The 44,068-nt window shown below is 68.8% G+C and carries 38 protein-coding genes; 15 read left to right on the top strand and 23 right to left on the bottom strand.

Translation table 11 applies throughout. The features are described 5' to 3' along the window. Positions 1-126 precede the first annotated feature (126 nt). Positions 127-792: a YdcF family protein gene (locus ACFORO_RS38180; protein ID WP_377874516.1), complete on the top strand. Its 666-nt coding sequence runs from the start codon at positions 127-129 to the stop codon at positions 790-792. On the opposite strand, the gene ACFORO_RS38175 is transcribed toward ACFORO_RS38180, so the two are convergent. From ACFORO_RS38175 to ACFORO_RS38165, 3 genes are all read right to left on the bottom strand, one after another. Continuing rightward, the gene (locus ACFORO_RS38175) at positions 785-1,378 is read right to left on the bottom strand and encodes a TetR/AcrR family transcriptional regulator (protein ID WP_344272188.1); all 594 of its coding nucleotides are present in this window, start codon (positions 1,376-1,378) and stop codon (positions 785-787) included. The two genes, ACFORO_RS38180 and ACFORO_RS38175, sit on opposite strands and share 8 nt — an antisense overlap. A 4-nt stretch (positions 1,379-1,382) precedes the next feature. After that, positions 1,383-2,249: an alpha/beta fold hydrolase gene (locus tag ACFORO_RS38170; protein ID WP_377874519.1), complete on the bottom strand. Its 867-nt coding sequence runs from the start codon at positions 2,247-2,249 to the stop codon at positions 1,383-1,385. A gap of 77 nt (positions 2,250-2,326) precedes the next feature. Beyond that, positions 2,327-2,689, bottom strand: a complete 363-nt coding sequence (locus ACFORO_RS38165) for a winged helix-turn-helix transcriptional regulator (protein ID WP_354745056.1) — start codon at positions 2,687-2,689, stop codon at positions 2,327-2,329. A gap of 82 nt (positions 2,690-2,771) precedes the next feature. On the opposite strand from ACFORO_RS38165, the gene ACFORO_RS38160 reads away from it, so the two are divergent. After that, the gene (locus ACFORO_RS38160) at positions 2,772-3,611 is read left to right on the top strand and encodes an SDR family oxidoreductase (protein WP_377874522.1); all 840 of its coding nucleotides are present in this window, start codon (positions 2,772-2,774) and stop codon (positions 3,609-3,611) included. Between the two features lie 3 nt (positions 3,612-3,614). Here the strand turns inward: ACFORO_RS38160 and ACFORO_RS38155 are convergent, their stop codons facing one another. Beyond that, the gene (locus ACFORO_RS38155; protein ID WP_354745060.1) at positions 3,615-4,013 is read right to left on the bottom strand and encodes a Fur family transcriptional regulator; all 399 of its coding nucleotides are present in this window, start codon (positions 4,011-4,013) and stop codon (positions 3,615-3,617) included. A 118-nt stretch (positions 4,014-4,131) separates the two neighbouring features. Here ACFORO_RS38155 and ACFORO_RS38150 point away from each other — a divergent pair, with 118 nt between their 5' ends. Further along, on the top strand, positions 4,132-4,554 hold the full coding sequence (locus tag ACFORO_RS38150) for a Fur family transcriptional regulator (protein WP_370934913.1): 423 nt from the start codon (positions 4,132-4,134) through the stop codon (positions 4,552-4,554). Here the strand turns inward: ACFORO_RS38150 and ACFORO_RS38145 are convergent. The 3 genes from ACFORO_RS38145 to ACFORO_RS38135 all read right to left on the bottom strand — a co-directional run bounded on the left by ACFORO_RS38145 (position 4,551) and on the right by ACFORO_RS38135 (position 9,358). Beyond that, the gene (locus tag ACFORO_RS38145) at positions 4,551-6,152 is read right to left on the bottom strand and encodes a DUF885 domain-containing protein (RefSeq protein ID WP_377874525.1); all 1,602 of its coding nucleotides are present in this window, start codon (positions 6,150-6,152) and stop codon (positions 4,551-4,553) included. The genes ACFORO_RS38150 and ACFORO_RS38145 overlap by 4 nt on opposite strands. Positions 6,153-6,267: 115 nt before the next feature. Then, positions 6,268-7,716: an argininosuccinate synthase gene (argG, locus tag ACFORO_RS38140; protein WP_354745065.1), complete on the bottom strand. Its 1,449-nt coding sequence runs from the start codon at positions 7,714-7,716 to the stop codon at positions 6,268-6,270. A 553-nt stretch (positions 7,717-8,269) separates the two neighbouring features. Continuing rightward, positions 8,270-9,358, bottom strand: a complete 1,089-nt coding sequence (locus ACFORO_RS38135; RefSeq protein ID WP_377874528.1) for a glycosyltransferase — start codon at positions 9,356-9,358, stop codon at positions 8,270-8,272. A gap of 103 nt (positions 9,359-9,461) precedes the next feature. Here ACFORO_RS38135 and ACFORO_RS38130 point away from each other — a divergent pair, with 103 nt between their 5' ends. Genes ACFORO_RS38130 through ACFORO_RS38110 form a run of 5 tightly spaced genes read left to right on the top strand, consistent with a single transcriptional unit; the run spans position 9,462 to position 12,535 of the window. After that, entirely contained in the window at positions 9,462-9,740 is a 279-nt protein-coding gene (locus tag ACFORO_RS38130; protein WP_354745069.1) for a hypothetical protein, read from the top strand. Continuing rightward, the gene (locus ACFORO_RS38125) at positions 9,737-10,663 is read left to right on the top strand and encodes an FAD:protein FMN transferase (protein ID WP_377874531.1); all 927 of its coding nucleotides are present in this window, start codon (positions 9,737-9,739) and stop codon (positions 10,661-10,663) included. Before ACFORO_RS38130 ends, ACFORO_RS38125 begins: the two co-directional genes overlap by 4 nt. Beyond that, the gene (locus ACFORO_RS38120; protein ID WP_354745073.1) at positions 10,660-11,223 is read left to right on the top strand and encodes a ferric reductase-like transmembrane domain-containing protein; all 564 of its coding nucleotides are present in this window, start codon (positions 10,660-10,662) and stop codon (positions 11,221-11,223) included. Before ACFORO_RS38125 ends, ACFORO_RS38120 begins: the two co-directional genes overlap by 4 nt. Beyond that, entirely contained in the window at positions 11,220-12,338 is a 1,119-nt protein-coding gene (locus ACFORO_RS38115; RefSeq protein WP_377896737.1) for an NADH-ubiquinone oxidoreductase-F iron-sulfur binding region domain-containing protein, read from the top strand. Before ACFORO_RS38120 ends, ACFORO_RS38115 begins: the two co-directional genes overlap by 4 nt. Further along, complete coding sequence (locus ACFORO_RS38110; RefSeq protein ID WP_377874534.1) at positions 12,335-12,535, top strand: ferredoxin; 201 nt, start codon at positions 12,335-12,337, stop codon at positions 12,533-12,535. The genes ACFORO_RS38115 and ACFORO_RS38110 overlap by 4 nt, the downstream gene beginning before the upstream one ends. 303 nt (positions 12,536-12,838) lie before the next feature. Here the strand turns inward: ACFORO_RS38110 and ACFORO_RS38105 are convergent, their stop codons facing one another. After that, a complete protein-coding gene (locus tag ACFORO_RS38105) occupies positions 12,839-15,826 on the bottom strand; it encodes an AfsR/SARP family transcriptional regulator (RefSeq protein WP_377874536.1) in 2,988 nt (995 codons plus the stop codon). 195 nt (positions 15,827-16,021) lie between these two features. On the opposite strand from ACFORO_RS38105, the gene ACFORO_RS38100 reads away from it, so the two are divergent. Beyond that, the gene (locus ACFORO_RS38100) at positions 16,022-17,233 is read left to right on the top strand and encodes a hypothetical protein (RefSeq protein ID WP_377874538.1); all 1,212 of its coding nucleotides are present in this window, start codon (positions 16,022-16,024) and stop codon (positions 17,231-17,233) included. A 221-nt stretch (positions 17,234-17,454) separates the two neighbouring features. Here the strand turns inward: ACFORO_RS38100 and ACFORO_RS38095 are convergent, their stop codons facing one another. The 12 genes from ACFORO_RS38095 to ACFORO_RS38040 all read right to left on the bottom strand — a co-directional run bounded on the left by ACFORO_RS38095 (position 17,455) and on the right by ACFORO_RS38040 (position 34,372). Next, a complete protein-coding gene (locus ACFORO_RS38095; protein WP_377874540.1) occupies positions 17,455-19,380 on the bottom strand; it encodes an NB-ARC domain-containing protein in 1,926 nt (641 codons plus the stop codon). Between the two features lie 132 nt (positions 19,381-19,512). After that, complete coding sequence (locus ACFORO_RS38090) at positions 19,513-19,887, bottom strand: helix-turn-helix domain-containing protein (protein ID WP_377874542.1); 375 nt, start codon at positions 19,885-19,887, stop codon at positions 19,513-19,515. A 227-nt stretch (positions 19,888-20,114) separates the two neighbouring features. Then, positions 20,115-21,383: a sensor histidine kinase gene (locus tag ACFORO_RS38085; RefSeq protein ID WP_377874544.1), complete on the bottom strand. Its 1,269-nt coding sequence runs from the start codon at positions 21,381-21,383 to the stop codon at positions 20,115-20,117. Between the two features lie 63 nt (positions 21,384-21,446). Beyond that, complete coding sequence (locus ACFORO_RS38080) at positions 21,447-22,547, bottom strand: methyltransferase (RefSeq protein ID WP_377874546.1); 1,101 nt, start codon at positions 22,545-22,547, stop codon at positions 21,447-21,449. Between the two features lie 173 nt (positions 22,548-22,720). Continuing rightward, a complete protein-coding gene (locus ACFORO_RS38075) occupies positions 22,721-23,854 on the bottom strand; it encodes a hypothetical protein (RefSeq protein WP_377874548.1) in 1,134 nt (377 codons plus the stop codon). Positions 23,855-23,879: 25 nt separating this feature from the next. Then, positions 23,880-25,058 carry an SPFH domain-containing protein gene (locus tag ACFORO_RS38070; RefSeq protein WP_377874550.1) on the bottom strand — a complete coding sequence of 393 codons (1,179 nt, stop codon included), beginning with the start codon at positions 25,056-25,058 and terminating at the stop codon, positions 23,880-23,882. Between the two features lie 63 nt (positions 25,059-25,121). Continuing rightward, complete coding sequence (locus tag ACFORO_RS38065; protein ID WP_377874552.1) at positions 25,122-26,249, bottom strand: serine hydrolase domain-containing protein; 1,128 nt, start codon at positions 26,247-26,249, stop codon at positions 25,122-25,124. Between the two features lie 82 nt (positions 26,250-26,331). After that, entirely contained in the window at positions 26,332-27,948 is a 1,617-nt protein-coding gene (locus ACFORO_RS38060; protein WP_377874554.1) for an ABC-F family ATP-binding cassette domain-containing protein, read from the bottom strand. Then, on the bottom strand, positions 27,945-29,567 hold the full coding sequence (gene abc-f / locus ACFORO_RS38055; RefSeq protein WP_377874556.1) for a ribosomal protection-like ABC-F family protein: 1,623 nt from the start codon (positions 29,565-29,567) through the stop codon (positions 27,945-27,947). The genes ACFORO_RS38060 and abc-f overlap by 4 nt, the downstream gene beginning before the upstream one ends. Positions 29,568-30,190: 623 nt before the next feature. Continuing rightward, a complete protein-coding gene (locus tag ACFORO_RS38050) occupies positions 30,191-32,425 on the bottom strand; it encodes an NACHT domain-containing protein (RefSeq protein WP_377874558.1) in 2,235 nt (744 codons plus the stop codon). Between the two features lie 42 nt (positions 32,426-32,467). After that, positions 32,468-32,896: a MarR family winged helix-turn-helix transcriptional regulator gene (locus tag ACFORO_RS38045; RefSeq protein WP_377874560.1), complete on the bottom strand. Its 429-nt coding sequence runs from the start codon at positions 32,894-32,896 to the stop codon at positions 32,468-32,470. Positions 32,897-32,905: 9 nt separating this feature from the next. Beyond that, on the bottom strand, positions 32,906-34,372 hold the full coding sequence (locus tag ACFORO_RS38040) for an FAD-dependent oxidoreductase (RefSeq protein ID WP_377874562.1): 1,467 nt from the start codon (positions 34,370-34,372) through the stop codon (positions 32,906-32,908). An 85-nt stretch (positions 34,373-34,457) separates the two neighbouring features. Here ACFORO_RS38040 and ACFORO_RS38035 point away from each other — a divergent pair, with 85 nt between their 5' ends. Further along, positions 34,458-35,501, top strand: a complete 1,044-nt coding sequence (locus ACFORO_RS38035; protein ID WP_377874564.1) for a TetR/AcrR family transcriptional regulator C-terminal ligand-binding domain-containing protein — start codon at positions 34,458-34,460, stop codon at positions 35,499-35,501. Between the two features lie 245 nt (positions 35,502-35,746). Here the strand turns inward: ACFORO_RS38035 and ACFORO_RS38030 are convergent, their stop codons facing one another. Beyond that, the gene (locus ACFORO_RS38030) at positions 35,747-36,316 is read right to left on the bottom strand and encodes a YdcF family protein (RefSeq protein WP_377874566.1); all 570 of its coding nucleotides are present in this window, start codon (positions 36,314-36,316) and stop codon (positions 35,747-35,749) included. A 128-nt stretch (positions 36,317-36,444) separates the two neighbouring features. On the opposite strand from ACFORO_RS38030, the gene ACFORO_RS38025 reads away from it, so the two are divergent. The 5 genes from ACFORO_RS38025 to ACFORO_RS38005 all read left to right on the top strand — a co-directional run bounded on the left by ACFORO_RS38025 (position 36,445) and on the right by ACFORO_RS38005 (position 42,671). After that, positions 36,445-38,091 carry a sigma-54-dependent Fis family transcriptional regulator gene (locus ACFORO_RS38025; RefSeq protein WP_377874568.1) on the top strand — a complete coding sequence of 549 codons (1,647 nt, stop codon included), beginning with the start codon at positions 36,445-36,447 and terminating at the stop codon, positions 38,089-38,091. Between the two features lie 63 nt (positions 38,092-38,154). Continuing rightward, positions 38,155-39,654 carry an aldehyde dehydrogenase family protein gene (locus ACFORO_RS38020; RefSeq protein WP_354745112.1) on the top strand — a complete coding sequence of 500 codons (1,500 nt, stop codon included), beginning with the start codon at positions 38,155-38,157 and terminating at the stop codon, positions 39,652-39,654. A gap of 28 nt (positions 39,655-39,682) precedes the next feature. Beyond that, complete coding sequence (locus ACFORO_RS38015; RefSeq protein WP_377874571.1) at positions 39,683-40,804, top strand: NDMA-dependent alcohol dehydrogenase; 1,122 nt, start codon at positions 39,683-39,685, stop codon at positions 40,802-40,804. A 5-nt stretch (positions 40,805-40,809) separates the two neighbouring features. Continuing rightward, a complete protein-coding gene (locus tag ACFORO_RS38010; RefSeq protein ID WP_377874573.1) occupies positions 40,810-41,739 on the top strand; it encodes an AAA family ATPase in 930 nt (309 codons plus the stop codon). Positions 41,740-41,915: 176 nt separating this feature from the next. Further along, positions 41,916-42,671 carry a vWA domain-containing protein gene (locus tag ACFORO_RS38005; RefSeq protein WP_377896736.1) on the top strand — a complete coding sequence of 252 codons (756 nt, stop codon included), beginning with the start codon at positions 41,916-41,918 and terminating at the stop codon, positions 42,669-42,671. A 33-nt stretch (positions 42,672-42,704) separates the two neighbouring features. On the opposite strand, the gene ACFORO_RS38000 is transcribed toward ACFORO_RS38005, so the two are convergent. Beyond that, entirely contained in the window at positions 42,705-43,490 is a 786-nt protein-coding gene (locus tag ACFORO_RS38000; protein WP_377874575.1) for an IS5 family transposase, read from the bottom strand. A 297-nt stretch (positions 43,491-43,787) separates the two neighbouring features. Continuing rightward, the coding region (locus tag ACFORO_RS37995; protein ID WP_377896630.1) for a transposase family protein at positions 43,788-44,068 on the bottom strand (281 nt) is incomplete at its 5' end.

The following is a 44,068-nucleotide window of genomic DNA, read 5'->3' as shown; positions in this document are numbered from 1 at the left end:
CTCCACTAGAATAAAAGAAGAAACCATCCGTGGCTTACACGGAAATCATGACAGGGTCTCCACGCGGCGAGCCGGTTCTCCTGGTCTTATACGTTCAAGATCCCAGACTGACTCCGGAGTCCTCGCATGCCCGAGTGCGCGACCACCCTCCCAAAGCATCTCCGCGCCGATGTCCAAACACTGTGGGACTACCACGACCTGCACCACGAACTCCGCTCCACAGACGTCGGAATCGGGCTCGGCAGCCACGACCTCGGCGTCGCCACTTACGCCGCGGAGTTGTACCAGCGGGGCTGCTTCCCGAAGATCGTCTTCACCGGAGCCAACGCACCGACAACCGTGGCGCGATTCCCGCGTGGCGAAGCGGTGCACTATCGAGAACACGCAGTGGAGCTAGGCGTTCCCGACGACGCGATCCTGGTCGAGCCAACAGCCCGCAACACCGGCGACAACATCGAGCGAAGCCGAGAGTTGTTGGCAGCGCGGGGAATCAAGGTCAACTCGGCAACGCTGATCTCGCGCCCCTACCAACAACGCCGCGCCTACGCGACGTGCAAGAAGCTCTGGCCCGAGGTCGAAGTCCGGTGCGCCTCCCAGCCGTTGCCGCTGGACGAGTACCTCCAAAGCATCGGCGACGTAGACCGCGTCATCAACATGCTGGTCGGCGACACCCAGCGGATCAGCGTCTACGCCCAGCGAGGATTCGCGATACCCCAAGACGTTCCGAAAGAGGTTCAGCGAGCATTCGAGAGGTTGGTAGCGAGCGGCTACACAGCCAGGCTCCTCACCTAGGAAGCAACAACCCGCTCAACCATCCCGAAAACACCTGCTGCACATCTCCCCGCACCCGGCCCGGGTCATCGGCGTGGGCGATCATCCGCGCGGCCTCCATCACCGCGGCCAAGACCAGTTGCGCCAAAGCATCCACCGGCGTGTCCACGATCAACCCAGCCTCCCGCGCGGCCGCCAGGTTTTCCGCGACCAGCCCCAAGCCGTACTCGGCCTCCAGGTCACGCCAGGCATCCCAGCCCAGCACGGCGGGGGCGTCGGTCAGGGAGATCCGCCGGACGTCCGGGCGCAGGCAAGCATCCAGGAACACTCCCAGCGCGGAAGAAAGCCCGGAAAGCGGGTCCGCCGCGGAATCGAGGACTTCCGAGACCTCGGCGGTCAGTTCCCGTTCCAGTACTTCGACCACGGCCCGGAACAGGCCCTGTTTGTCGCCGAAGTGGTGGTAAAGCGCCCCCCGCGTGACGCCGGCCGTGCGAGTGATTTCTTCGGCTGGCACGTCGTGGTAGCCGCGCGCGCCGAAGAGGTCGCGGGCGGCCTTGATCAGTGCGGCTCGCGTCGCGTCGGAGCGTTCTTGCTGGGTACGTCGCACGCACCTAATCTGCCATGGCGGCGGCGAAGCGCGTGATGTGCCCGGCCAGCGCGTCCGGCTGATCCTCCGAGACGAAGGTGTACGAGTCCGGCACCTCGACGATTTCCGCGTCCGGCAATACCTCCGCCAGGCGGTGGGCGAGGCTGATCGGGAAGAGCTTCTCCTCAGGTGGCCATACCAGGAGTACCGGACGCTTGAAGTGGCGCAGTTTCTCGGCCGCGGCCAGGGTGTGGGTCGAGTCGACGGTGCGCAGGAACTTGCGCAGATCCCTTCGCAGGCCAGGGGATTTCCGCAGCTTGCCCAGGTACTCCTGCGCGATGTCCGGCGGCAGCGGGCGCTTCGTGACCCAGCCGAACAGCAGCGGCAGCCGGTACAGCGCCTTGATTCGCAGCAGTTGGCCCAGCACCGCCATCGAGCCGGGGACGCGGGCGATGGTCGGCAGCGGCTGGAAGATCGGCGGGAAGAAGTATTCGAAGCTGTCCGACGGCGTCAGCACGACCCGCCCGACTCGTTCGGGATACCGCGCGAGCAGCAGTTGGGTGATGGCACCGCCGGTGTCGTTGGCGACCAGGATGACGTCTTCCAGGTCCAGCGCGGTCAGGAAGTCGCCGAGGAGGGCGGCGAGGCCGGGGGCGCTGAGGTCGGCGTCCGAGCGCATCGGGACCGAGTGGGCGCCCAGCGGGAGATCTGGGGCCAGGCAACGGAATCCGGCGTCGGCGACCGTGGGGGTGACTTTTCGCCAGAGGAGGGCGTTGGTGAGTACGCCGTGGACGAAAACGACTGGACGGCCGTGTCCGCGTTCGAAGTAGCGGAGCTCGCCTTGGGGGAGGTTGACGTGCCGGGCAGTGCCGAGTTCCTCGTGTGCGTTCATGCTGGCGAAGATACATACATGCAGTCTGTATGTAAATTACCTCTGCGGTAATGACCCGCCTGACCAGGGAAGATGGGCTATCGCGGGTCCATCCGCTGGGTGATCCGGTCGAAAAGGTCGTCCAGCGGTTCGCGGACCTCCTGGCCGAACTCGGTGAGCCCGTAGGTGACCTGAGGCGGGGTGGTCGGCTCGACGTGCCGCCAGACGAGGCCGTCCTCGACCAGGGCGCGCAGGGACTGGGCGAGCATCTTTTCGCTGATGCCCCGGATGCTCTCGCGCAGTTCGTAGAACCGGAGTTCCTTGTCCCGCAACGAGATGAGGATCCAGATGCCCCACCGGCTGGTCACGTGGTCGATCACGGCCCGCGCGGGGCAGTCGGTGTGAAACACCTCATAACGCGGCTCGGCGGCGGCCGGGGTGAACTGCGCGCTTCCTGTCACGTATCGAGCTTACCCAAAGGTATGTCCTTACGAAGAGTAAGCAAGTCGGCCTAGCGTCGGGCTCCTACCGAAGGAGCGATTCATGATTGTGGTGACCGGGGCGACCGGAAACATCGGCAGGCCGTTGGTGCGGGCGCTGATCGACGCGGGCGAGCAGGTGACGGCGGTGTCGCGGCGAACCGCGGAGGTGCCGGACGGTGCTCGCCACGTGGTGGCGGACCTGGCGGATCCGGCCAGCCTCGAACCCGCGCTGACCGGGGCGAAAGCGGTGTTCCTCTTGCTGTCCGGCGATTTGCACGCCGTCGGGGCCAATCCGGCCGACCTCATCGCGAAGGCCGCGGACGCCGGGGTTCGCCGAGTGGTTCTGCTGTCGTCGCTGGGTGTGGCGACCAGGCCGTTCGGCACGACGCGGATCGCGATGCGCGAGCTGGAGGACGTGCTGCGGGAGTCCGGGCTCGATTGGGCCATTCTGCGGCCCGGCGGCTTCGACTCCAACGCGCTGGGGTGGGCGGAATCCGTTCGCGCGCAGGGAATTGTCGCCGCACCGTTCGGTGACACCGGGGTGCCGATCGTCGATCCGGCGGACATCGGCGAGGTCGCGGCCGCGTGCCTGGCGGACGATCGGCACGTGGGCGGCGTGTACGAGCTGACCGGGCCGGAGGTGATCACGCCGCGTCAGCAGGCGGAGGTGCTGGCGGCCGCGCTCGGCAAGCCGGTGCGGTTCCACGAACTGACCCGCGCCGAGGCGAAAGCGGCCATGATCCAGAGCGTGCCGGGCGAGCTCGCCGACGACACTCTGGACATCCTCAGCTCGCCGAATCCGGCGGAACTGCGCATCAGCCCGGACGTCGAGCGGGTTCTCGGCCGCCCGCCGCGCTCTTTCGCTGACTGGGTGGCTCGCAATATCGCCGCGTTCCGCTGAGGATTACTCGGCTGAAGTGCACCGCGAGCACAGGCCGGACTCCGCCTCGTCGGCGGATTCCGTTGGCGCGCCGTCGATTGCCTCCAGCCGGCCGCATTGGCGGCAGAGCAGGTGCCGGTGGTCGAAGCCGGACAGCTCGTAGCGTTGCGCGACGCCGACGTGGTCGAAGCGGTGGACGAGACCGGCGGTGACGCCGGTGCTCAGCACGTCGTGGACGCCCCTCGTGGACGCCATCGACAGCCGTTCGCGGACCAGCGGAAGCAGCTCCGCGACGGTCACGTGCGGGTTTTCGGCCAGCACTTCCAGCACGACCTGCCGGGCGGTCGTCACGCGCAGGCCGGCGCGCCGGAGCCGGGTGCCGGCGTCGGCGCTGGACGGGGTGGGTGCGGAGGTCGTGAGCACGCCTCCTTTGTAGTCCCCAAAGTTGATCCAGTCAAATGTAAGATCGGGTCAACTCTGGGACTGTGAGCCACTGCACGCCAGAATTGATTCGGTCAAGTCTGGGGGTACCATCCGGGCCATGGACGAGTTCGGGGCGCGCCTGCGCGACAAGGGCCTGCGCAACACGCCGCAGCGGCGTGCGGTGCTGGCCGCGGTCGCGCGGACCCCGCACGTCACGGCCGCGGAGATCGCGACGGTGCTCGACGCCGACGGGGCCGTCGGCGCGTTGTCCAGGCAGGGCCTTTACAACGTGCTCGACGACCTCGTCGGCGCCCGGCTGCTGCGTCCGCTGGAACCGGCGGGCTCGCCGGCGCGGTTCGAACTCGAAACGCACGACAACCACCACCACCTGGTCTGCCGCGGCTGCGGACGGATCCAGGACGTGCCGTGCGCGATCGGCGCCGCGCCGTGCCTCGAACCCGGTCCGGTGCCCGGTTTCCGGGTGGATCAGGCCGAGGTCACCTGGTGGGGGATGTGCGCGGACTGCGAGGCCAAGGCTTAACGCAGCGCGTCCTGCAGCGCCTCGAGCCCGACCGGCCCGACGGCCAGCGCGTCGTGGTGCCACTGGCGCAACGTGAACCCGGGTTTGGCAGCGGCCTCGGCGCGCGCCTGAAGCCACGCGCGTTCACCGATCTTGTACGAGATCGCCTGGCCCGGCCAGCCGAGGTAACGCACGATTTCGGCGTGCACACGGTGTTCCGCGGCAAGTCCGCGCTCGTGCAGGAACCGGCACGCGGTGGCGAAGTCCCAGCGGGAACCGTCCGGCAGCGGCAGATCGAGGTGCGAGCCGAGGTCGATCACGACGCGGGCGGCCCGCAACGCGGAACCGGCGAGCATGCCGAGCCGGGTGCCGCGCTCGGAGAACCAGCCCAGTTCGTCGGCGAGGCGTTCGGCGTACAGTGCCCAGCCTTCCGCGTGGCCGCTCACTGAATGGACGCGTGCGTAACGGCTCACCGAGTCTCCGGCCAGGCCCGCGACGCCGATCTGCAGATGGTGTCCGGGCACGCCTTCGTGGAACACCGTCGTCAGCTCGGACCAGGTCGCGAAGCGTTTCCGTCCGCCTAGCGGCCACCACGTCCGGCCGGGACGGGTGCCGTCTTCGGCGGGGCCGGTGTAGTACGGCGAACCCGACGCGGAGCCGTACGCGAGGACGACGTCCAAGGCGCGCAACGGTTCCGGGATGTCGAAATGCTCGCCCGCCGCGTCCAGCGCACTGTCGTGCGCCTGGCGCAGCCAGTCCAAATAGGACTCTTCACCGTCGACCGCGCACTCTTGGTCCAGCCGCGCCAGTACTTCCGCCACGCTCGCGCCGGGCTGGATTTTCGCGACCTCGGCGGCGATTTCCGTTTCGATGCGCTGAAGTTCCGCCCAGCCCCATTCGTACGCCTCGGCGAGATCGAGGTCCGCGCCAAGGGAAAGCCGAGCCGCGACGGCGTAGCGTTCCGCGCCGACGCCGTCGGTTTCGGTGGCGTGCGGGGCGTAGTCCTCGCGCAGGAACCGGGCGAGCGCCGCGTAACCGCGGTGGGCGGCGTCCGCTCCGGCACGCAGTTCGGCGGCCTGCGGCCCGTCGCCGTACTCCTCGACAAGTGCATTGTGGACACCGGCGTAGCGCTCGGCCTGAGCCGCCGTTTCCAGTGCCTGCAGACGGGCCGCGCGCAGCCCGCGGTCGAGACCGGCCTGCAGCGTCTTCTGCCAGCCGGAAAGCATCGTTTCGACGCCGGACATCCGGACCGCGAGGACGTGCCAGTCGTCCGCGTCGCGGCGCGGCAGCAGCCGGACCGAATCGGCGATCGAACTCAGCGTGCCGAAGTGCGCCTGCACCTGGCGGAACGGCTCGTCCAGCCCGTGCCAGGCCAGTTCGTCCTCGAGACTGTTGCGCAGATGCGCGGACGCGATCCGGTCCGCGCGGGACTCGGGACTCAGTTTCGCGAGCGAGGCGAGTGTGCGCCGGGCCAGGTCGGCTCGGGCCGCGAAACCGTCCGGGGTGAGGTCGGTGAGCGCGGTCGCGTCGGTGGTTACGCCGTCCAGGGTCGCGGCGATCGGGTCAAGCGCTGCCTCGGCCGTGACGTGGTCGGCGGACAGCTGAAAAATCGGGGTCACGCCGCCACGTTAGCCGGGAGGATCCGCCCGAACATAGAGACGTTAGCGGGGTCTGGCTGCTGGTATAGAGAATGCCCGCGCCGGTGTTCCGGCGCGGGCATCCGTGGGAAAAAGCTCAGTCGGTGCCGGATTCCATCGCGGCGCGGTCGAGCAGTTCGACGTCGTCGGCCCGGCCGCGCGACGCGATCGCCTCGGCCCCGCCCTCGGACATCGCCCCGATCAGTCCGGTCGCGGCCGCCTGCGCGGCTCCGATCAGCTTCGGGTGCGAGTTGCCGCCGACCATGCCGAGGCTCGCGTACTGCTCCAGCTTGGCGCGCGAGTCGGCGATGTCGAGGTTCCGCATGGTCAGCTGGCCGATCCGGTCGACCGGGCCGAACGCGGAGTCCTCGGTGCGCTCCATCGACAGCTTGTCCGGGTGGTAGCTGAACGCCGGGCCGGACGTGTCGAGGATCGAGTAGTCCTCGCCGCGCCGCAGCCGGAGCGTGACCTCGCCGGTGATCGCGGTGCCGACCCAGCGCTGCAGCGATTCGCGCAGCATCATCGCCTGCGGGTCCAGCCAGCGGCCCTCGTACATCAGCCTGCCGAGACGACGGCCCTCGTTGTGGTAGCTGGCGATGGTGTCCTCATTGTGCACCGCGTTGACCAGCCGCTCGTACGCCGCGTGCAGCAGCGCCATACCCGGGGCCTCGTAGATGCCGCGGCTCTTGGCCTCGATGATCCGGTTCTCGATCTGGTCGGACATGCCGAGCCCGTGCCGCCCGCCGATCGCGTTGGCCTCGAGGACCAGCTCGACCGCCGTGCCGAACTCCTTGCCGTTGATGCTGACCGGACGGCCCTGCTCGAAGCCGATGGTGACGTCCTCGGGCGCGATCTCGACCGCCGGGTCCCAGAACCGCACGCCCATGATCGGCTCGACGATCTCGATGCCGGTGTCGAGGTGCTCGAGGGATTTCGCCTCGTGCGTGGCGCCCCAGATGTTGGCGTCGGTGGAGTAGGCCTTCTCGGTGCTGTCGCGGTAGGGCAGGTTGTGCGCCTGCAGCCACTCGGACATCTCCTTGCGGCCGCCGAGCTCGCCGACGAACGCCGCGTCCAGCCACGGCTTGTAGATCCGCAGGCCCGGGTTGGCCAGCAGGCCGTAGCGGTAGAACCGCTCGATGTCGTTGCCCTTGTAGGTGGAGCCGTCGCCCCAGATCTGGACGTTGTCCTCGAGCATCGCGCGCACCAGCAGGGTGCCGGTGACCGCGCGGCCGAGCGGGGTGGTGTTGAAGTAGGCCCGGCCGCCGGTGCGGATGTGGAAGGCGCCGCAGGTCAGCGCGGCGAGCCCCTCTTCGACGAGGGCTTCCTTGCAGTCGACCAGCCGCGCGAGCTCCGCCCCGTAGGCGTGCGCGCGGCCGGGGACGGACGCGATGTCGGGTTCGTCGTACTGGCCGATGTCGGCGGTGTAGGTGCACGGAACCGCACCCTTGTCGCGCATCCACGCCACCGCCACGGACGTGTCGAGGCCGCCGGAGAACGCGATGCCGACCCGCTCGCCGACGGGAAGGGAAGTGAGCACCTTGGACATAGGAATGATTATGCACGACGATGTATGAACGTGCATCCCCGGGTGGTGTGAACTCGCTCTCGCGGGCAGCTGGGCACGTGCTCACCGCTCTTGCAGGCGCTGCCGCCACCACCCGGCAGCGTGCCAGGAGCTGAGCGAACTCGCTGTCGGGTCGGGCAGGGTCCTTCGCCGGAACTCTTCGTCAAGGGGAGCGACGACTCGGCGCAATTCGGCACGGGCTCCGGGCGGCAGGGCTCGCAGGACGGCTTCCAACTCGTCGCGGGCGTCGACCGGATCGCAGCACGGACAGTCGGTCCACGGAACATACAGCCAGCGGCCAGGCTGGCGCAGGAAGCTTCGATACCGGTCAAGCGCTTGGGAAACGCTCCCGGCTCCCCGGTGCGCCGCCGCGAATTCGATGGCGGCTTGCGCTCTCCGGCTGATCCCGGGAATCGGGGTATCGCGGGGTTCGGGTCGATCGGCGCGCACGGCGCCGGGCCTTCTACGAGGCATTGCCCCTTCGGGTCGACATCATGCCGAAAGCATGCCACACCTGCTGCTGAGCGTCGCTATCTCAGTACGTGCGGCCCTTCCACCCGGTCCGCCGCCGAGCGGAGTCCAGCGTCATCAGGGTGTAGAGCGCCGCGGTGAACGGCAGCAGCAGCCCCGCGACCAAGGGTTGCCGGTAATACCGGGCGACCGGGACGAACGTCGCCGCCATCAGGAGCCACGCCGCGGCGGCCTGCCACGAGCCGGTCAAAGCGAGCGCCGGCGGGGCGAGGAAAACGGCGATCATCCCGACGACGGTCCCGGCCAGCAGGAGCGGCGAATGCCGGAGCTGGGTGTAGGCGCTGCGGGCCACCATCTGCCACAGGTCCGCGAGCTGCGGATATGGCCGGACGCTTCGAACCTTCGATGCGTAACCCAGCCAAACCCGGCCGCCTGCGGACGCGACCGCGCGGGCGAGTGCGACGTCGTCGATCACTGCGCCGCGGATTGCCTCGATGCCGCCGGCGCGTTCGAGCACCGAGCGGCGGACGAGGACGCATCCGCCGGCTGCGGCCGCGGTGCGCCAGCGGGCGGAGTTCACGCGGCGGAAGGGGTAGAGCATCGCGAAGAAGTAGACGAAAGCGGGCACGATCAGCCGCTCCCAGAAAGTCGCGGTGCGCAGGACGGCCATCTGAGATACCAAGTCCCGGCCGCTGGCGGCAGCGGCGACGAGGGTTTCCAGCGAATCGGGCTCGTGTGCGATATCGGCGTCCGTCAGCAGCAGGAAGTCGACGTTTCCTGCTTCGCGGACGCCGTGTGCGACGGCCCAGAGCTTCCCGGTCCAGCCGTCGGGCGGTTCGCCGGGGCTCGTGACGGTGAGCGGGAGTCCATGGGGGACAGTCAGCGAGCGGGCGACGTCGGAGGTGCCGTCGGTGCTGCCGTCGTCTACGAGGACGACTCGCGCGTCGCCCGGGTAGGTCTGGCGGAGCAGTGTGGGCAGGGTTTCCGGGAGCAGTTCCGCTTCGTCGCGAGCGGGGACGACGATGGCGACGGACGGCCAGATCTCCGGCTGGACCAGCGGGGGAAGACGTTGGTCGGTGCGCCAGAACCAGCTGTGGCACAACGCGAGTCCGGCCCACACCGCCAGCGTTGCCCACGCGAGGACCGTGCCCATGCGCGGAGTGTAGTGACTGGAAGCAAACTGACAGGTCGCTCCCAGCGGACTCATAGATTCGCGGCTGAGACTGGGTGTTCCCCCACCGGAGAGGACACCCGGCATGGACCCGCACATCAGGAGACGGCAAGAAGAACGGGCACGCGTCCGGCATCGGACCGCGTTCGTCACGGCGGTCGCGGCGGTGCTCGGAGTCGCGGCGGCCGGAGGCATCGGATACGGGCTGACGGCGGCTGGCTCTCCGTCCACCAGCGGAACTGGTTCCTCCTCGAGCGACAGCGGCACCGGATCGAGTACTTCCGGCCAAGACCAGCTGCAGGCGCCCGCGCAGGACCCCGGCTCCGGTTCCGGTCACGCGCACACCGGATCGGGTGCGTCGTGACCAGGCCGTATTCGGCCGCGTTTCCCGCGCTCGGCACGACGGCGCGGGTGCTCGTCACCGAGGAGGCCGCGCTCGGCCCGGCGACCGCGCTGCTGCGGACGCGGCTCGCCGAACTGGATCGGGCATGCAGCCGATTCCGGAACGATTCGGAAATTTCGGCACTCCACCGCGCCGCGGGCCGGGAAGTGGAGGTGAGCCCGTTGCTGGCCGACGCACTGTCGGTTGCCTTGCGGGCCTCGTGGCTGAGCGGCGGATTGGTCGATCCGACGGTCGGCGGGTCGATGACAGCACTCGGTTACGACCGGGATTTCGCCGAGATCACCGACGGATCCCCTGTGACGCCGGTCCCCGCGCCGGGCTCGCATTGGGTGCTGTTCGAACCGGCCCGGCGGATTGTCGTGCTGCCGCGCGGCGTGACGCTGGACCTCGGCGCGACCGCGAAAGCGCTTGCCGCGGACCAGACTGCCGCCGAGATCGCCCGTCGCATCGGCTGCGGCGTGCTGGTGAACCTCGGCGGCGACCTCGCTGTCGCCGGCCCGGCTCCGGCAGGCGGCTGGCAGGTGGCGATCGGCGACGACCACAGCGACGCGGTTGCGCGCGCAGACACGACGATCACGCTCACCAGCGGCGGCCTCGCGACGTCCGGGGTGGCCCGGCGGACTTGGCGCCGCGGCGGTCGCGTGGTGCATCACATCGTCGACCCGCGCACGGGCGAATCGGCGGATCCGTGCTGGCGGACGGTATCGGTCGCGGCGAAGTCCTGTGTGGACGCCAACACCGCGAGCACCGCTTCGGTCGTGCTGGGCGTCGCGGCCTTGGACTGGCTCGGCTCGCGCGGATTGCCCGCACGGCTGGTGAGTTCGCGCGGCGCGGTCCGGATGACGGCTGGGTGGCCTGCGGAACGCCGGGAGCGTGTGTCGTGAGTTCCGCGCTCTGGTATTTCAGCCGTGCCACCGGAATCGTCTCGCTCGTGTTCTCGACTGCCGTCGTGGTGCTCGGCTTCCTCAATTCGGGAAGGTTCGCGACGCGACGGTGGCCCCGTTTCGCCCTCGCGGACCTGCACCGGAACCTCGCCCTGGCCAGCCTCGTGTTCTTGGGCGCACACATCATCTTCGCGGTCGTCGACGGTTATGTGGACCTGAGCTGGATCGCGGTCGTCGTTCCGTTCGTCTCGGGCTACGAACCGTTCTGGATCGGAATCGGTGCGGTAGCGGTGGATTTGCTGCTCGCCATCGTCGTCACGAGTCTTCTTAGGACTCACCTCCCGCCGCGGTTGTGGCGTGCGGTGCACTGGCTGGCTTACCTGTGCTGGCCGGTCGCGCTCGCGCACAGCATCGGTCTCGTGGCGTCCGACAGCGCGCGTCCGCTGCTCATCGCTCTCGACATCGCCTGCCTGATCGCCGTCCTGGCCGCCGCGAGCGTGCGGTTCGGCAGTACCAGTCCCGACACCGAGGCTCGCCGCCTCTCTCCACTTCGGAGGTGAACGTGCTTCCCTTGCACCGGAACAATCTTGCGGCCCACCTGTCCGTCCACGGTGGACTCCCCGTTGTGCACCGCGATGCGCTGCTCCACGAAATCGACGCCGCCGGTATCCGCGGCCGAGGCGGAGCTGGCTTCCCCGCCGCGGCGAAACTGCGCTCCGTCACGCCAGGTCGGTCCATTGTGGTCGCCAACGGCTGCGAGAGCGATCCCTTTAGCAGCAAGGATCGCGCCCTGCTTGAGCTCGCGCCACACCTAGTGTTGGACGGCATCCAAGTGGCAGCTAACGCAGTCGGCGCGACCGAAGCTTTCCTGTGCCTGCACGAAGAAAACCGGAGCGTTGTGGCTGCTATGGCCGAACGCCGCGATGCCGTACCGGTGAAGCTGGTCGCAGTCCCGCCTCGATACGTCGCCAGCGAAGAAACCGCGCTAGTGCATTTCCTGGGCACCGGCGATGCCCGCCCGACCGGCAAATTCCCCCGCCCGGCCGAACGCGGCCTGCGCGGCCGCCCAACGCTAGTCCAGAATGTCGAAACCTTGGCCCGATTCGCGATCGTCGCCAGAATCGGCGCGGACCGCTATCGCGCTGTCCACACTGACCTGGTCACCGTCACCGGTGCTGTCGCCCGTCCCGGTGTGCTAGAAGTCCCGGCGGACACTCCCGTCTCCGCGATCCTCGCCCGCGCCGGTGGATCCGTTACCGCACAAGCAGTCCTGATCGGCGGCTACGGCGGAACCTGGATGCCGCGCTCCCTAGCCGACCCCCTGCCGCTCGGCCGCGAACCAGGCCTGTCCTCCCTGCACCTGCTTGCAGAGCCAAACTGTGGCCTGGAGCTGACCAGGAATATTCTTTCGAGATTGGCCGCCGAATCAGCCCGCCAATGCGGCCCGTGCATGTTCGGACTCCCCGCCATCGCCGCGGATTTCACCGACCTGCTGTCCGGTCGGGACGCCACCGGCCGCCTGGCCCGCCGCCTCCCGCTCCTCACCGGACGAGGCGCCTGCGCCCACCCGGACGGAGCGGTCCGCCTGGCCGCGAGCGCCCTCCGAGTCTTCGCGGCCGACGTCCACGCCCACCTGACGGCTGGCTCGTGCCGAATCACGGCAGGTGCCGCATGAACCGCCTGACGGTAGACCCGATCGCCTGCCGCGCACACGGTTTGTGCGCGGACGTCCTGCCGGAACTGATCACTGTGGACGAATGGGGCTACCCGATCGTTCGCGGTGGGAAGGTGCCCGAACCGCTGCTGGCCGAGGCTCGACGGGCCGCTGCTGCGTGTCCGGCGCTGGCGTTGCGACTGCGGAAAGCAGAATAATCGCAACGCCAGCCCCGTACTAATGAAAATTCAACAACGCCACCAATCGCTGATGGCGTGCAGTGCCATGATCGACACTGGCAAGATGCTAATAAGAGCTGACGCTACTGCGGTCAACTAGCACTCCTCAGGCAAGTTATGAATTTATTTCACCACAACATGGATATCGCTGTGGCCAGGCCGTCCGAGCTGCTCTGCGAACGAGCTTCAGGGGTTACCCAAAGTGTGTCGGCAATTGCAGACGCCCTCAGAAGGAGGAGTTTGCCCTACCGTGGAGTGAACCGTTTCGGCGCCCCCGCCGTTTTAGCGGTGGCGGATTACGGATCGTCGCGGAGCAGGCATGGCCACGGTGTTTTCCTCGTCGCTCTCGCCGTCCCTGGCCTGCGGAATCAGGTGCGGATCCCGGGCCACCGCCAGCCGCTCCTCGACGCGGTCGGCCTTGGCGTCCCGCCCGCGACCCCGGTAGAAGGCGGCGGCGCGAGTCCAAGCGTCGACGGCGTCCTCGCGGTTTCCCCGTGAGTAGAGAATCTCCGCGAACGCCTCCAGCGCCCGCGCCTGGCCGGTCGCGTTGTGCGCCCGCTCGGCCAGTTCGACGGCTTCCTGCGACAACCGCAGCGCAGCCCGGTCGTTCCGTTCGGCCGCGGCAAGCCGGGCCTGCACGGTCCGCAGCCGCATCCCGGCGGTGAGGTCGCCGGCGATCTGGGCTTGCGCGAGGTGGCAATGCCGGTGGGCGACCGCGAATTCCTCCTGGCCGAGATGGAGTTCGGCCAGCGTGATGTAGGTGGCGGCCTGTCCAGAGGCGTCGCCGGTGAGCGCGCGCAGGTGCAGAGCGCGGTGGTAGTGCGGCAGCGCTTTTTCGTACTGGTCGAGTTCGGCGAGGGTCTCGCCGAGGTACTGCTCCGCCTTCGCCTCTCGGACCGGATCGCCGTTGCGTTGCGCGTGCGTGATGCAGCTGCGGAAGAGGGCGATCGCTTCCCCGTGACGGCCGGTCAGTCGGTGCAACCGGGCGAGATTGATGTTGATGGTCAGTTTCGCCACGGGCGATTCGTCGTCGATGGCCAGTTCCAGCGCTCGGGAGAGCGCGTCCTCGGCCGCGTTGTGGTTGCTGAGCGTGAGATGCAGTTCCCCCAGATCGTTGAGCGTCGACCCTTCCGCGTGAGAGTCCTTGTTCGCCCGCGCGGCCCGGGCCGCGATGGCCAGCCCGGCGGTCATGTCGTCGTAGAAGCCGTAGATGACGAAGGTGTCGTGCATGAGATGCGGAAGCGTGCACGCGTAGTCGAAGAGCTGGTGGTGCTCGGCGAGCGCGGCTAGCGCGGTGAGGTTGGTGCGTTCGCGCAGGAACCAGCGGTGGGCGGCGGCTGACGTCTCGAACTGTGTCGGGCTGATGTCCGGTGCCGGGTCGAGCCGCGGCGGGCGGTCGCGGTGCGGGTGCGCCACTCGGTGCGCGTTGTCCGCAGTGCTGCAGTAGTGCGACAGCAAGCGCCGCAACGGTTGCGGGTCGTAGTGCTGAGTGCTCAGGGTCTGCGCGTAGCGGTGGAAGATCGAGAGGATCCGGTAGCGATCCGTGTCGCCGGGCTGGTCGATCAAGTGCAGCGCGACCAGGGTCTCCAGCGCGCGCCGGGTTTCCGCGGCGGGGCGTCCGGCTGCGGACAGCAGGGTGTCGACGTGGATTTCCGCGCCGGGGTGGTGGCCGAAGAGCCGGAAGACGGCCTGGCTCGGCGGTTCGAGCATTTGGTACGACGAGGAAAACGCCGCGCGCAGGCTTTGGTCGTCGCCGTCGTCGCCGATGCTCAGGAGCCGTTCCGGGTCTCGCAGCTGGTCGAGCATGGTGCTGAGGCTCAGCCCCGGACGGCGGGCGGCGCTTTCGGCGATCAGGGTCAGCGCGAGGGGCAGTCCGTCGCAGAGGTGGGCGATCCGGCGGGCCGCGCCGGGTTCTCGTTCGCCGCGGCCGCGCAGGCGCCGGACGAACAGTTCCAGCGAATCGCGGTCGTCGAGGCGGTCGAGGCTGAGGGCGGCGAGTTCGTGCCGCCGGGTCAGCGCGCCGAGGCGGCGGCGCGAGGTGACGATCACCGCGCATTCGGACAGGGCGTGCAGCAGCCGGTCGACGTGTTCGGAGTTCTCCGCGTCGTCGAGGATGACCAGGACGGACCGGTCGGCCAATTGCTGGCGCAGGACCGCGGCGCGGGCTGTCGTGTCGACAACGTGGTCGACGGGGTAGCTGAGGGACTGGAGCAGCTGGTCGACCACATCCGCCGGTTCGAGCCTCGGGGCCGGGCCGAAGCCGTGCAGGTCGAGGTAGATCGCCCCGTCCGGGAACCAGCCCGCCGCCCGGTGCGCCCAGTGGACCGCGAGGCTCGTCTTCCCGATGCCGGGCGGGCCGCTGAGCACGACGGCGGGCGAGCGCGTCGGCGAGCCGGGGCGGAGCCATTCGTCCAGCGTTTCCAGCGCGTCGGCGCGGCTGATGAACCCGCGGAGATCGCGGGGAAGCGGATGGGTCGGCGGCGCGGCCCGGCGCACGGGGACGACGGGGGCGGGCGGGTTCTCGTAGCGGTCTCGGAGCTCGTCGTGGAAGGCGTGCAGCAGGGTCTTGGCGGTGTCGTCGGCGGCCTCGTTGAACCGGCGGTTGGCGTCGAGGAAATGAGCCTGGGCCTGCACGGACTGCCCGAGCGCGTAGTAGATCTGGAGCTGGAGCTTGACGAAAGCCAGCCGGCTGGCGTGCTCGGGAGCGAGTTCCTGCATCCAGCCCGCCGCCTCGTCGGGGCGGCCGAGTGCGAGCAATTGGCTCGTCAGGATTTCTCGCGCGGGAAGCAACATGGATTTGACTTTGTCCTCGCGCCAATTGCTCGCACGTTCGGTGCGGAGCTCGGCCAGTGGTTCGTCGCGCCACAAGGAAAGCGCGGACGCTGCTGATCCGTGTGCCGTTTCATGATCGGCGGAACGAGCGGCGTCGTGTGCTTTCCGAATTAGTTTACGAAAGGCCGCGACGTCCACGAGGTTCTCGTCGAGATCAACCAGATAGCCGTCGCCGGACCGGGTGATCGAGGTGGGCGAGTCCGCCTCGGCAAGGGCCTCGCGCAGCCGGTAGACCGCCTTGTACAGGGCTTCTTGCGGGTTTCCGGGCAGGTCGTCGTCCCACAGCCAGGAGATGAGGGCGTCCTGGGAAAAGCGCTGCCCCGGCCGGGTGAGCAGGACACCGAGAATATTCCGGGTTTGCCGCTGGCCCCACTGCTCATTCATCTTCCCGTGCATCCGCACCGCAGTCTGCCCGAGAATTCCGTAGGCGAAGTCCATTCGACGCCCCTCCCTCGTCGATTGCCCAGTTTCGCATTGATCCGGTCGATCGGCGACCGCTTTCGGGATAACGATCATCCGGGGAATTGCCTTGTCCGGTTTCGGTCCGCTTTGTGTCCAGCGGCGGGAAGCGTCCGGTCAGAACCGCGTCGCAGCCTCGGCTCGTCGGTTTGGTTCTGGACGGAGGGGATGAAGATGGCGCACGACGTGTGGGTCCGCGGTCCGATCGGTCTCGACGCAGCTTCACGGGTGACGCGGCCGGGCTGCCGCACCGTGCTGGCGGTCGTTCCGACCGTGACGGCGGGGACGCGGTTGTTCGAACTGATCTCGCTGCTCGAACGGGATCTGCGAGTGCAGGTGATGTTCACGGTGCCGCACAGCACCGACCGGTGGGCCGGGGTCGAGGAGTACGTGCGGGCGCAGCACGGGCTGCTGCTGCCTTGGGAGCAGGCGGTGGCGCATCGGTTCGACCTGGTTCTGGCGGCCAGCCATCGCCATCTCGACCAGGTACGAGGTCCGCTGATGCTGATCGGGCACGGGGTCGGGCAAGTTCGGCCCCGTCGGTTCAGCCGTAAGGGCGGGGCGACGGCCGAGACGACCGGACTGGACCGGGAGCTGATCACCTTTCGCGGGCGGGTGCTGCCCGCGGTACTGGGCCTCGCGACCGAATCGGAGATCGGCGTGCTGCGGGATCGGTGTCCGGAGGCGCTGTCCGCGGCGGTCGTGGCCGGTGACCTCTGCCTTGACGGGATGCGGGCGGCGGAGGGGCGGCGCGAGCGATACCGGCGGGCGCTGGGTGTCGGTTCGCGACGGCTGGTGGTGCTGAGTTCGACCTGGTTCACTGACTCGGCGTTCGGCCGCGTCCCGAGAATGTACGAAGCGATCGTGAACGCGCTGCCGGAAGACCGTTACGCGGTGGCGGCCGTGCTGCATCCGAACATCTGGGCGGTGCACGGACGGCGGCAGGTCACCGCCTGGCTGGGCGGGTGCCGGGGGCTGCGGGTGATCCCGCCCGAGCAGGGATGGCAGGCGACGATGATTGCGGCTGACTGGGTGATCGGCGACCACGGCTCGACCACGGGCTACGCGGCTGCCATGGGGAGGCCGGTGACGCTCGCGGCTCTCCCGGACGGGCAGGCGCGAACCGGAAGCGTCGCGGACATCGTGCGGGCGCGCACGAAGGCGTTGGACGCGGAGCAGCCGCTCGAATGCCAAGAGCAAGCCGCGATCGCCGCGGCCCCGAGACTCGCCGCGGAGGTGCTGCCGGCCGTCAGCTCGAGAATCGACTGCTCGGCCGGGATTTCGCGGTCAGCGATGTATCGGCTGCTGGGCCTGTCCGAACCGGACACGTTGGCGTATCCGCCGTTGCCCGCGATGCCCCGGCCGCTGCCCGGGTGGGGCTCGTGACCCCGGGGGTCGCGTGCGCGGCGCTCGCGCTGCCCGGACGCCGTGCGGTGCTGGTGCGGGTCGTCGACGTGGATCGAGCCGGACCCCGGCAGTCGGCCAGCGCGGACGTCGTGGTCCGAGTCCAGGCTGGTGCCGCGACGAGGTGCGAGGCCGACGAGCTGAGAGCGGAATGGCCGGGGGCGATCGCCGCGGCGGTGTGCTGGCGGGGCGGGGCGGCGTGGTCAGTGCGGCGGCTCGCCGGAATCCCCCATGAGGCGGCGGGCCTCGTCGAGATGGCGCTGGGCGTTTGCCTCGTCGCCGTGGCCGCGTTCGAGGTCGGCGAGCGCGGTGAGGACCTCGGCCTGGAAATGCGGTGATCGGAGGCGTTCGACGCCTTCGAGCGCGTGCTGGAGTTCGGTGCGCGCCCGGCGGTAGTCGCCCCGCCGGGCGTGGATCGCGGCCAGCGGGATCACGGCACGCGCGTGCTGGCCGGCGTCGTCCGCGTCCGCCATGATGGCGGCGGCTTCGGACAGTTCCCGCAATGCTTCGTCTTCTCGCCCCAGTTTGATCAGTAACTCGCCCCGGCGGCGCCGGGCCATGCCGACTCCGCGCGGAAGCCCGATTTCGGCGTGTTTCTCCGCGCTGCGCTCGTACAGTTCCAATGCGCCTTCGAGGTCGCCGCGGCCGCGGGCGTCCCGGGCTATCCGGGACAGCGCTGTGGCCTGCGTTGGCCCATGCTGTTCCCGGTCGCCGATCTCGAGCGCCGAGGTGTGGTGGGCGGCGGCTTTCTCGAACTGCCGCAGCCGGTCGTAGACGTAGCCGGCCTGGCTGTGCAGCCGGGCTTCGACCAGCGGCTGCTCGCACCGCCGGGCGGCCTCGATTCCGGCCGTGCAGAGCTCCAGGAACGGTTCGTAATCCCGGTGGTGCAAGAAAAATCCCCACGACGCTTCGGCGAGCTGCCACAGTTCCTCGTCCCAGCCGCGGGCCGAGGCGGCGTTCGCGACGGCGTTGATGACCGGCCGGTCTCGTCGCCACCAGTTCACCGCGTCGTCCCGGTCGGCGAAAGATCCCGTCGCCGCAACGGTTTCGGACGCGAAGGTCGGGCGGAAGGGGTGGATGAGCTCGCTCGCGGTGACGGTGTGGTCGCGGTACCAGCGGGTGTAGCGGTGCACGAGGTAGTCCCGGTCGGCCTCGGCGTCCTGGCGTTCCGCGCGCACGCGGGCGTCGTGGCGGACGACGTCGTGCTGTGCCACGGTTTCGTCCTCCAGCTCGTGGAGGAGATTGGCTTCGATCAGCTCGTCGACGGCGTCGTCAAGGTGGGTGGGCGAACTCTGCAAGGTGTCGGCGAGCGCGTCGACGGTGTGATGGGGGCCGGGCAGGATGCCGCAGGTTCGGTAGAGCCGGGCGGCCGAGTCGTCGAGCGTGGCATACGAGGCGTCGAAAACCGTTGAGAGCGCCGGGAAATCTCCGACTGGACGGATACGTCCGCGGCGGGCTTCCTGGTGCGGCTTGCGTCGTGGCCGGGCGCGCAGTCTCGCTCCGGTGATGGCGAGCGCCAGCGGGAGGCCGGCGCAGGCGGTCAGCAGGTCTTGCGCGTCGTCGTGGCTGATCTGCCGTTGTCCGGCGCGGGCGAGCACCTCGCGGGCGGGCTGGTCCGGAAGCGGGCCGAGCGGAAGGATCTCCGCGCCGTCGAGCGCGAGACTGGTCAGCTGCGACCTGCTGGTGACGAGCACGACCGCGTGGGCGCTGGACGGCAGCACGGCGCGGGCGTCGGCGCTGTGCACGACGTCGTCGAGCAGCACGGCGAACCGGCGATCCGCCGTCGCCGCACGGAATTCGGCGGCCCGGTGGGCGAGCGAGGCGGGGATGTCGTCGGCCGGGATGCCCAGCGCGGCAAGGAAGCCGTGCAGTACGCCGCTCGCGGATTCCGCGGTTTCGGTTCCCTCGGAGGAAAACCTCGCGCAGAGGATGCCGTCCGGGAACTGGGCGCGGTGCTGGTGCAGCCAATGCAGGGCGAGCGCGGTTTTGCCGATCCCGCCGACGCCGGTGAGCACGACGACCGACGGGGCGGGGTCGGACCGGAGCCGGATTTCGTCCAGCCGGGCCAGTTCCGCGGTGCGGCCGAGCAGCACGGGCGGTGCGGGAGGAAGCTGGACCGGCGCCCGCACCGGTCTGCCGGATGCTACGGTTGCCCCTGGTCGCGCTTCAGTCATTCCGCACCCCCAATTATTCCTCCCTACCTGCTTCGGGTGGCAAAAGAAACGGAATGCGGCGGGAATCACCCACCCCTGAGGTGCTGCTCAGGGTCGCTGGGCGTCGCCGGGCATGCGCCGTTCGAGAGCATTCTGGCCGCCATGTGGGCGTATGGTGACTTTTTCCCGGAGCAGCAAGCGACGGATAGTTCCATAGGACGCCTGATGCGTGTCCGCGATGCTCTGAATAGTAGAGCCAGATTGGTACTCGCGGACTATTCGCGGTACGTCGAGTTCCCGGCGCACTCCCTGGCGGATTTCCGGCAGCACGGCGCCTTCCTGGCGCAGCAGCCGTCCGGTCCAGCTGAGCGACAGGCCGTGTTCCCTGGCGATCTCGGTGATCGACGCTCCGGCCCGCCAGGATTCGAGCATCCGGCGATTCCGCTCGGTCCGATTCGCGTGTGCCTCGTCCGGCGTGTCCATGCAAGCGCTCCCGCTGCTGGGCCTGAAGGTGAACGACCCTCCATTATCGGCCTCGCTGGCGCGGAATGTGAACCTACGAACGTGGTGCATAGGAGCGAAGGTTGTTTGTTATCAAATGGTTACGCAAGTGCGCGAAAGGGGGATTGAATAATGAGCGCATTACGGTGGTTTTTGCGAAGTCAGGGTGGCCGGGTGATCTCGTCCCGGCTATCGGGAATGGCTGCCGGTCAGTGCGGCACCCAAAGGGTGACCCGGGTGCCGTGGCCCGGCGTTGATTCCACTTGTCCGGTGCCGCCGACCTCGGCAAGGCGTGCTTCGATCGACTGCTGGATGCCGAAACCCGGGCCGCGTTCGCGTACGTCGAAGCCGCGGCCTTGGTCCCGGGCGACCACCGCGGTGCCGCCGTCGCGTTCTTCCACCCGGAGCACGACGCGGCTGGTTCCGGCGTGCTTCACCGTGTTGCGCAACGCTTCTCGTACTGCTTCGCACATCGCGGTGCGGCGATCGACGGAAAGACGGTCGTCGTCAGCGAAATCGGCAGCCACGAGCTGGGTGCGCAGGCCCTCGCGGGCCATGTCGGCGGCGACGTCGGCCAGTTCGACCACGAAGCCGCGTCTCGTGCGCGGTTCGATCGGTTCGGTGATGCTCCGGCGGAGTTCGGCCGCCTCGGCGTGCGCGACCGAGCGCAGCTGGGCGAGCCGTTCGGCGGCGTGGTCGGCGTCGTCGGAGGGGGAGATAGCGAGCGCTTCAAGGGTCTGCAGCACGCTGTCGTGCAGCAGCCGCTGGGTGCGTTTGCGTTCGGCTTCCTGTCCGCGGCGCAGGCCGATGTCCAGCGCGAAGCGGGTGCCGACGCCCAGCAGCACCAGGATCCCGCACGCCACCACGATCGACACGGCCAGCGCGACGAGACAGCCGATCGACCGGTTGATCGCGAGATGGTCGTCCAGCCGCAGACCGCCCGCCAGGGTCAGCAGGACGCGCACCGGGACGGCGGCGGCGAGCAGCAGCAACGCCGCGGGCAGCCCGGACGTTCCGGCCCACATCGCCACCGAGCCGACCAGCCACGTCCAGGTGACGTCGATCGCGAACGGCTGCACCGAGTCCGGCGCGAGCACCGCGGTCAGCAGGTTCAGCGCGAGTCCCGCGCAGAGGTCCGCGGCGAGCACCCGCCGCGTGCGCCGCGCGGGCAGCCCGCCGGAGCGCAGCAGCCACCACAGGAACGCGGCGTTCGCGGCGACGCCCAGCACGGCCGCGGGCAGCACCGGGAACAGCCCGGTGCTGCCGTTGGCCGCGGCGAACCCGATGAACACCTTCACGAACGCGGCGATCCGGTAGGCGACCGGAACGACGACCCAGTACCGCGCGGCGCGGGCCAGCGTCGCGTCGCCGACCGCGGCGAGGTCCTCGCCCGCGTCCGGCCGCTCCGGCGGGCTGCCGCGATGCAGCAGGGTCCGCACGAAGTCCCGGCGCGGTACGGCAAAACCCGGTACGGGCATCGTCCCTCCCCGTGTCTTCGGCGAGGATATTCGATTGGTGTAGTCCAGTGTGGAAACGCCGGGTCACGCTCTGGACATGGTTAGCCGCCACAGCATCGTCCGCTCCCGGGAACGCTGCGCGTGCAAGGGATCGGCACTGTCCGTGGCGCTTCGGTGCCGTGGCGTGGTTTCCCGGCGTCCCGCGACCTCGAGCCCGGCGGCGGAGATCCGGTCGAGCAGTTCGGCCCGCGTCCGCAGGCCGAGGTGTTCGGCGAGGTCCGACAGGATCAGCCAGCCTTCGCCGTGCGGCGTCAGATGATCCGGGAGTCCGCCGAGGAAGCGGTTCAGCATGGCGGACGAGGCGTCGTAGATCCCGAGTTCCAATGCCGAAGTCGGGTTTCCGGGCAGCCAGGGCGGATTGCAGACGACCAGATCGGCACGCCGCCGCGAGGGCCAGAGATCGGCTTCGAGGACGCGGACGCGGTCGGACAGACCGAGTCGCCGCAGGTTGTCGCGTGCGCAGCGTACGGCGCGCGGGTTCAAGTCGGTCGCCACCACTTCGGCGGCACCGCGCCGGGCGAGAATGGCGGCGAGCACTCCGGTGCCGGTGCCGAGATCGAAGACGACCGGGGAACCCCTGCCCGGCAACGGTTCCCGCGCGACAAGATCGAGGTATTCGCTGCGTGTCGGAGCGAACACGCTGTACGCGGGAGACAGTCGAGCGTTCAACGCCTTGATGTGTATGCCTTTCTGGTGCCATTGATAAGCGCTCAGGGCGCCGAGCAGCTCACGCAACGAGATCAACGTGCCGGGTAAACCGCCGAACGCGTGCTCGCAGGCGGCTCGGATTTCGGGGGCTCGGCCCAGCCGCAACGAATGATCAGCCTCTACTGAGACCAGGACTTTTCCGAGCAGCGTGGCGCGTTCCGAACGCGCTGAACGCACCTCGGCGAACGAACCCGAGCGCTGGGGAAGCCGACGGTCCATGGCGCGCACAAGCTGCCGTGCGTTGGGAAAATCGCCGCGCCACAGCATTCCGGTGCCAGCGCGGGCATGCCGCAGTGCCGCGGCAGCGGTCAGCCGGTCATCGACGACGACAATGCGGCCCGGCGGCGGAGTTCCGTTTCCGGAATGCCAGCGGGCGGTGTGGGTGTTTCCGTTTTCGGTCCACTGAACGGTGGACATGAATGCTCCCGGGAAGGGTCGAAGGGCCAGGCAGCCGTCGACGCTTCGCGGAGAGCAGGCGAGGATTCCCGCCGGTCAAGACAGCGGCGTACCCGCGTGCTCCCGCGAAACGCGGGAGAAGCGGTCGCCGAGAACCATGCCCATCAGCATGGAACCTCACTTCCTTCGAAAACTCAGTGGTGCGTAACGGAATGGTGGGTCGTTCCGGTGCTGTGGCCCTTCGTCGCGACGAAGTAGACGATCGCCGCGATCACGATCAGCGCGAGGACCACCGCGACGGCGATCTTGACCTTGCTCCACGGACGCTGGCCGTGGATCTCGCCGGTGCGGCCGTTGACGAGGATCTGCCAGTTCTTCCCGGCGTACACATAGGTCGCGACCCACACCGGCAGCAGCATCAGCTTGAAGGTGACGTTGTTGTGCTGCGTGTCGACCGAATTCAGCTGCTGAGTGTCGCCGCCGATGTCGTGCTTGCAGTCGTCGGCGATGACCGGCGCCATCCGGTTTTTCGCCTCTTCGAAGCCGTTCTCCGGCTCCACGTCGTACCGCAGCGCGAAGTGCCCGGAGAGGAACTGCGGCTGGTACGGCGCGGAGTCGAGCAGCGGCCACGGCGCGAGTTTGTCCAGCTCCGGCAGCGGCAGCTGGGTGCTCGCCGGGACCAGGACGTCGTCGAAGTTCCGCGCGACCCGTCCGCGCGCCGGGTACCAGCGCGTATGGCGAACTTCGCGCGTCTTGCGCTCGCCGTTCTCGTAGTAGCTCTCGGTGACGTAGTAGTACTCGCCGCGCGCGCCGGTGTAGACCGACACGGTCTGCGAGTCGTACGTCCAATGCGGGATGTACGTGCTCTTCGTGGACTCCGCGGTGGTGACCTTCTTCAACGCGGTCGGCGCGAACCAGCGTGAGGACGTCCACTTCTTCAGGTGCGTGCTGACTGCGGGACGGTCGAACGCGAACGGCAATACGCCTTCGGGGACCAGCTGACCGGACGCTCCTGGCTCGATGACCAGCGGCGCGCCGCAGAACTGACACATGCTGGCGGTCTCGTTGGTTTCCGTCCGGGCCGCGCACCGCTGGCACACGAAGACGTACTTGCCGATCGACCCCACCGGCTTGCGCGCCAGGTTCGCCAGCTCGGCGAAGGGGATCTCGCGGATCTCCCGCTCGCCGGCGGCGATCTCCTGCCGGAATCCGCAGTACGGGCACTGCATGGCCGTCGTGCCCGGCGCGAACTCCAGGCGCGCGCCGCAGCCGCCGCACGGGTAGGTCGTGTTGGCCACGCCTTCCTGCGGGAAGCGCGGTTCAGTCATGGGTCCCCCAGAAGGTTGATGCGGCTCAGGACGGCGGCAGCGGCGGCGGGGCCGCGCCGAACAGCGCCGACACCTCCGGCACCTGCGCGGCCGCGGTCCACTGGGCCATGCCGGCCTTCCACACCAGCGTGTCCTGGGCGAGCGTGCCCGCCGAGATCTGCTGGCCGAGGCCCGCGCGGTCGAACGGGCCGAGCTGCTGGCCGTTCGCGCCGATGAACCACTGCTCGCCCTGCGGCAGCGGCGGCGGCATCTGCGGCGGGGCCTGCTGGTACTGCGGCTGCTGCGGGGCCTGCTGGTACTGCGGCTGCTGGTATTGCTGGGGAGCCTGCTGCTGGTACTGCTGCGGGGCGGGCTGCTGCTGCGGTCCGGCCGCGCGCTGGCCGAGCGCCATGCCGAGGCCGATGCCCAGCCCCTCGCCCGCGCCGCCCTGGTTGTTCGCCGCCGCCTCGATCGCGTTCGCGGACTGGAACTTCGTGTACTGGTCGAGGTCGCCGACCACGCCCATCTGGGTCCGCTTGTCCATCGCGGCCTCGACCTCGGGCGGCACCGAGATGTTCTCGATCATGAACTTCGAGATCTCGATGCCGACCTCGCGCAGTTCGAGGTTCAGCGCGACCGCGATCTTGCCCGCGATCTGGTCCTGCTGGGTGACCAGGTCGAGCATCGGCACCTGCGCGGCCGCGATCGCGGGCCCGAGCTTGCTGATGACCATGCTGCGCAGGTAGTCCGACACCTCTTCGGTGCGGAACTGCGGGTCGGTGCCGGCCAGCTCCTTCAGCAGCGCGACCGGCTCGACGACGCGGATCGCGTACCCGCCGAACGCGCGCAGCCGGACCATGCCGAACTCGGCGTCGCGCAGGATGACCGGGTTCTGCGTGCCCCATTTGAGGTCGGTGAACTGCCGGGTGTTGACGAAGTACACCTCGGCCTTGAACGGCGAGTTGAACCCGTACTTCCAGCCCTTGAGGGTGGACATGATCGGCATGTTCTGCGTCTGCAGCGTGTACATGCCCGGCGGGTAGGCGTCGGCGACCTGGCCCTCGTTCACGAACACCGCGGCCTGCGATTCGCGGACGGTGAGCTTGGCGCCCATCTTGATCTCGTTGTCGTAGCGCGGGAAGCGCCACACGATGGTGTCCCGGCTGTCGTCGGTCCACTCGATGATGTCGATGAACTCGCCGCGGATCTTGTCGAAGATGCCCACGTCTGACCCCTCGTCGTTGCCTCGTGCCCGCGGGCCACAGTACAGTGCGCGACCCGCGGCGGATCACTCCGGCGCGGCCGCCTCGCGCCAAAAGTCCAGCATGTGCGGTATGCCACCGGGCCCGTCCACCGCGCGCTGGGTGAGAAGAATCGCCACCGAACCGGTCGATGGCGTGAGGTAGGCGCTGGTTCCGGTGCCGCCGACCCAGCCGTAGCGGCCCGCGACCTGCCACGGCTGTGTCGGCTCGACGTCGACCGCGCCGCCGAACCCCCAGCCCTGGCCTTCGAGGAAGACCGGATTGGCCGTGATCTGTTCCGCGGTGAGGTGGTTGGTCGTCATCTGCCGGACGGATTCCTTCGACAGCAATCCGTCGCCGTCGGAAAGGAGCATTCGGGCAAAGCGGTGCCAATCGTCTGCCGTGCCGGCCAGCCCGCCGGATCCGGCCGGGAACGGCGGCACCTCGCGCCACTGGCCGTCCGGGGCGTCAGCCAGCTCCAGGCCGTTCTCGCCCTCGCGGTAGTAGCTGGCGAACCGGTGTCGTTTGGCGGCGGGGACCTCGAACGCGGTGTCGGTCATGCCGAGCGGCTCGAACACCCGCTCGGCGAGGAAATCCGGCAGCGACTGGCCGGACGCGCGGGCGATGAGGATGCCTTGCAGGTCAGCGCAGGTGTCGTACAGCCAGGCCTCGCCGGGCTGGTGCAGCAGCGGGATGCGGGCCAGCCGGGCGAGCCACTCGTCGGGCTCCGGGCGCAGCCGGACCTCGCGGCCGTCGGTCTGCACCGTGAACAGCTCCTGGACCTGCGGGAGGGAGAAGTCCGACGGGAAGCCGTATCCGGCGCGGAAGGTCAGCAGGTCGCGGACGGTGATCGGCTTTTCCGCGGGCACGACGTCGTCGACCGGGCTTCGCGGCGTCCGCACGACCATCGGGTCGGCCAGTTCGGGCAGCCATTCGGCGATGGGGGTGTCCAGGTCGAACCGGCCGTCCTCGATCAGCAGCAGTACCGCGGCCGCGGTGATCGGCTTGGTGATCGAGGCGAGGCGGAAGATGGAGTCGCGGGCCATTGGCGCGGTGCCCTCGGCGTCGAGGGATCCCAGCGAGGTCACCTGGACGTCGTCGCCGTGCGCGATCAGGGCTACCGCGCCCGGGACGAACCCGGACTCGACGTGGCGGCGCAGGGTTTCGTGCGGCATCGGTTCGTTGTCCCTTCGCGGGCGGATGTTCCGCGGGGTGGTCGTTGCCGGGGTTTCCCGCCGGACATCCGCCCGGCGCGGATCACTCTAACGGCGCAACGCGGTGGTCGGGTCCGATTCGGAGTACCTGCCCGGCCCAGTTTTCGCGCAGCCGCCGGTCGTGCGTGGCGGCGACGATCGCGCCCGGACTGGTGCCGAGGGCGTCCTCCAGTTCGTCGCACAGCGTGGGGGAGAGGTGGTTGGTCGGTTCGTCGAGCAGCAGCAGGTGCGGCGGGTCGGCGATGAGGAGCGCGAGCGCGAGACGGCGGCGCTGGCCGACGGACAACTCGCCGACAGGCCGGGAAGCTTCGCGATTTGTCAGCAGCCCCAATGAGTTCAGCGGGACGGCTGCGACGCGTTCTGGACCCAGTGCGGCGAGGTAGGTGGCGCGGGCGGTGCGTTGCGGACGGGCGAAAGTGGTGTCCTGGCTCAGGATTCCGGTGCTTAGGCTGGGTTGTCGGGTTACGCCTGCTGCGGTGAGGTCTCCGGACAGGAGCAGCAGCAGCGTTGACTTTCCCGCACCGTTCGGGCCGGTGACCAGCAGCCGGGTGTCGGTCTGGATTTCCAGCCGGTCTAAGGAAAGTCGGTCGGTCAGGTGCACATTATCCAGCGTGACAAGGGTTTCTTGCGGGTTTTCGACGGCCAGCGCTCGCGGGCGGAACCGGAGCGGCGGCGGTGGCGCGGGAAGCTGGGCGCGTTCCCGCTCGTCCAGCCGTCGCGTGGTGGCCCGGGTCCGGCGGGAGATCTGGTTCTGCACCCGGCCGGACCTGCGGCCGAGCCCCATTTTCTCGTTGTCCGGTGCGAGACGGCCCGGCGCGACCCGATGCGCGGTGACGCCGAGCGAGTCGCGCAGTTCCTCCAATTCCTCCTGCTCTTCGAGGTACTGCCGTTCCCAGCGCTCGCGTTCGGCCCGTTTCCAGCCGAGGTATTCGGTGTAGGCGCCGCCGTGGCGCACCGGGCCGTCCGGGGCCGGGTCGAGGTCGAGGATGTCGGTGCACACCGCGTCGAGGAACGCTCGGTCGTGGCTCGCGAAAACGACGGTGCCGGGCAGTTCGCGCAGCTGCGCTTCGAGGAACGCGGCGGCTTCGGCGTCGAGGTGGTTGGTCGGTTCGTCGAGCAGCACCGCCGACGGACGGCGGACCAGCAGCCCGGTCAGGGCGAGCCGCCCGCGCTGGCCGCCGGAAAGGGAGCCGAGCGTGCGCCCCCGGTTGATCCCTTCTAGACCCAGCCCGGTGAGCACGATCTCCGCCCGCCGATCCGCGTCCCACGCCTCGTGTTGCTGCGCCTGGTCGAGCAATTCGGCGTACTTGGCCAGCAGCGCGGCATCTTCGGGCGCGTCGGCGAGCAGCGCGGCGACCCGGTCAAGCTCGGCCAGCGCTTCGCGGGCCGCGGCGAGGGCTTGATCGAGGACGTCCGCGACCGTCTCGGCCGGGTCGAACGGCATTTCCTGGTGCAGGAAGCCAAGATCCGGCGGCCGCACGACCTCGCCGCGATCCGGTGCGTCCACGCCCGCGAGCACTCTCAACAGCGTCGATTTCCCGGTGCCGTTCTCGCCGATCACCCCGATCCGGCGGCCAGGGGCGGCGGTGACCGACACTCCGTCGAGCACGCGCCGTTCCCCGAGCACCCGCACGATCTCGTGCGCGCGCAGGGCGGTCATTCCGTGATCCCGGCCGTTTCCCGGAGCTGCCCGTTTTCCAGTCGCAGCCAGCGGTCGACGCCGATCTCGGCCAGGAACCGCTCGTCGTGGCTGACCACCACGAACCCGCCCTGGTAGGCGTTGAGCGCGCTCTCCAGCTGGCCGGCGCTGACCAGGTCGAGGTTGTTCGTCGGCTCGTCGAGCAGCAGCAATTGCGGGGCAGGCTCGGCGAAGAGGACGCAAGCGAGCGTCGCGCGCAACCGTTCGCCGCCGGACAGCACCCCGACCGGCAAGTGCGCTCGTGCGCCACGAAACAGGAAGCGCGCCAACAGGTTCATCCGGTCCGCGGGCAGCATTTCCGGTGCCGCGTCGGCGAAATTCTCCGCTACGGTGCGTTCGGAATCCAGCAGATCGAGCCGCTGCGACAAATACGCGATCCGCCCGTCCGCCCGGCTGATCTCGCCCGCGTCCGGCGTGAGCGTGCCGTGCATCAGCCGCAGCAACGTCGACTTGCCCACGCCGTTCGGCCCGGTGAGCGCAATGCGTTCGGGACCCCGGATCGACAGCTCCGCGCCCTCGCCCGCGAACAGCCCGCGCACCCGGAGATGCTTGCCGGCAAACAACGTCCGCCCCGCCGGTACCGCTGTTTTGGGCAGCTCCAGGCTGATCTTCTGATCCTCCCGCAACGACCGCTCCGCCTGGTCAAGCTTGGCCTTCGCCGCACTGACCCGCGCCGCGTGCGTACCGTCCGCCTTCGCCGCGGACTCCTGCGCGTTGCGTTTCATCGTGCCCGCGAAGATCTTCGGCAGACCGGCGTTGGACAGATTGCGCTTCGCGTTGCTCGCCCGTTTGTCCGCGCGTTCCCGGGCTTGCTGCATTTCGCGCTTCTCGCGTTTGACCTCTTGTTCGGCGTTGCGGATATTCTTCTCCGCGACCTCCCGTTCGGCCTGCACGCTCTGCTCGTACTCGGTGAAATTTCCGCCGTAGAACCGGATTTCGTCCGCGCCGAGTTCGGCGACGCGATCCATCCGATCGAGCAGCGCGCGGTCGTGGCTGACCACGAGCAGGCAGCCGGACCAGTCGGAAAGCACTGAGTAGAGCTGCTGGCGGGCGGTGTGGTCGAGGTTGTTGGTGGGCTCGTCGAGCAGCAGGACGTCCGGGCTGCGCAGCAGCTGCGCGGCGAGCCCGAGGGAGACGACCTGGCCGCCGCTGAGCGTGCCGAGCAGCCGGTCGAGCGTGAGATCGCCCAGGCCGAGCCGATCGAGCTGCGCACGGGTGCGGTCCTCGATGTCCCAGTCCGCGCCGATGGTGGTGAAGTGCTCCTCGGCCGCGTCGCCCTCCTCGACGGCTGAGATTGCTTTGAGGATCGCGTCGATGCTGAGCACCTCGGCGACCGTGCGGTCCGCGGTGAGCGGCAGGTCCTGGGGGAGATACCCGAGCACCCCGTCGACGGTGACACTCCCCGCCGCGGGCTTGAGCTGCCCGGCGATGAGCTTCAGCAGAGTGGACTTCCCGGCCCCATTGGGCGCGACAAGCCCGGTGCGGCCTGCCGGGAAGGTGGCGGAGAGCTGGTCGAAGACGAGGGTGTCGTCGGGCCAGGAGAAGGAGATCCCGGACAGGACAATACGAAGATCGGACATGGTGCGGCCTCGCGGTGGATCGGCAGGGCGTGTTAGTCCCCGCTGGTGGTGGTGTGGACGACTTGGGTAGGGCCGTTCGCGACCTGCCGCCCGGCTGGTGCCTGGGCTTCATCCGATCGGCGCGTTCGCCGGTGATCGGATGCCTCGCAGCCCGTGGGTCCGGTGGCGTACGTTCGCCTGACCAGCACGGGAACCTCCACGCGCGGCTGGGGCCGCGCAGGGATCAGCGAGGGGCCGGTGCCGTGACGGCCCGTGCCCCGGGCTCACCCGGAGATGTCGTCTTCACCTGCCACGATAGGAATCCTCTGGATCGGGGCTGCTGTCCGTTGGCCAGGGTACCAGGAAGCGGAGGATGCGCATCCGGGTTCCACTGTGGACGGCGAGGGAGCAGAAGCAGGACAACTTCACTCCGGGGGCAGGCAGTCAGCTTGGCGAGGGCCAAAGGCTTCTCCACGGAGTGGTGCGCTGCGAGAACGCCAAGAGCGGAGATCGAAGCGTTGGCGCTCCCGAGACATCGGCGAAATCGCCATCGAACATCTCGACTCGCGAACCGCGAGTTTCCTCACTGAGTGCTTCTCCGGCGTAACGAGCGATATCGATCCGCTCCCATGCCTGGGCGAGCTTCAGTTGCGACCCCGGTCCGCTCGCCCTGCGTCTAACGTACCGGCAGCGGCGGTGCACATTGCCGTTACTGCCGCGGTCGCAGCTTCGATAGCTTCACTGAACCCTTCGAGGATTTCTGGCAAATAGCGGAGCGACCGGCTCCCCGCCAGCACGAGTGATGTGGCTTCCCTTGTGCTCTGCAGCGGAACCAGATTGTCGGGGACAGCCCGCCGAACCCGCTCGATTACGTACGGATCCACGTCCCCGGCCGTTTCCAGACAGGCGGCAGCGAGCAGCCGCAGCCTGCGGGCGTGCCTGGGCTCGCTGTCTGCCCGGTCCATAATCTCGTTGAGCAGCTTTGTCGCCTGGTGGTACTTCGCGTGTCCGCAGGCCATCACGACAATCTCGAGCCAAGTGTCTCGGTGGGCATTGGCGATCAGCCAGTCGATGGACCCGGCCTCGGTCGCTTCACTAGCGGCCAGGTATTCCTGGAACGTCCGGTGCACGAAGTCGATCCGGCCAGCCGCCGGGGCCTGCAGCACACCGCTCCGTTCCACCAGATGCTTCACCACTTCGTCCGCGCTGCGGTCGATGTGCGGTAGCGATTTCAGCCGGTATGCCAGGTGTTCCCGGACTTCGGCGATTGGCAGTTCGGCCTTGTTCCCCGGAACCAGTCGCCAAGCCAGATGCCCCAGCAGAACGTGCTTCTGCTGCTCCGTAAGCAGAACCGGGATGTCGCGCTCGGTGTCGCGCGCGTGCACGAGCATCGACAAAGCGTGACGATACAAGGTCATCCGGTCTCGCGGAAGCTCCGAACGATTCGAGAGGTTCAACGAGCACAACATCGCGCACAGCAACGGATTCGCCGCGAGCGAGCGCAGATGAGGAGCGTTGTCGAGTTGGCCCAGCAACCTGCGCTGCGCGCCGGAGAGATCGGCATTCGGACGGACGTGCGCGGCGGCTTGGTGCCAGCGTTCCACTAGCACGCGGATGTCGGTCGCGGTCATCGGTTCCAGCACGACCGAGTCGAAGCGCTTTGATTTCAGCCAGCGCTGATCGACGGCCGCGGTGCGGGAGGTGACCACGATCCGCGCCGAGGGATAGCTCGAACCGAGTTCGCCCAGCCAGGTCTTGACCTCCCGCCGACGGGCGGGTTGCACCTCGTCCACCCCGTCGACGAGGACGATCGCCTTCCCGGTGCGGAGCACCTCGTCGGCCCAGCCGGGAGGGACCCGGTCGCGCAGCGTCGGCATCGCCAGTGCGACGAAGCCGTCCGGTGCCGGTAGTGGGCCGTCGGGCAGGCTGCGCAGGCGGACCGGGAACGGGACGAAACCGTTCCACTCGGCCAGCCGTCCGGTGAACGTGCCGCGGGCGGCGGTGACGGCCAGCCAGTCCAGCAGGGTCGTCTTTCCTGAACCGGCCTCGCCTCGGACCAAGGTTCTGCCCGAGCGGTGGATCGCCTTCTCTGCCCGGACGGTGCCGCCGAACTGCTGGCCGAACCAGTCCGGTTGGCGGGGTTCTCGCCGACGCGGGGTTTCGCCGGATACTTTCATGCACAGGTACGCGACCGTCAACGGAAGTGTCGGCTGGTCCTCCATCGTCAGCCCGAGCAGTTCGAGGTGGTCCAGCTTGGCCGCCAGCATCCGCAGGTACTCGTCGCGGAACGGGGCGTGGCCGATGCCCGCCTTGGCCAGGCTCGTCTTCGGGAGCCGGGCCATCATCTCCTCCAGCTGATTGGACTGCTGATTCTGCCGCTTCAGCACCTCCACCAGCTCCGTCGGCGGGAAGGACGGCAAATGCCGCACGATCAGGACCAGATGACGGCACGACTGATCCAAAGCCACGTCATACAGCGCCGCCCCCGCAGCCGACAGGAACTCGCTGGCCGGGCACTGAACGCGCACCCGCCGGGCCAGCTGCTCCTCGTCGGCGTCGTCGGCGAGGAGGGACCTGTCGGAGAGGTCTACCTGGTCCAGCGCGTCTTCGACGGCGGCGAACACAACACCGGACTCGGCCTCCGGCAACGCGGCATATTCGTTCCGCAGCACCGGTTCCAGCTCAGTCGCCACCTGGGTTCCGATGGTCTGCAGCAGCCGATCCAGGTTCGCCTGTCCGAGCGGCCCGGCACCGGCAGCGAGTTCGACCAGGCTCAGTCCGCGGGTCTTCCGGTCCTTCCATCGCTGCAACCACGACTTAGCCGCGTGTGTCGCGATTTTCCCGCCGATCTTGACCGCACCCGCTTCCAGCCCGCTCATGACGCACCACCGTAGCGAGTCAAAGGCGCACAGTGGAGCGGTTCAGAACGTCTGGCCCAGCCGTTCCAGCAACGGTGCTGCCTCCTTCAGCACCGCCAGCTCCTCCGGCGAAAAGCCCGAGCTGAGCGAAGCCGCGAACTGGCGCATCCGGGCGTCGCGGCGGGCGCGCAGCACCTCGCTGCCCTCGGGGGTCAGCGAGACGATCATCTGGCGTCCGTCGGCGGGGTCGGCGTCGCGGGTGACGAAACCGCGCGTGGCCAGGCCGCTGATGGTCGTGCTCATGGCCTGCGGGGTGATTTGCTCGGCGCGGGCCAGCGCGGCGGTGGTGGCCGGGCCGTCGCGGTCCAGGCGGGACAGCGCGGAGCGTTCCGGCAGGGACAGTTCGGCCGCGACCTGGCTTTGGCGCAGCCTGCGGGCGATCAGGCTGACCGCGCCGTACAGCGTCGCGGCCAGTTCGTCGGGGGCGGACATGGGAAGAGGCTAGAGCAGGTACTCCGTGACAGCCGTGAGGTCGCCCGCGTCCGAGATCAGGCCGACGTAGCCGTCGGGGCGGAGCAGGACCAGGGTGCGGTCGGTCGGGGAGTACGCGCGGGCCAGGTGTCCGGAGGAATCGGCGACCTCGTCCTCGGCGGCGGCCTCGGGAACGACATGGAAGGTGCGGACAGCGGACTCGAAGCGGGGGCCGAAGTTCAGCAGGGTGAACTGGCCGCCGCGGGTGAGGTCGAACAGGCGGCATTTGCCGGTCGTGGTGGTGAGGCCGGGGGCGTCGGGAGCGCGGTCGCCCGCGCGGAGCTGCGCGGAATCGGCACGGTCGTCGCGGGCCAGGACGGAACCGCGGTAGTTGACGTTGAGCTGGGTCGTGTCCCGGTCGCTGCGGATGGGGATGCTCTTCTGTTTGGCGGCCTCGGCCAGCCGCGCGGTCGACAGCTGCAGCACGCCGATGGCGATCGGGCGGCGTTCGGACTCGTAGGTGTCCAGCAGCCCCGGCACCCCGGTGGCGAGTTTCCAGCCCAGGTTGTGCGCGTCCTGGATGCCGGTGTTCATGCCCTGGCCGCCGGCGGGGGAGTGCACGTGCGCGGCGTCGCCGGCGAGGAAGACGCGGCCCTCGCGGTAACGGTCGGCCAAGCGGGTGTTGGAGCGCCACACGGACGTCCATTCCGGGGTGTGCAGGCGGATGTCGGTGCGGCCGCTTCGCCGGTCGAAGATCGTTTGCAGGGTGGAGAGGTCGAGGTCGGATTCGCCGAGGATGGGCGCTTGGTACTGGAACAGGTTGGTGGACGGCAGCGGGCAGAGGCTGACGAAACCCTCCTCGCAGCGCCACATGTGCCAGGCGTCGCGGTCGAGGCCGTCGACGGCCAGGTCGGCGACGATCATCCGGATCCGCTCGTCCGTCTCGCCTTCGAACGCGATCCCGGCTTGTTTGCGGACGACGCCGCGGCCGCCGTCGCAGCCGATCAGCCACTCCGCGCGGACGGTTTCGGTCCGGTCGCCGGTGCGCAGCACTGCCGTCACGGCGTCGGCGGATTGGTCGAAACTCTCGAGTGCGGTGCCGAATTCGACCGTTCCGCCGAGTTCGGCCAGCCGCAGGCCGAGGGTTTCTTCGACCCGCCATTGCGGCGTGATGACCGTTGCGGGGTAAGGAACATCGGGTCGTTCCTCGTAGGTCGGGCCGCCGCTCGTCTGGCCGTCGGGGCTGGTCAGGCGGATCGGCATCGCGGCCTGGCCGTTGGCGAGAATACGGTCGATGACGCCCAGGTCGTCGAACACCTCGAGGCTGCGCGGCTGCAGACCCTTGCCGCGCGACCCCGGGCGAAGGCCGGGTGACGCTTCGATCAGCCGGAACGCGACGCCGCGCCGGGCGAGTTCGCAGGCCAGCGTGAGCCCGGTCGGGCCCGCTCCGGCGATCAGGACCGGCAATTCCGGCGTGGACAGGTTTGCTTGCGACATTTCCAACCCCCTGGCTCCGAAGAACTCCTGGCCGCCAGAGTAGGGAAACTTGCTAAGAAAGGCAAACCTTTCTATTGTGGGTTGAGTGGCCCCTGAAACCGTGCGTCGCCGCCGCGGCGAGCAGCTGGAATCCGCGTTGCTGGCCGCCGGATGGGACGAACTGGTCGAAGCCGGGTACGCGCGGCTGACCATGGAATCGGTCGCCGTCCGCGCCCGCACGAGCGAGGCCGTGCTCTATCGGCGATGGGCCAACAAGGACGAACTCGTGCTGGCCGCGATGCGGCGGCACCGCGACGTCAACCCGATCGCCGCCCCGGACACCGGAAGCTTGCGCGGCGATCTGCTCGCGTACTTGACCGCGACGAGCGAGGCGCTGGCCGGATTCCTCGCCATCGCCGCCGCAGCGGCTTTCTCCGGGCTGTCGTTCGGCGACGGCGCCACCCCTGGCGAAGTCCGCGACCAGATCATCGGCGACCGGCTGCTCCCGCGAGGGGCGATCTACCAGCGCGCGCAGGACCGGGGCGAGATCGACCTGGCGCACCTCTCCGTCGCGGTGCTCGAACTGCCGTTCCAGCTGGTGCGCCACGACTTGCTGCTGGACCTCGCGCCGCCCCGGCCCGCACGGATCCGGTCGATCGTCGACGAGGTTTTCCTTCCGCTCGTCCAGTCACAAGTTAAGGACTTAACTCCAAGCCAAGAAAGGCAGCTGGAACCGATGCCAGGCGACCTCTTCCGGTCGATTCGCCAGGCACAGCGCAAGCGGATCGAGGAATGGAGCCGAACGCGCGACCTCACCTTCGAGCAGGCCATGGTGCTCGGCTACCTGGAGCGGCAGCCTGGCGTCATCCAGCGAGACGTCGCGGAGATGAGTTACACGACGCCCGCGAATGTCTCCCTGCTGCTGAAGGGGCTCGAGCGCCGCGGTCTGGTCGAGCGACGCACGGAGGGCGGGCGGAAACGAGTCTCCGCCACCCCGGCCGGGCTCGGCCTGGTCGCGGGGCTCGACGCGGTGCTGGCCGAGGCGGACGAGATGGTCTTCGCTTCGCTCGAACCGGACGAGCGGGCCGGGCTGGAAGCGTTGGTGGCCAAGATCAACGCGCATCTGCCGGGAGCTGTCGAGGGTTCTTGAGCGGCGGCGGGTTCTAGTTGGAATTGCCGCTCAGGAGATCCGGGGCGGCTGGCCTCGTTCGGTGCTGGCTCGCGCGGCGGCGGGTTCTGGCTGGAATTGCCGCTCGGGAGACCCGGAGCGGCTGGCCTCCTTCGGTACCGGCTCGCGCGCCGTCGGCTCGCCGGGGTCCTTCTCCGCAGGTGCCGCCCAGCCTGTCTTGCGCACGGAACGTGCTCCAGCGCCGAGCTTCAGCGAGACGCCCCGCCTCACCGCCGAAGCCGTCGCAACCTCTGCAACCCCAGCACCGCCAGCACTGGCTTCACCGCCAGCAACTCCCCGAACCGGTAATCCGCCGCGGGCACCAGCCGCTCCGCCAAATCCGGCCGCTGCTTCCGCAGGTAGTGGCGTGCTTTCTCCGCGTGCAAGGAATTCGAGACGATCTTGATCCGGTCCGCGTCCTCGATCAACGGCACCGCGCCGACCACGTTCTCCCACGTCGACCGGCTCTCGGTTTCGAGGACGAGCGAACCGCGGTAGCCGTACTCCCGCGCATACCGCGCCAGCAGCACGGCCTCCGCCTCCGCACCGCCGACGGCGCCGCCGCACAGCACCAGGCGCGAACGTCCGGGCGCCTGGGAACGTACCGCCGCCCGGACTCGCCAGCGGTTCACGAAATTGGCCCGCGACCCGCCGTTCCGGTACCCGAGCACGACGACCGCCTCGCCGGTCCCCGCCGTCCCGGGGCGGTCGCCCATTCCGCGACGCGAGGATCGCCAGTGTTCCCATTCGGCCCAGCCGAACACCAGGACGAAAAGCATCAGAAGACGTCGCGGCATTCACCCGATCTTACCATTGTCCACAAAGGACAGAGAGGGTCGGGAAAGACGCACGTCTGGAACTTGTCGATCCGCGAAGGTACTGTCACACGAACCGCTACGTCGCCGTCCGGTAGTCGGGAGGAGCAGTGTCGCTCGGAGGGATACCGTCGCAGGGCTCCGCCGTCCTGCGGCCGCCGATCGCCGATTCGTGGCGCCGGTCCCGGCTGTTCGGCGTGGAGCCGGAGCTGGACCGGGCCGCGATTTCGATCGCCGAGGTCGATCCGCGCAGCCGGCTGATGACCGCCGCCCGCCCGGTGCTGGACCAGCTCGTCGAACAGCTCACCGGCACCCGGTTCTCCATCCTGCTCGCCGACCGCGACTGCCGCCTCGTCTTCCGCTGGTTCGGCGACCGCGGCCTGCAACGCCAGCTGGAAGACCTCGGCGTGCTGCACGGTTCGCAGCTCAGCGAGGGCCGCGTCGGCACGAACGCGCTCGGCACGCCGCACGAATCGCGCCAGGCGGTGGAAATCCACGGCCAGGAGCACTACGCCGACGCGTTGAAGCGGTTCAGCTGTTACGGCCATCCGATCCGCCATCCGCTCACCGGACGCATCGAAGGCGTCCTCGACATCACCGGCGAGAGCGACAGCGGCAACCCGCTCTTCGGCCCGCTGGTGAAACGCGTCGTCGGCGACATCGAGCAGCTCGTGCTGGAGAGCGCCCGCGCCTGCGAGCGTCGGTTGTTCCTCGCGTTCCAGCAGGCGACGCACCACCGCAGCGTGCCGGTCGCGGTGCTCGGCGGGGACCTGGTGTTCGCCAACGAAACCTGCATCGAACAGCTTCGTCCCGCCGATCCGACCCTGCTGCGCACGTTGCTGCCGCAAGTGCCGGAACGCGGAGTATTCGACACTCGCCTCGATGTGGGTGACGGAATCAGTCTTTCGGTCGTAGCCGAACGCGTCGAGGGTTCGACGGACGGCGCCGTCTTCCGCATCGCGAAGGCACCGAGCAGCAGCCGAAAACCGGCTCCGGCAGCGACAAAACCCGCGCGCTCGGTCCTCGTCACGGGCGAACCGGGCACCGGCCGCACCACCGCGGCCCGCGCGCGGGCCGGTGTCGACGACCCGGTCGTCCTGCATGCCGCCGCCGCTCTCCGCGAGGAACCCCGGGCCTGGGCAACAAGATTCACTGACCTCGTCGCGCAGCCGCACACCGCCGTTGTCCTGGACGACGTCCACCTGCTTCCGGAGAGCCTGCTCCCGTTGGTCGGCGAGGCGCTCGACAACTCCGAATCGGCCCGGTTGCTGCTCACTTCCGTCCCGTCGGACGCGATGTCCCCAGCCGTCGCGGCGATCGCGGCGAGATGCGCGGAAACCGTCACCCTCGCCCCGCTGCGCGAGCGCCTCGACGACCGGCCCGCGATCGCCGTCACGATGCTCCGCGACGAATATCCGGATCGGAAACCGCACTTCACCGGCACCGCGCTCGCCGCGCTGCGCACGCATCCGTGGCCGGGCAACCTGCACGAACTCCGCGCGGTGATGCGCGAAGTGTCCCGCCTCCCGTACACGGGGGTGATCGACCTCGCGCAGCTGCCGCCCGCGTGCCGCGGCAGTTCGCGCACGAGGCAGCTCGGCGGGCGCGAACTCGCCGAACGGAACGCGATCGTCACGGCGTTGCGCGCCAGCGAGGGCAACAAGCTGCGCGCGGCCCGCGAACTCGGCATCAGCCGCACCACGCTGTATCGCCGCATGCAGGCGCTGGGCGTGACCGACGACTGTCCACTTCTGTAACACTTCGCCCCCGGTCCGCCGGGTGACGATGACCTCCGTCACAACGAAGTGAGGAGGCGTCAGGTGACCGCAACGGTGGAATTCCCCCTGCACACCCAGGTCCGGGAGTTTGTTTCCGGCCCGCTGGAGCTCTTGATCGGCGGGCGCTGGGTCCCGGCCGCGTCGGGCCGGACGTTCCCGACCTACGATCCGGCCACCGGGGAGAAGATCGCTGAGGTCGCGCACGGCGAGGCCGAGGACGTCAACCGCGCCGTCGCCGCCGCGCGCAAGGCGTTCGACGCGGGTCCGTGGGCCGCGATGAAGCCGAACGAACGCGAACGGCTGATCTGGCGCATCGGCGATCTGCTGTCCGAGCGGGCGGAGATCTTCGGCCAGCTGGAAGCGCTCGACAACGGCAAGTCCGCGGCCATCGCGACGGCCGTGGACACGAACTGGGCCGCCGACGTCTTCCGCTACTACGCGGGCTGGGCGACCAAGATCGAAGGCAGCACGGTGAATGTGTCGATGCCGTTCGCGCCGGACGCGCAGTTCCACGCCTACACGCTGCGCGAGCCGGTCGGCGTGTGCGGGCAGATCATCCCGTGGAATTTCCCGCTGCTGATGGCCGCGTGGAAGATCGCGCCGGCGCTCGCCGCGGGCAACACTGTGGTGCTCAAGCCCGCCGAACAGACGCCGCTGACCGCGCTGCTGCTGGGCAAGCTGTTCGAGGAAGCCGGATTCCCGCCCGGCGTGGTCAACATCGTCACCGGCTTCGGCGACGCCGGGGCCGCGCTGGCCGCACACGACGGCGTCGACAAGGTCGCTTTCACCGGCTCGACCGAGGTGGGCAAGAAGATCGTCCAGGCGGCGAGCGGAAACCTGAAGAAGGTTTCGCTGGAGCTGGGCGGAAAGAGCCCGAACGTGGTGTTCGCCGACGCCGATCTCGACCTCGCGGTACCGGGTTCGGTCAACGCGTGGATGTTCAACCACGGCCAGTGCTGCGTCGCCGGAACGCGGCTGTACGTGGAGGACACGATCTTCGAGGAGTTCACCCAGGCGGTCGCGCAGGCGGCGAGCCAGGTGAAGATCGGGCCGGGCCTCGACCCGGAAACCCAGCTGGGCCCGATGGTTTCCCAAGAGCAGTTCGACCGCGTCTCGCGCTATCTCGGCGAGGGCCTCGCCGACGGCGCCCGTGCGCTCACCGGCGGAAAACGCTGGGGCGACACCGGATACTTCATCGAGCCGACCGTTTTCGTTGACGTGAAACCGGAATTCAGCATCGTCCGGGAAGAAATCTTCGGCCCGGTCGTGGCGGCCATGCCGTTCAACGCCGAACAGGGCGTGGCCGCCGCGGCCAACAACAGCGAGTACGGACTGGCCGCCGGGGTCTGGACACGCGACGTCGCGAAGGCGCACCGTACTGCGAAGGAACTGAAGGCAGGCTCGGTGTGGGTCAACCAGTACAACGGCTTCGACACGGCGATGCCGTTCGGCGGCTACAAGCAGTCCGGCTGGGGCCGGGAACTGGGCGCGGCCGCGCTCGACCTCTACACCCAGACCAAGTCCGTGAACATCGCGCTGTGATCCGCCCGCTCGAACAAAGGAGTTCCCGATGAAGACGAAAGCCGCGGTCGTCTACGAGGTGGGCAAGCCGATCGAGGTGGTCGAACTCGACCTCGAAGGCCCTGGCGAGGGCGAGGTGCTGATCCGGTACACGCACGCCGGCCTGTGCCATTCGGACGTGCACATCGCGCACGGCGACCTGGAGGCCCGGCTGCCGATGGTGCTCGGGCACGAGGGCGCGGGCATCATCGAGGACGTCGGCCCCGGCGTCACCCGCGTCAAGCCGGGCGACCACGTGGTGTGCTCGTTCATCCCGAACTGCGGCGTGTGCCGCTGGTGTTCCACCGGGCAGCAGGCGATCTGCGACATGGGCGCCACGATCCTCGAGGGCTACCTCCCCGGCGAGCGGTTCCCGTTCAGCGGCCCCGGCCCGGTCAAGCAGTACGGCGCGATGTGCATGCTCGGCACGTTCAGCCAGTACTCGACCATCCACCAGAACTCGGTCGTGAAGGTCGACGACGACCTGCCGCTGGACAAAGCGGTGCTGGTCGGCTGCGGCGTCCCGACCGGATGGGGTTCGGCGGTCAACGCGGCCAACGTACGCCCGGGCGAGACGGTGATCGTGTCCGGCGTCGGCGGCATCGGCATCAACGCGGTGCAGGGCGCGCGCTACGCGGGCGCGAAGAACGTGATCGCGCTGGACCCGCTGGAGAACAAGCGCGAAAAGGCCATGGAACTCGGCGCGACGCACGCGGTCGCGACGCCGGAGGAAGCGGCCGAGCTGGCGCAGTCGTTCACCAACGGCAACGGCGCGGACAAGACGATCGTGACCGCGGGCATCGTCACCGAGGAGATCGTGACCGGCGCGTTCAACGCCACCGGCAAGGGCGGCACGATCGTGCTGACCGGGCTGAACAAGCTGTCGGTCAACAACGTCAACCTCCCCGGCTCGGTCCTGACGCTGTTCAAGAAGACCGTGAAGGGCAGCCTGTTCGGCGACTGCAACCCGACCGTGGACATCCCGAAGATCCTCGGGCTGTACCAGAGCGGGGACCTGAAGCTGGACGAGATCATCACCCGCACGTACACCCTGGACGAGGTCAACCAGGGTTACGACGACCTGCTGGAGGGCCGGAACGTGCGCGGCGTGCTGGTCCACGACGCACCGTGACGGCAATGTCTGCGGACTGCGGGCCGGTTTCCGGCCCGCAGTCCGCGGTGCCCCTGTTGACCGCGGACGTAGTCGGCCGCCGCCGCGAAATCGAACTGCTCCTGGCCGGTCTCGACTGCGGTGCGCACGTCGTGTTGGAAGGCCCGCCCGGCACCGGAAAAACCACGCTCCTGCGCGCAGTCGCGGAAGCAGGCGGCTCACCGTTCGTATTCGTCGAAGGCAACGCCGAACTGACCCCCGCCCGTTTGGTCGGCCAGTTCGACCCTTCGCGAGTGCTGGCCGAAGGCTACGTGCCAGAGACCTTTGTGGACGGTCCCCTGATCGAAGCCCTGCGCACCGGCGGCCTGCTGTACGTCGAGGAAGTCAACCGAATCCCAGAGGAGACCCTCAACGTCCTGATCACGGTAATGTCCGAAGCCGAACTGCACGTGCCCCGCCTAGGCCGAGTACGCGCGGCAGACGGCTTCCGCTTAGTAGCCGCGATGAACCCCTTCGACGCAGTAGGCACCGCCCGCATCTCGTCGGCTATCTACGATCGCGTCTGCCGAATCGTCATGGGCTACCAAAGCCAAGACGAGGAAGCCGACATCGTCGCCCGCCGGAGCCCGCCGGTCCCCGCGGAATGGCGAGACCAAGTAGTAGATCTGGTACGCCGCACCCGCGACCACAGCGATGTCCGAGTCGGCTCCTCCGTACGCGGCGCCATCGACGTCGTACGCCTGGCAGTTTCATTGGCCCGAATCCGCGGCGCTTCCGCCACGGACTGGCGAATCGGCCACGACGCCGCACTGGCCGCCCTGTCCGGCCGGATCGCCTTGCACGAATCCAGCGGCCGCACCGCGGAATCAGTAATCGACGAACTGTACGTAGCAGTCTTCGGCACAGAAAACCCTCCGCCGGATTCAGAGGCCGGTGACCCGCCGGGGGAAGCCTGAGCCCGCCACAGGCGGGCCAACAGCAGCGGTCACCCCGTCCAGGCTCCGCGCGGAGCAGCACCACCCCGCGCTCCGAACTGTCCCGCAACGGCCGCTTCGCGGAAATCTCGCCCGAAGTCGGCGTACTGGACGAAGAAGCCTTCAGCGCCGCGTTCCGTGAGGACGCGGACGAGGCAATGGCCTTGCTGGTCGAGATGAGCAAAGCCACCGATGAATCCCTGCGCGCGGCCGCCCGAGGCCTCGCCGGCCGCCTGATGATCGACGTCGCACGCCGCGGCGTCGCCCGAGCCCGAGGAGTAGGAAAACTACGCCGAGACCGAGCCGACCGAGGCGGCGAACTAGACCTGGACCGCTCCCTGCCCGCACTGGTGGACGCGGCCGCGGTAGGCGGAGTCCCCGCCCTGGACGACCTGGTGGCCCGCCGATGGGCGAGACCCGAATTGGCCCTGTGCTTGGTAATCGACACCAGCGGCTCAATGACAGGAGCCCGCCTGGCAGCGGCCGCGCTCACCGCTGCCGCGTGTTCGTGGCGAGCACCGGCGGAACACGCAGTGGTTTCCTTCGCCCGAACCGCAGAGGTAATCCGCCCCCTGCGCTCTTCCCGCTCGAAGGCGTCGGTGGTGGATTCGGTTCTGTCGCTGCGCGGCCACGGAGTCACTGCTTTAGCGGCGGCTTTGCGCAAGGCGAATGAGCAACTGACTTCCTCGCGAGCCGCCAGGAAAACGATTCTCCTGCTCTCGGATTGCCGAGCAACAGATGACGAGGACCCGTTACCTGCCGCCCGCGCCTGCGAAGAATTATTGATCCTGGCGCCAGCCGAAGACTGCGAAGAAGCCGAACTCTTCGCCCGAGAAGCAGGTGCCCGCTGGCAGCCCTTGACCGGTGCCGCAGCCGCCCCCGCCGCACTAGCCGCCCTGCTAGACCGTCCGTGAGGGGAACCCTGAGAGGGCGTCTGAGAACTGGTGTCACTGGTCTGTGTTGCGGGTGAGTCGTCGGGACATGGTCATGATCATGGCGATGTAGATCATGGCTTCGTGGTGTTCGGGAAGTGTTTCGTAGTCGCGGACGCAGCGGCGGTGTTTGACGATCCAGCCGAATGTTCGTTCGACGACCCATCTGCGGGGCAGGAGGACGAATCCGGCGGTCTTGTCGGTGCGTTTGACGATCTCGACGGTGAGGGCGAGGACCTGTTTGGCCCAGGCGACCAGGCGCCCGGTGTAGCCGCCGTCGGCCCAGGCGCAGGCGACGGCGCCGAAGCGGGCGCGCAGCGCCGTCAGCAGCTGGTGGGCGCCGTCGCGGTCCTGGGTCGAGGCGGCGGTGACCACGACGGCGAGGAGCAGGCCGAGGGTGTCGGTGGCGATGTGCCGTTTGCGTCCCCTGGTTTTCTTGCCCGGGTCGTAGCCCGCGCTGGCGGCGGGCACGGTGTCGGCTCCGCGCACGGTCTGGGCGTCGATGATCGCGGCGGTGGGCATCGGGTCACGGCCGGCCCCGACCCGGGCCCGGTCGCGCAGGGCGTCATGAACCCGTTGCCACGCACCGGTTTTGGTCCAGCGGCGGAAGATGTCGTACACCGTCATCGCGGGCGGGAAATCACTGGGCATCTGACGCCAGGCGATCCCGCCACGGGCCAGATAGAAGATCGCGTCCAGGACGAGACGCCGCGGATGTTTCTCGGGCCGGCCGCCCTTGTCGGTGATGTTGCCCGGCGGTGGCAGCAGGGGCCCGACGAGCGCCCACTGGGCATCGGTCATCGACGAGGTCGGGTAAAACGGACACGGCGGCGATGACGTGGCACCCCGGTCACCGTGGGCCGGGCACGACAAGCACGGGCAAGTAGGCGACACTGACACACGAGCTCCTGGTAGGAACGGTTGGCGTAGGAACCACCAGTCCTACCGGGAGCTCACCCAACCTCAGGGCATCACCACGCCAACCACCCCATCCAGTTCTCAGACGCCCTCTGAGGGACTCTGATTCCCTGAGGGTTCCCCTCACGACCCACCCCGCCCCGCCCGCCGCTCGCCGAGATGCGCCCCAATGAGGTTTTCTCAGTAGCGTCCGTGGTGTTCGTGGTGGGTGAGGACGAGGGCTGCTTGGGTGATGTGGCCGATGCGTTTCGGGCAGAGGGTGACGTGTCGCAGGGCTGCCCAGCGGGTTTTGAGCATTGCGGCGGCGCGTTCGCCGAGGCAGCGCAGCCGGGTGTGGAGCAGGCTGAAGCTCTGCTGGTCGAGGGTGAGCGGCGGTCGGCCGGTGGTTTTCTTGACCGGGGTGAGGATGCCGGTGCCGGCGGCGTGGTAGGCCTTGTCGGCCAAGGTCTTCAGGCCCTGGG

This window comes from Amycolatopsis halotolerans (assembly GCF_042647905.1).
GTDB lineage: Bacteria > Actinomycetota > Actinomycetes > Mycobacteriales > Pseudonocardiaceae > Amycolatopsis > Amycolatopsis halotolerans.
This window is presented reverse-complemented; position numbering and strand designations above follow the sequence as displayed.

Excerpts from the sequence above, each read along its gene's own strand:
- ACFORO_RS38150 (WP_370934913.1), top strand. The coding sequence starts at position 4,132 with ATGGACGAGTTCGGGGCGCGCCTGCGCGACAAGGGCCTGCGCAACACG.
- ACFORO_RS38170 (WP_377874519.1), bottom strand. The coding sequence starts at position 2,249 with ATGAACGCACACGAGGAACTCGGCACTGCCCGGCACGTCAACCTCCCC.
- ACFORO_RS38105 (WP_377874536.1), bottom strand. The coding sequence starts at position 15,826 with ATGGACTTCGCCTACGGAATTCTCGGGCAGACTGCGGTGCGGATGCAC.
- ACFORO_RS38130 (WP_354745069.1), top strand. The coding sequence starts at position 9,462 with ATGGACCCGCACATCAGGAGACGGCAAGAAGAACGGGCACGCGTCCGG.
- ACFORO_RS38090 (WP_377874542.1), bottom strand. The coding sequence starts at position 19,887 with ATGGACACGCCGGACGAGGCACACGCGAATCGGACCGAGCGGAATCGC.
- ACFORO_RS38040 (WP_377874562.1), bottom strand. The coding sequence starts at position 34,372 with ATGTCGCAAGCAAACCTGTCCACGCCGGAATTGCCGGTCCTGATCGCC.
- ACFORO_RS38135 (WP_377874528.1), bottom strand. The coding sequence starts at position 9,358 with ATGGGCACGGTCCTCGCGTGGGCAACGCTGGCGGTGTGGGCCGGACTC.
- ACFORO_RS38005 (WP_377896736.1), top strand. The coding sequence starts at position 41,916 with ATGGCCTTGCTGGTCGAGATGAGCAAAGCCACCGATGAATCCCTGCGC.
- ACFORO_RS38100 (WP_377874538.1), top strand. The coding sequence starts at position 16,022 with ATGGCGCACGACGTGTGGGTCCGCGGTCCGATCGGTCTCGACGCAGCT.
- ACFORO_RS38015 (WP_377874571.1), top strand. The coding sequence starts at position 39,683 with ATGAAGACGAAAGCCGCGGTCGTCTACGAGGTGGGCAAGCCGATCGAG.
- ACFORO_RS38030 (WP_377874566.1), bottom strand. The coding sequence starts at position 36,316 with ATGCCGCGACGTCTTCTGATGCTTTTCGTCCTGGTGTTCGGCTGGGCC.
- ACFORO_RS38085 (WP_377874544.1), bottom strand. The coding sequence starts at position 21,383 with ATGCCCGTACCGGGTTTTGCCGTACCGCGCCGGGACTTCGTGCGGACC.
- ACFORO_RS38060 (WP_377874554.1), bottom strand. The coding sequence starts at position 27,948 with ATGACCGCCCTGCGCGCGCACGAGATCGTGCGGGTGCTCGGGGAACGG.
- ACFORO_RS38000 (WP_377874575.1), bottom strand. The coding sequence starts at position 43,490 with ATGACCGATGCCCAGTGGGCGCTCGTCGGGCCCCTGCTGCCACCGCCG.
- ACFORO_RS38160 (WP_377874522.1), top strand. The coding sequence starts at position 2,772 with ATGATTGTGGTGACCGGGGCGACCGGAAACATCGGCAGGCCGTTGGTG.
- argG (WP_354745065.1), bottom strand. The coding sequence starts at position 7,716 with ATGTCCAAGGTGCTCACTTCCCTTCCCGTCGGCGAGCGGGTCGGCATC.
- ACFORO_RS38080 (WP_377874546.1), bottom strand. The coding sequence starts at position 22,547 with ATGTCCACCGTTCAGTGGACCGAAAACGGAAACACCCACACCGCCCGC.
- ACFORO_RS38010 (WP_377874573.1), top strand. The coding sequence starts at position 40,810 with ATGTCTGCGGACTGCGGGCCGGTTTCCGGCCCGCAGTCCGCGGTGCCC.
- ACFORO_RS38050 (WP_377874558.1), bottom strand. The coding sequence starts at position 32,425 with ATGAGCGGGCTGGAAGCGGGTGCGGTCAAGATCGGCGGGAAAATCGCG.
- ACFORO_RS38075 (WP_377874548.1), bottom strand. The coding sequence starts at position 23,854 with ATGACTGAACCGCGCTTCCCGCAGGAAGGCGTGGCCAACACGACCTAC.
- ACFORO_RS38045 (WP_377874560.1), bottom strand. The coding sequence starts at position 32,896 with ATGTCCGCCCCCGACGAACTGGCCGCGACGCTGTACGGCGCGGTCAGC.
- ACFORO_RS38180 (WP_377874516.1), top strand. The coding sequence starts at position 127 with ATGCCCGAGTGCGCGACCACCCTCCCAAAGCATCTCCGCGCCGATGTC.
- ACFORO_RS38110 (WP_377874534.1), top strand. The coding sequence starts at position 12,335 with ATGAACCGCCTGACGGTAGACCCGATCGCCTGCCGCGCACACGGTTTG.
- ACFORO_RS38065 (WP_377874552.1), bottom strand. The coding sequence starts at position 26,249 with ATGCCGCACGAAACCCTGCGCCGCCACGTCGAGTCCGGGTTCGTCCCG.
- abc-f (WP_377874556.1), bottom strand. The coding sequence starts at position 29,567 with ATGTCCGATCTTCGTATTGTCCTGTCCGGGATCTCCTTCTCCTGGCCC.